Origin of the sequence: Maricaulis sp., from assembly GCF_039978735.1 — a bacterium.
GTDB lineage: Bacteria > Pseudomonadota > Alphaproteobacteria > Caulobacterales > Maricaulaceae > Maricaulis.
On record NZ_JBDWAS010000045.1, the window covers coordinates 224,214 to 279,764 of the forward strand.

Genomic DNA, 55,551 nt, shown 5'->3' on the forward strand with positions numbered 1-55,551 from the left:
TGGAACCGCACCTGTCGGAAGGCAACCGGGCCAAGACGATGAAAGCGCCGGTCACGGTGGTGCTCGCCTGGGATACCGAGTTCTATGACAAGGTGCCCCAGCTGATGCCGCACAATCCCGGTGCCCGCGACTGGTTCACCGCCCCGGCCTCCACGATCGACAATGGCAAGCGGAATGCCGTGCTGCAGGGCGCCTATCTGATCATCGCGGCCCGCGCGCTGGGCCTCGATACCGGGCCGATGACCGGGTTCGAGAATGACGGTCTGGACAAGGAATTCTTCCTCGACGATCCGGAAATGAAGACCTGGCGGTCCGACTTCCTGGTCAATCTGGGCTATGGCACGACGAAGAACCTCTTCCCGCGCCTGCCGCGCCTGGACTTCGACGAGGCCGCGAAAATCCTCTAAAGGGCTGGCATGACCCTGCTGGCCATCGATACCACCGGTCCGGACTGTGCCGTCGCGCTGCGCGTGGATGGCCGGCCGGACCGCGTCCTTTGCGAACGGATCGGCCGCGGCCATGCCGAGCGCCTGGCGCCGATGGTCGAGCAGATCCTGGCCGATGCTGGTATCACGCCCCGCGAGCTGACGCGGATCGGTGTGACGATCGGTCCGGGCAGTTTTGCCGGCACCCGGGTCGGCACGGCCTTCGCCCGCGGTCTTGCCCTGGCGACCGGTGCGGTGGCCATCGGCATCGGCAATCTCGCCGTGATCGCCCGTCAGCTTGAGGACGTGCGCCCCTTGGCAGTCCTGCACGACGCCAAGCGCGGCGAGGTCATCCTGCAGGTCTGGGCGGGACCGGAAGCCTCCGGGCCGCTGCGCCTCACCGTCGATGCGGTGCCTGCACACCTCGAAGTCTTGGCTCTGAACGGTCTTGTGCTCGCAGGGTCGGGCGCAGCGCTTGTCGATCCGGCCGGCATGGATGTCCGCGATGTCACCGCGCTCGACCTTCACGCCCTGCTCGACCTGGTGGCCGAGGCAGATCCTGCGCAGGCACCGGCCTCGCCCTTCTATGCCCGCCCGCCGGACGCCAAGCTGCCGGGCGGGATCGCGCCGGCATGAGCGTCGCCATCGAGCGCGCCGGGGCGGAGGCCGCCGGCGAGCTGGCGGCGCTCCACGCAGCCTGTTTCGCCGCGCCCTGGTCGGAACGCGAATTCGCCTCTCTTCTTCAGACGGCCGGCGTGACGGCGCTGATCCTGCGCGGGGATGGCGAGGCGCGGGGCCTGGTTGTCGTGCGCCAGGCGCTCGACGAGGCGGAAATCCTGACCATCGGCATTGCGCCGCACGCCCGGGTCTCCGGCCGCGGCGGACAATTGCTTGCCGCCGCCCAGGACGGGCTGATGCAGGCAGGCTGCAGCAGGGTTTTCCTCGAGGTTTCGGTCGCCAACACGGCGGCGCAAAAGCTCTATGCCCGGGCCGGTTACCGGCAGGTGGGGCGGCGCAAGGCCTACTATGCAGACGGGACCGATGCGCTTGTCCTTGAAAAATGGCTGCGCGAAGATGGACAAACCCCGGCGTGAACGCCTATCTCTGCGATATCAAGGACGAGGACGATGATGCCTGACCGTATCGAACAGATCTGCATCGCGAAGGGACTTCGCATGACCGATCAGCGCCGGGTCATCGCCCGCGTGCTGTCGTCTTCCGACGATCATCCGGATGCCGAAGAACTGCATCGCCGGGCGTCGGCGGAAGATCCGCGGATCTCGCTGGCCACGGTCTACCGCACGGTCCGCCTGTTCGAGGAAGCCGGCATTATCGAGCGGCACGACTTCCGCGACGGAAGGTCGCGCTATGAGGAAGTCGGCGACGAGCATCACGACCACCTGATCGACCTGAAGACAGGCGAAGTCGTGGAATTCGTCAATGAAGAGATCGAACGCCTGCAGGAAGCGATCGCGCGCAAGCTGGGCTACAAGCTTGTCGATCACCGTCTGGAGCTTTACGGCGTGCCCCTGAAGGGCGCCGAGGACTAGGGCGTCCGCCTCCCGCAGGAGACGTCATGTCCGCCCGCAAGCCCGGCAAGCACGCTTTCATCTTCATTTTCATCACCGTGCTGATCGACATGATCGGCATCGGGCTGATCATGCCTGTCATGCCGGCCCTGATCGAGGATGTGACCGGGCTGGAAGCCAACAATGCGGTGGTTCTGGGCGCCTGGCTGACCGCCAGCTATGCCGGCATGCAGTTCATCTTCGCGCCGATCGTCGGCGGCCTGTCCGACCGGTTCGGCCGCAAGCGCGTTCTGCTCGCCGCGCTCGCCGGTTTCACGCTCGACTACACGATGATGGGCTTTGCCCCGCATTTCTGGCTGCTGCTGATCGGCCGCATCCTGGCTGGCGTGTTCGGCGCCAGCTATTCCACCGCCAACGCCTACATCGCCGACATCACACCGGCCCATGAACGCGCCGGACGGTTCGGCATGATGGGTGCGGCTTTCGGCATCGGCTTCATCCTGGGCCCGGCGATAGGCGGGCTGCTGGGCGAGCATTTCGGTCCGCGCGCGCCCTTCTTTGCGGCCGGCATCCTGGCCGGGCTGAACCTGATCTACGGCCTGTTCGTGCTGCCCGAGACGCTGGCGCCGGAAAACCGCCGCACCTTCTCGATCCGCCGCGCCAACCCGCTGGGCTCGCTCATGCAGATGCGCGCCTATCCGGCTGTTCTGGTGATGATGGGCGCGGTCTTCCTGATGCTGCTCGGCCATGCCGTCTATCCGGCTGTCTGGTCCTACTATACCGACTTCAAGTTCGGCTGGACCGCGGGCGATATCGGCCTGTCGCTGATGGCCGTCGGGCTGACGACGGCGCTGGTTCAGGGCGGGCTGACCCGCATTCTCGTGCCGAAGCTGGGCGAGTGGCGGGCCATCGCGGTCTCGCTTTCGCTGGCCGTGTGCTCCTACGCCGCCTACGGCCTGGCGACCAGCGGCTGGATGGTCTATCCGATCATCGTCTTCGGCGCGCTGGCCGGGATCGGCCAGCCGGCATTGCAGGGCGTGATCTCCCGCATCGTGCCGGCCAATGCCCAGGGCGAGCTGCAGGGGGCGATGACCTCGATGCAGAGCCTGTCGATGATTATCGGGCCGCTGATCATGTCGCGCATGTTCGAGGGCTTTACCGGCGCCGATGCGCCCTTTGTCTTCGCCGGCGCGCCCTTCCTTCTGGCCTCGGCGCTGACGATTGTCGCGCTCTTCCTGGCGCTCAGCGCCAAGCGGCACGATCCGGGCACGCATGAACTGCCGTCCCAGGAGACTGTTCCGGAAGGCGCCGTCAAGGCGGAATAGTCTTGCGGGCCTTGCCTATCGGCCCCATTTCCATCATAACGCCCCGCTTCCCGGCCGCGGGCCGGATGACGCTGATTGGGTGAACCGCCGGATGCGGTTTTGAAGGTTTCATGAGTTCGACGCGCAAACGTCTCTTCATCAAGACTTACGGCTGCCAGATGAATGTCTACGATTCCGAACGGATGAGAGACGTGCTGGCCCCGCTTGGCTATGAGCCGGCGGAAGAGCCCGATGGCGCCGATCTGGTGATCCTGAACACCTGCCACATCCGCGAGAAGGCCGCCGAGAAAGTCTATTCCGAACTGGGCCGCCTGCGCCCGCTGAAGGAAGAGAAGGCGGCATCTGGCGGCATGACGATCGCCGTGGCGGGTTGTGTCGCCCAGGCCGAGGGCGCGGAAATCATGAAGCGCGCACCGGTCGTCGATCTCGTTGTCGGACCGCAGACCTATCACAAGCTTCCCGAACTGATCGCCCAGGCGCATCGCGCCCGCGGCGAGGCGCTGGATACCGAGTTCGAGGTCGAGGACAAGTTCGACCGCCTCGCCGGCGAGCGCCAGGTCGAGGGCTATTCCGCCTTCGTCACCGTGCAGGAGGGCTGTGACAAGTTCTGCACCTTCTGTGTTGTGCCCTATACGCGCGGTGCGGAATGGTCGCGCCCCGTCGACCAGATCGTTGCTGAAGTGCGCGGCTTGGCGGCCAAGGGCGTGCGCGAAGTCACGCTGCTGGGCCAGAACGTCAATGCCTTCCACGGCGCGCCGCCGTCCGGCCGCGAGGCCGACGGTGCCTGGGGGCTGGGGCAATTGGTGCGTCATATCGCCCTGATCGGCGGTATCGAGCGCATCCGCTTCACCACCTCGCATCCGCGCGACATGGATGACGACCTGATCGCGGCCTTTGCCGACGAACCCAAGCTGATGCCCTATTTCCACCTGCCGGTGCAGGCAGGCTCGGACAAGATCCTCAAGGCCATGAACCGTCAGCACACGGCGGCGGAATACATCGCCATCATCGAGCGTCTGCGGGCCGCCCGGCCGGATATCGCGATTTCCGGCGACATGATTGTCGGCTTCCCCGGCGAGACCGATGCCGATTTCGAGGCCACCCTCGATCTGGTGCGCGAGGTGAATTACGCCTCCTGCTTCTCCTTCAAGTATTCGCGCCGTCCGGGCACGCCCGGGGCTGCGATGATGGGCCAGATCGACGAGGCCGTGAAAGGCGAGCGCCTGGCCGTGCTGCAGGATCTGCTCAATGCCCAGCAGGTCGCTTTCAACGAAAGCCAGATCGGCCGCACCCTGCCGGTCCTGTTCGAGAAAGCCGGCCGCCAGGACGGGCAATTGCACGGCCGCAGCCCCTATCTGCAGGCCGTCCATGTCGAGGCGCCGGCCGAAATGATCGGCCATATCGGCCAGGTCGTTATCGAACGTGCCAGCCGCAACGCGCTGGCCGGGCGTCTGGCGGGCGGAGAACGGAGCGCGGCGTGAGTTCAGCCAAGACACCGCCCCGCAACCGGGCCACCAAGCCGCGGCGCGAAGCCTCGGAAACGGTTTTTTTCGACGACAAGGAACGCCTGCGCGGCATGGCCGGCGCTGGCGACCGCTTCCTGATCCTGATCGAGCAGGAACTGGGTGTACGCCTGTCGGCGCCCGGCGGCGGCCAGATCGTCATCACGGCCGGCGACGGCGCGGCGCGCGACGAAGCCAAGCGCGTGCTCAAGCGGCTCTATGCCTCGCTGGAACACGGGCTGACCTGTGACGAGGCCGCCGTGCGCGCCGCCCTGCGCCTGCGCGACACCGACGAGCGCGCCGGCGAGAACGAGGATGGCGTGATCCGCGTGCCGCGCGGTTCCAGCCTGATTGCCCGCACCGAAGGCCAGCGCGAATACGTGCGCGCGCTGAAGAATGACAAGGCCTATGACCTGATTTTCGGCGTCGGCCCGGCCGGTACCGGCAAGACGCTGCTGGCGGTCGCCTATGGTGCTTCCCTGCTGGTCCAGCGCAAGGTCGAGAAGCTGATCATCACCCGTCCTGCCGTCGAGGCCGGCGAGAAGCTGGGCTTCCTGCCGGGCGATCTGACCGAGAAGGTCGATCCCTATCTCCTGCCGGTCTGGGATGCGTTGGCCGACACGCTGGGGCGACACCAGCTTGAAAAGATGCGCGAGGATGGCCGGATCGAGGTCGCTCCGCTCGCCTTCATGCGCGGCCGCACGCTCAATCGCGCCTTTGTCATCGTCGACGAGGCGCAGAACACGTCAAAGCCGCAGATGCAGATGGTGCTGACCCGCCTGGGCGAAGGCTCGCGCATGGCGGTGACCGGCGATCCCAGCCAGATCGACCTGCATCCGCGCGAACCGTCCGGCCTCGGCCATGCGCTGGGCATCCTGTCGGAGACGAAGGGTGTTGCCATCTGCCGGTTTTCGCGTGTTGATGTGGTCCGGCACGATCTGGTGGCCCGGATCGTGGAAGCCTATGAGGACGATGCGCGCCGCGTAAGCGGCACGGCGAAACCGGACCGATGAACGCTGTCGACCTGATCGTTGAGGACGAAGCCTGGAACGGGCTTGAGGGCAAGACCCGTCTCGCCGAGCAAGCCGTTGAAGCCGTCTGCGAAGAACTCGACGAACGCAGCCCGGGCGTGGTGGCTATCCTGCTCACCGGCGACGAGGCTGTGGCGGCCCTGAATGCCGAATTCCGTGGCCGGGAAGGGCCCACGAATGTGCTCTCCTTCCCCTCCGGCGGTCATGCCGACAATCATCTCGGCGATATTGCCCTGGCCGCCGGTGTTGTGGCGCGCGAGGCGCAGGCGCGCGAAATCGCGCTCGCCGATCACCTGCGGCATCTTATCATCCATGGATTCCTGCATTTGCAGGGGTATGATCACCAGGATGATGACGAGGCTGAAATCATGGAAGGTCTGGAGCGGCGTGCGCTGGCCAGACTGGGGGTGGCTGATCCCTATGCCGCCTGAGCGACAATTTCCCGATCGAAGACACAATGGCTGACAATCCTACCACGCCGGGCCCGGAGGGCCGCTCCTGGTTCCGGCGCATTCTGGGTAAAAGCGGTCAAACTCCCGTCGCACCGGCCGCCGCACCGGCGGCCCCGGCTTCGCCGCAACTCTCCATCGAGGCGGATGCGCTGGACCTGCTGCGCGTCGCCGATGTGATGGTGCCGCGCGCCGACATTGTCGGCGTCGAGGTCTCCACCCCGCTCGACGAGCTGGCGCAGCGTTTCGCCGAAGCCGCCCATTCGCGCCTGCCGATCTACCGCGAAACGCTGGACGATCCGGTCGGGGTCGCACACATCAAGGACGTGGTCGGCCATCTCGCACCGAGCGAGGATGGCGAGCGCCTGCCCGGCTGGCTGCAAAAACAGATACTGCCCGCCATCAGCCGCCCGCTCCTCTTCGCCCCGCCCTCCATGCGCGCCAGCGATCTGCTGCGCCGCATGCAGGGCCGCCGCATGCACATGGCGCTGGTGGTCGACGAGTATGGCGGCACCGACGGGCTGGTGACGCTGGAAGATCTGATCGAACCGATTGTCGGCGATATCGAGGACGAGCATGACGACGAGGATTCGCCGGCCATCCTCGCCCGCGGTCCCGGCGTCTGGGATGTCGATGCGCGGGCCGAGATCGACGATTTCGAAGCCGTCGTCGGCGAGGAAATCGCCGCCGAGGACGAGGACGAGGATGTCGACAGCCTCGGCGGGCTGGTCTTCACCCTGATCGGCCGGGTGCCCGAGCGCGGCGAAGTGATCCGTCACCCCACCGGCTATGAGTTCGAGGTGATCGAGGCCGACAGCCGCCGCATCAAGCGGATGCGTGTCCGCGCCGCGCATCGCAAGCCCAAGCCCGCGGCCACGCCGCCGGCAGAGGGAGCCGGACCCGCATCATGAACTGGCGCCGGCTCGCTCTCTGGCGTCCGCGGGCCTGGCTGGCCGCCCGTCAGGGCTGGCGGCATCTCGCCGTGGTCTTTGCAGCCGGCGCCCTGTCGGCGACCGCGATGGCGCCGCTGCATTTCTGGCCGGCCCTGGCGGTTGGCCTGTGTGTGCTGGTGTGGAGCCTGGACGGCGCCCGGCGTCACCCGAAACGCACCCTGGCCGGCTTCCTGCGCGGTTTCGTCTTCGGCTTCGGCTATTTTCTCGCCGGCACCTACTGGATCGCCTTTGCCTTCCTGACCCGCGGCGAGGGCTATGGCTTCATGGTGCCGGTGGCCGTGCCGGCCTTTGCGGCCATGCTGGCCGTGTTCTGGGGGATGGCCGGCGTGCTGCAGGCCTGGATCGCGCCGCGCCTGCCCTGGCGGGTGCTGGTCCTCGCCGCCGTGCTCACCGTGACCGAATGGCTGCGCGGGCATCTGTTCGGCGGCCTGCCCTGGAACCTGCCCGGCTATGCCTGGCCGGCCGGCGGGGCGATGAGCCAGGCGGCGGCCTGGTTCGGGATTTACGGCCTGTCCTTCCTGACGGTTTTTGCCCTGGCCTCCCCGGCGGCCGCCATCGGACGGCCCCTGCGCCTTGCGAGCCTGGCGCCGGTGATCGCCGGGGCGGTGATCGGCCTGATCGTGCTGTGCGGCGGGGCGCTGCGCCTGTCCGGCGCCGATGCGGGCTATCAGCCGGACATCCGGCTGCGTCTGGTTCATGCCGATATCCCGCAGCGCGCGAAATGGGCGCCGGGCGGGGCCGCCATGACGCGCGACCGCTATCTCGAACTGACCGGCGAGCCGGGGCTGGCGGACGTCACCCATGTCATCTGGCCCGAAGGCGCGCTGCCGGTTTTCATGCTGGAAGACGATGCGACGCTGGCCCTGATCGGCCAGCAATTGCGCGCCGGCCAGACCCTGGTTGCCGGCATCAACCGCCGCGCGGACAATGGCAATGGCGAATACGCCTACTACAACGCCCTGGTCGGCCTGCGCTTTCCCAATGGTTCGCCGCGGGTGGAGAGCCTGTACGACAAGGTGCGCCTGACGCCATTCAGCGAAATCGTGCCGCTGACCGGCCTTCTGCGTGCGGTCGGGCTGGACGAGTTTGCGCGCTACCAGTTCACGCCGGGACCGGGTGCAACGACGCTGGACCTGCCCGGCGCGCCGCCGGTGATGCCGCTGATCTGTTATGAGGCGATTTTCCCCGGCTTTGTCCGCGCCGCGGCCGACCGGCCGGCCTGGCTGCTCAACATTTCCAACGATGCCTGGTTCGGGGTGACGGCCGGGCCGCGGCAGCATTTCAACCAGGCGCGTTACCGGGCGATCGAGACCGGTGTGCCGATGATCCGCTCGGCTGCGCGGGGCGTGTCCGGCGTGGTCGATGCGCATGGCCGGACCCGGGTGGAAATTCCTCCGGGTGAGGAAGGTGTTCGCGATGTGAACCTTCCGAGGCCTGTGAGCGTTCCTCTATACGGGTGGTGGGGCGATGTGCCGGTCTGGATTGTTGTCCTGACAATTCTTTCCGGCGTTCTGATCCTGCGCCGCCGGGCGGTGGCCCGACTGCTGTCGATGCGAACATGAACTGAAAGTGATGTGAAATCACGCAAGGGTTGTGCTAGCATCATTGGGGCACCGCGGGGTGGCAAACCGGTAATGAGGTAATTGAATGCCCAAGGCGAATCCCAGAGGGCCCAACCCGATCGACGTCCATGTCGGCGCTCGGATCCGGTTGCGCCGCCAACTGGTCAAGATGAGTCAGGAAAAGCTCGGTGACGAACTGGGTGTCACCTTCCAGCAGGTCCAGAAATACGAGCGCGGCGCCAACCGCGTCGGCGCCAGCCGGCTCTACCGGCTGTCGCGCGTGCTGGACGTGCCTGTGCAGTTCTTCTTCGAAGGGCTGGGCGAACGTTCGGCCGCCACAGGCATGGCGGAAGGCGACCAGACGCCCGTCGTCTACGACTTCATCCAGAGCGCCGACGGTGTGTCGCTGGCCGAAGCCTTTTCGCGCATCCAGGACTCCAAGGTCCGGCGGCGCGTTCTGGAACTGGTCCGCACGCTGGCAAGCGAAGCCGATGAAGGCGCGCTCGCGCACTGAGGCGGCGGGTCTGCGACGCAAGGGATGTCAAGCGGTCGCAAAACCGCTAAATGCCCGCGCATGAGCAAGACCGCGAAACCGGACGCACCGGAATTCCGCCTGTATGGCCGTGCCCAGGGCAAGCCGCTCTCGGCACGCCAGCAGGGGCTGGTGGACGATCTCCTGCCGCGCATCGGCCTGCCTGAGAGCGGGCCGGTGGACGCGGCTGTCCTGTTGCCGCACTGCCGCCGGCAGGTGCTGGAAATCGGCTTTGGCGGCGGCGAGCATCTCGCTGCCCAGGCCGCCCGTGCGCCGGACACCGGCTTTATCGGCATCGAGCCCTTCCTCAACGGCGTCGCCAAGGCGCTGACCTATATCGACGAACAGGGGCTGGACAATGTCCGCCTGGCCCGCGCCGATGCGCGCGAGCTGCTGCCGCGCTTTGCCGATGCCAGTCTCGACCGGATTTTCCTGCTCTTCCCGGACCCCTGGCACAAGAAGCGCCACGCCAAGCGCCGCTTTGTGCAGCAGACCACGCGCGACGCCTTCGCGCGCCTGCTCAAACCGGGCGGCCAGCTGCGCATTGCCACGGATGTGAAATCCTATGCCGACCACTGCATGAGCGAGTTCCGGCAGGATGACCGCTTTGTCTGGCAGGCTTCAAAAGCCGATGACTGGCGCATCGCCCCCGCCGACCACATCACCACCCGCTACGAAACCAAGGGCCTGGGCGACTGCGCGCCGGTGTTTATGGATTTCGTGCGGGTTTAGCGCGCTTGTCGTCCAAGCGTCGTCAGCTTCTTGTAGAATGCAACCAAATAGCGAAGTGCTTGTTGACTTATAGCAGAAGGTGATTCACGATTTGTTCGCGAATGTGCGGGTGCTTTGCTGAGGACGTGATGTATGAAACGGAACCTCAAAATTGCCTCACCGAGGTGTCGGAGTTGTGGTCGTTTCTGGTCGCCTGAAGCAGAGGTAGCTGCAGAAGGCGCCTACTGCTCGGAATGCCGTCCTGAAAGGCGCGCGAAGGCAAAAATCGCTCTTGATCTTAGAGAAATCAGAGATAGCGATCTTGTAGGCGGATATCTGTTGCCGCGAGGCCTTCGAGTTGCCTAAGGGCAAAGGAAGCCATGTAGGCCTTTTTCAGCATCGTGGCGGCCCACTATACCATCTGAGCCATCCAGTTTGCGTTGGCGCCCTGAGCTCAGTGGTTCGCTCCAGGCGCGCCATCGATGTTTTCGCGCTGAAATACGTTCCCACTCAGCGTGGATGGTGCGCTGACCCTTTGATCGCTCCCACTTTATCCTTTCAGGAGTGATATCCGTCGACCAGGTGTAGTCAGTCAGTAGCGATGCAATGCCGTTAAGCGCCTGCTGTGCGTTCTGATAACGTCGGCTCGGGTCGTCTGTGAGCATTTTTCGGACAAATCGTCGCCACTCTTTGGGAATATGGGGGAGCCAGCGTAGCTTTTCCGAAAAATCCCCGTCCCTTACGACCAGTTTCGGGGTGGGGCTCTCTTGGTACCAAGCTTCTCCATGGAGAAGCCTGTAGAGTGTCATGCCTAGCGCCCAGATGTCCGTCTTAGTGCTGGTCCCGGCACCGTGCCACACCTCATAAGCTATGTGGTCTGCGTAACCCGCTTGGGATCCATAACCCAAGACCAGTTCGTCCGTCACCAGCCCAAAATCACCGAGCTGTGCAACCCCACTCCCATCTATAAGAATGTTGGCCGGTTTAATGTCACGATGAAGCATCCCACGCTTATGAAGTGCACTAAGGCCGTGTAGGACTTGGGTTGCGACCCTCTTAACATCTCCGAGCGTCATTGGCCTGCGCTCAAACTGCGCTTGAAGAGAGCCGCCGGCGCAAAAATCCATGCATATCAATATGCTATTACCGTCGTCGGCTTCTACCACATAGTGTACCTTAACGACATTGCGGTGCTGTGCTCGCGACAGCTTCTGGGCTTCGCCCAAATGCTCCTTCCGATATCTCGCCCAAAGGGCATCGTCCAACGTGGCATTTCGGCGGAGTATCTTAACGGCTACTTGGCCATGCGCAGGATCTTCTGCTGCGTGTACCTGACCGAAGTGCCCATTCCCGATTTTATCTCCAACCTTGAGGTTGGATTTGAACTCCGACATCACTCATTCCTCGACGCGATCACAAGCATCACGGCTTCCCGGCTCATTTTTCGAAGGGATGTTCCAGAGGTGTTCTTTTTCCAGAAAGCATCATCATTGATGTAGTCGTCGACCTTCCGATCACCGTAGACACGACTAACCACGGCCTTCGAAACCTGTTTTACAGGGCATGTCGAAGCTGAGGCAGCTATTATGACGCCTCGCACTTCCGCAGCCTGAAGCAGACCGAGCTTGGCACTCATACCGCCCATAACAGCGCTCGCCTTTACAAGAACCCTGTCTACATTCGCTTCTTGCACATAGTCGGAACACTGCTGGTGCAGAACCTGATATGCATTCGAGCGATCGCCTTTCTGAAGCTTCCAGTTTCCGTCCTCTAGGATCGTAAGCGGTTCGTTCTCATTGTCCGGAATCTCGACGTCGACATAGAGGACTCCATCTTTTGAGGTGGTAAGGCCCAGGACGCGTTCAGACATTGATCAACCCCGCCGATATTCGCTTCAGGAACGGTAATACATAAATCAACGAAAGGTTGGAAGTAGGCGTACCCGCATCCAATCCGTACAGACTGCCTACTTGTGCAAACTCTGAGTGTCGCGATGCCAACGGAGCGGGCAATCCTCCGCACCTGACGCTCATCTTGCATCATCGCCCCGTCGGGCGTATAAGAGCCTCGTTACATGTTCGATCGCATCGGATGATGCTATCGAGCGGTCGCTTCCGGCGGCCGCTCTTTTTGTTGATGGAGACACGGGTCCCTTGAAGACGAAGACCCCGCAAGACACCCGCATTCTCGCCCTTGCCGACCCGGTGGCTGCCGGGCTCGGCCTGGAAATCGTGCGTGTGCGCGTGATGTCCGGCAAGAAGCAGCGCCTTCAGATCATGACCGACCGGCTGGACGGCACCGGGGTGGATGTCGACGACTGCGCGCGCCTGTCGCGCGGCCTGTCCGACGTGTTCGAGGTCGAGGATCCGGTTTCCGGTGAATACGATCTTGAGATATCCTCGCCGGGTATCGACCGGCCGCTGACCACGCTGGCGCACTTTGCGCGCTGGGACGGTTACGAGGCCAAGATCGAGCTGGACCGCATGGTGGAAGGCCGCAAGCGCTTCCGCGGCATGCTGGCCGGTGTCGAGGACGGCAATGTCCTCCTCGACATGGACGGCGAAGAGGACACGGCGCTGATCCCGTTCGACTGGATCGCGGATGCCAAACTTGTACTCACGGACGCCTTGATCGAGGCGGATTTGAAAGCGCGCGGCGGCAATGCGCCCGCGCAGACTGAAGGAGACGAATGATGTCGCTGTTTACGGCAAAAGGGATTGCCCGATGAGCATTGGTGTTAGCGCCAACCGGCTCGAGCTGCTGCAGATCGCCCGTGCGGTCGCTGCCGAGAAATCGATCGACGAGAGCATCGTCATCGAGGCCATCGAGGAAGCGATCCAGAAGGCCGCGCGCTCGCGCTACGGTGCCGAGAACGACATCCGCGCCAAGATCGACCCGAAGACGGGCGAGCTGTCGCTGACCCGTAACATGACGGTCGTCGAAGAGGTCGAGAACGAGAGCCAGGAGCTCACGCTCGCCGACGCGCAGAAAATCGACAAGACCGCCGAGATCGGCACCGTCTTCTCCGACGAGCTGCCGCCGATCGAATTCGGCCGCGTCGCCTCGCAGACCGCCAAACAGGTCATCACGCAGAAAGTGCGTGAAGCCGAGCGCCAGCGCCAGTTCGAGGAATACAAGGACCGTGTCGGCGAGATCGTGTCCGGCATCGTCAAGCGCGTCGAATACGGCAATGTGATCATCGATCTGGGCCGCGCCGAAGGCATTATCCGCCGCGCCGACGGCATTCCGCGCGAAAACCTGCAGAACAATGAGCGCGTGCGCGCCTACATCTATGATGTGCGCGAAGAGGTCCGCGGTCCGCAGATCTTCCTGTCGCGGGCGCATCCGGACTTCATGGCCGCCCTGTTCGCCCAGGAAGTGCCGGAAGTCTACGAAGGCATTATCGAGATCCCGTCGGTCGCCCGCGACCCGGGTTCGCGCGCCAAGATCGCCGTGATTTCCAATGACAGCTCGATCGACCCGGTCGGCGCCTGTGTCGGTATGCGCGGTTCGCGCGTGCAGGCGGTGGTGTCCGAACTCGCCGGCGAGAAGATCGACATCATTCCCTGGTCCGACGATCCGGCCACCTTCATCGTCAACGCCCTGCAGCCGGCGGAAGTCGCCAAGGTCGTGCTCGACGAGGAAGACCAGCGCATCGAGGTCGTGGTGCCGGACGAGCAGCTCTCGCTCGCCATCGGCCGCCGCGGCCAGAATGTCCGCCTGGCCTCGCAGCTGACGGGCTGGTCGATCGACATCCTGACCGAGGAAGAAGAGTCCGAACGCCGCCAGAAGGAATTCGCCGAGCGGACCCAGCTCTTCATCGCGGCCCTTGATGTCGACGAGGTCATTGCCCAACTTCTGGCTACGGAAGGTTTCTCGGACGTCGAGGAAATCGCCTATGTCGACCTCGGCGAGATCGCCGTGATCGAAGGCTTCGACGAAGACACCGCCGAGGAAATCCAGGCCCGCGCCCGCGATTATCTGGACCGTCTGGCAGCCGAACAGGACGCCAAGCGCAAGGAGCTGGGTGTCGAGGACGCCGTGCTCGAGATCGAGGGTGTCGAACTGCCGATGGCTGTGAAGCTCGGCGAGAACGACGTCAAGACGGTCGACGATCTGGCCGGCCTGGTCACCGACGACCTGCGCGGCTGGTTCGAGAACCGCAATGGCGAGCGCGTGCGCGAGCCGGGCATCCTGGAAGACTTCAACCTGTCTGCCGACGATGCCGAGATGATGATCATGCGCGCCCGCGTCGCCGCCGGCTGGATCTCCGAAGAAGACCTGCCGCAGCCGGCAGTCGAAGAGGTCGAGGCCGAGGGTGAGGATGACGGCGTGTTCGACGTCGAGAACATGGATCTGGCGGCTCTGGAAGCCGAGGCCGAGGCCCTGGGTCTCGATCTCGACGAGGCGGCCGAAGAGGAGAAGGAGACTGACTAGGTCTCCTGCCAGCGGCCGGGAGCGTGAACGGCGCTGCGTCGCCAGCGGCGAGGTAAGGGATGAGGCGGATCTGGTCCGTATCGCCCTTGCGCCGGATGGCAGCGTGGTGCCCGACCTGGCCGCGAAACTCCCGGGCCGCGGTGCCTGGGTTTCCGCCGACCGTGCGTCGGTGGAGCGGGCAGTGGCCCGCAAGGCATTCAACCGGGCCTTTGGCGGTCCGGTCACGGTTCCGGAGGATTTCGCCGGGACCATAGAACGGCTTCTGGCCGAGCGTGCGCTGAACCTGATCGGTCTGGCGCGCCGGGCCGGCGAGCTTGCAGCGGGGCAGGACGCGGTGCGTCTCGCCCTCAAGGCCGCCCGCCCGGCCTGGCGCATCGAAGCGTCGGACGGGGCGGCGGACGGCCGGTCGAAACTCGACCGGCTGGCACGCGCAGCCTGGGGCGATGTCCCGGTGGCGGGGTGTTTCGAGGCGGAAGTCATCGGTCTGGCGCTGGGGCGCGGTCCGGTGGTCCATGCCTCCCTGTCGGAAGGACCGCAGGCGCGGGCCTTTTCGGCGGTGATGCGGAAGCTCTCGGGCTTCCGGCCGCTCGACCCGCACGGGGCGGGTCTTGCGGCAGATGCGAAATGAACCGCCTTCGCGGTTGCGTCCGGGCCTAAGCTGGCTAGTTTAGCGAGCCTTCAGACCGGACGAGCAGGTTTGGATAGTGCGCCGCACCGGCATTCGGCTACCGGGGCGGAACGTGGAACGAAAGCCGATTTGGAAGGCTCGCATGAGCGACGCAGACGACAACAAGTCCGGCCGCCGGCCGCTCTCTTTGAAACGATCCGGCTCCGGCACCGTGCAGCAGAGTTTTGCGCGCGGACGCTCCAAGGCCGTGGTGGTCGAGAAGAAGCGCAAGCGTGTGGCGACACCGGGCAAGGACGGGGCTCAGGGGTCCGGCAAGGGTGCCGGCGGCGCGGCCAAGGGCGGCGAAAGCGCGCTTGCGGCCAAGGCGCGCCAGCTCGGTCTGTCCGAAGAGGAACTGGTTTCCCGTCAGCGCGCCATCGCCCGGGCCCGGGCCGAGGCGGCCGATCGCGATGCGCTGAAGAAGAAGGAAGCCGAGGAGCGCGCCCAGCGCGCGGCTGACGAACAGCGTCATCTCGAGGAACAGCGCGAGCGCGAGCAACGCGAAGCGCGCGAAGCCGAGGATGAGGCCCGCCGCAAGGTTGAAGACGAGGTGCGCCGCAAGGCGGAAGAGGAGGCGGCCAATCTGGCGGCAGCCCAGGACGCGCCGCGCGGCGATGACGAGCCGCGCCGCAAGGCTGCGCCGGCCAAGGACAAGGACGAGCCGCGCCGCGACCGTCGCGATGATGGCGAGGACGCCGCCTCGGCCCTCGAGGCCATGGGTGGCCGCGTCAAGCGCAAGGGCAGTGCCGGTCCCGGTCCGGCCAAGGCCCAGCCGGCCCGCGCCAAGACCGACAATCGCCGCCGCGGCAAGCTGACGATCCAGAATATCGTCGATGGCGACGAGGAGCGGCAGCGTTCGCTCGCCTCGGTGCGCCGGGCCCGCGAGCGTGAAAAGCAGCGCCGCCAGGATACCGGTGCCGGCCGTGACAAGATCGCCCGCGATGTGGTCGTCCCGGAAGCCATCACGGTGTCCGATCTGGCCAACCGTATGGCGGAACGCGCTGTCGACGTCGTCAAATACCTGATGAAACAGGGCCAGATGGTCCGCGTGAACGACGTGCTCGATGCCGACACCGCCGAGCTGGTGGTCGAGGAATTCGGCCACATCGTGAAGCGCGTTTCCGAGTCCGACGTGGAAGAAGGCTTTATCGCCGAGGACGATCCGGAAGAAAGCCAGGTCACGCGTGCGCCGGTCATTGCTGTCATGGGTCACGTCGACCACGGCAAGACCTCGCTGCTCGACGCGCTGCGCGCCACCGATGTGGCGGCTGGCGAGGCGGGTGGCATCACCCAGCATATCGGTGCCTACCAGGTGCAGCTGAAGGGCGGCGAGAAGATCACCTTCCTCGACACGCCGGGCCACGCGGCCTTCTCGGCCATGCGTTCGCGCGGTGCCGAGGCGACCGATATCGTGATCCTGGTCGTGGCGGCCGACGACAGCGTCAAGCCGCAGACGATCGAGGCGATCCATCACGCCAAGGCGGCGGGTACGCCGATCATCGTGGCGGTCAACAAGTGCGACAAGCCGGATGCCAATCCGCAAAAGGTCCTCACCGACCTGCTGCAGCACGAGATCGTCGTGGAAGCCATGTCCGGTGACGTGCAGTCGGTGAATGTCTCCGCGAAGAAGCGCGAAGGTCTCGACGAGCTGACCGAGGCGATCAACCTGCAGGCCGAACTGCTCGACCTGAAGGCCAATCCCGACCGGGCCGCCGAAGGCATCGTCATCGAAAGCCAGGTCGACAAGGGCCGCGGCTCGGTGGCCACGGTGCTGGTGCGCCGCGGTACGCTGAAGCGCGGTGACGTTGTCGTCGCCGGTTCGCAGTGGGGCCGTGTGCGGGCGCTCGTCAATGAGCGCGGCCAGCAGCTCGATTCCGCCGAACCGTCCGTGCCGGTCGAGATCCTCGGCCTGGCCGGGGCGCCGGAACCGGGCGAGGTCTTCGCCGTCGTCGAGAACGAGGCCCGGGCCCGCGAGATCGCCGACTACCGTCAGCGCAAGGAGCGTCAGGCGGCCGGTGCGATCAGCGGCGGCGGCGCCTCGCTCGAGCAGATGATGGCGCGCCTGAAACAGGACCAGACCCAGGAAATGCCGCTGCTGGTGAAGGCGGATGTGCAGGGCTCGGCCGAGGCGATCAAGCAGTCGCTCGAGAAGCTGGGCAATGACGAGGTCCGCGCCCGCGTCATTCACGCTGCCCCGGGCGGTGTGAACGAGAGCGACGTGCTCCTGGCCAAGTCGTCCGGTGCACCGGTCTTCGCCTTCAATGTCCGCGCCAACAAGCAGGCCCGCGAGCTGGCCGAGCGTGAAGGTGTCGAGATCCGCTATTACTCGGTGATCTACGATGTGCTGGACGACGTGAAGAACACGATGGAAGGCATGCTGGCGCCGGAGAAGCGCGAGAACTTCATCGGTTACGCCGAGATTCTGGAAGTGTTCAACATCACCAAGGTCGGCAAGGTCGCCGGTTGCCGCGTGACCGAAGGCGTGGTGAAGCGCGGCTGCGGCGTGCGCCTGCTGCGCGACGATACGGTGCTGCACGAGGGCCATCTGAAGACCCTCAAGCGCTTCAAGGACGAGGTTCCCGAGGTCAAGAGCGGCACCGAGTGCGGCATGGCCTTCGAGAATTACGACGACCTGCAGAAGGGCGACCAGATCGAGTGTTTCGAAGTGGTCGAGATCGCCCGCAAGCTGGACTGACCGGCGCGCACGAACGGCAGGCATTGAAAAAGGGCGGCTCCGGCAGGGGCCGCCCTTCTTGCATCCCGCCATATCGGCCGGTGGATCACTCGGCAGCCGGGATCAGCCCCTGTTCCGGCGTGGCGTAATTGGCGTAGTCGTCATGACGGATCACCACGCCGTCGCGCACCGTCACCACGGTGACCTGTTCGGCACGCCAGCGGAAATTCTGGCCCTCGGTGCGCGCCGGGTAGAGCGCGTTGACATGGCCCATGAAGACGACCCGGCCATTGCTCTCGAACACGGTATCCCACTCGAAGCCGAGTTCGATCGGATTATAGCTGGCGCTGAAGCTGCGCAGCGAGGCCATAACCTCATCGCGGCCCTCGTACATCACGCCGTCCTCGCCATAGTCCGGGCCCATCGCGGTGGTGTCGGCAAACACCGCATCCTCGGCCAGAAAGGCCTCCATCGCGTCCCAGTCGACGGCCGAATAGTGCTCCATGTATTCGCGGGCGAGCTGTTCGGCCTCGCTCATCTCCTGCGCCCAGGCTGCAGGCATCCAGGCCAGGCTGGCGATGAGCGCCGCCGCGACGGTATGGTTTTTCATGCAAGATCCTCGTCAGTGATCGCCGGCGGGTGCGATCTGCACCATGCCGGCATAGTCGGTATAGTCGCGATGCTCGACGACCTGGCCGTCCTGCACCGTGACAATGGTGACAATCGGGAAGCGGTAGTGCCGTTCCCCGTCCTCCAGCGCGTAGACAGCGGTGACCGCGCCGTCAAAGACGGTGCGTCCGGACGCCTGATAATTGCGATCGACGGCATATTCGAGCCGTTCGACATTCCATGAACGCAATCCGGTGAGGATGGCCTCGCGGCCCTGCCAGTCGATCGGCTGTGTGATATTGCCCACATCGAAGGAGGTCGGGTCGATGAAGGCGGCGTCCTCGGCATAGAGTGCGGCAAGCGCATCGAAATCCTGCGCCTGGTAGGCGGCCAGATAGGCCTGTGCGACCGGGACCTCCGGCGGCGCATCGTCCTGCCGGGCGACCAGCGCCATCATGATCACGAAAAAGCCGGCAACCGACTTGCTCATCTGCGTCCTCCTCCCCAGGTGGCCGGCCAGACTAGATGCGGTGTCCGGCCGGGGCCATTCACGCTTTTGCGAGCGGCGGCCCCGCGAAGCCGGGCGCATGCCTTGCATCGCGGCGGCAAGAGGCGTAAACCCCCGCGCCCCGGACCCGAACCGATGGAGCGCGTCATGGCCAGGCATCAGCATCGCAACGAAACCAAGGGCCCCTCGCAGCGCCAGCTGCGCGCAGGCGAGCTCATCCGTCATGCGCTGGTCGACATTCTCGCCCGCGAGGAGCTGCGCGACCCGGATCTGGACGGTGTGCTGATCTCGGTCACCGAGGTGCGGCCCAGCCCCGATCTGCGCCAGGCGAAAGTCTATGTCGCGCCGCTCGGCCAGGGCGACCAGGAGCGTCTGGCCGCCGCCCTCAACCGTGCTGCCAGCTATCTGCGCGGCAAGCTGGGGCGCGAGATCGACATGAAGTTCACGCCGCAGCTCCACTTCCACCCGGACAACAGTTTCGACACGGCCAGCCATGTCGACGAATTGCTGTCGCGGCCGCAGGTGAAGCAGGACCTCAGACACGATCAGCCGGGCGAGGACGAGGAATAGCCTCGCCGCCCGTTCAAACCGCTCTTGCGCATCCGGGTCCGATCCCCGGCGAAAGAAGGAGATTTATATGGCCCGTCGCCGCAAGGGGCTGGACGTCCATGGCTGGATCGTCCTGGACAAGCCGCTCGACATGACCTCCACCCAGGCCGTCTCGGCTGTGCGCCGCATCTTCAATGCGAAGAAGGCCGGTCATGCCGGCACGCTCGACCCGCTGGCCTCGGGCCTTTTGCCGATCGCGCTGGGCGAGGCGACCAAGACCGTGCCCTTCGCCGTCGAGGGCGAGAAGATCTACCGTTTCACGGTGAAATGGGGCGAGCGCACCGACACGCTGGATGCCGAGGGCGAGATTGTCGCCACGTCGGACGTGCGCCCGGACCGCGCGGCCATCGAGGCGGCGCTGGCCGGCTTCATCGGCGATATCGAACAGGTGCCGCCGGTCTATTCCGCGATCAAGGTGGATGGCGAGCGCGCCTACGACCTCGCCCGCGACGGCGAGACGGTCGAGCTGGAGGCGCGCCGGGTGCATGTCTTCGACCTGCGTCTGATGGACTGCCCGTCGCCGGATATGGCGGTGCTGGAGATGCGCTGCGGCAAGGGGGTCTATGTGCGCTCCCTGGCCCGCGATCTGGCCTTCGCGCTGGACACGGAGGGGCATGTTGCGGCGCTGCGCCGGATCCGGGTCGGCCGTTTCGATGAGGCTGAATCCACAAGACTGGACGTATTGGAAGAAATGGCCCATAAGGGCGCCGCTTCGGAAGCTCTGCTCCCGGTTCAGACCGCGCTGGACGACATCCCGGCCCTGGCCGTGACCGAGGAGGAAGCCTTCCAATTGAAGCAAGGACGCTCGATCGTCCTGCTCCCGCGTCAGGCGCTAGAGCTGAAAACGCAGCGACGCCCGCTCTCGATAGCGGGTCGGGACTGCAGCTTCTCGGCTTTGGCGGTCTGCAAGGACCAGGCAGTCGCGATCGGCGACGCCAGAGCCGGAAAATTCCAGCCCTGGCGCGTTTTCAACCTCACCCCGTGACCGGGGCGACATAACGCGTTTTAGGAGAACACGATGTCGATTACGCAAGAGCGCAAGACCGCGCTCATCAAAGACAATGCTCGCGGCAACACGGATACGGGTTCGCCCGAAGTCCAGGTGGCTATCCTGACCGAACGGATCGCCAACCTCACCGAGCACTTCAAGAGCCACAAGAAGGACAACCACTCGCGTCGCGGCCTTCTGAAAATGGTTTCCCAGCGTCGCCGGCTTCTCGACTACCTGAAGAAGAAAGACGAAGCGCGTTACACGGCGCTTATCGAGAAGCTGGGTCTGCGCCGCTGATCCGCGACCACATCCGTACGAAAGACGATATGTTCGATATTCAGAAAGAAACGATCGAGTGGGCGGGTCGTCCGCTCACCATCGAAACCGGGCGGGTCGCCCGGCAGGCAGACGGCGCGGTCATGGTGACCTATGGCGAGACCACGGTCCTCGCCACCGCCGTCGGTGTCAAAACCGCGAAAGAGGGGCAGGACTTCTTCCCCCTCACCGTGAACTATCAAGAGAAATACTTCGCCGCCGGGAAAATTCCTGGCGGTTATTTCAAGCGCGAAGGGCGTCCGACCGAAAAGGAAACCCTCACCTCGCGCCTGATCGACCGTCCGATCCGCCCGCTGTTCGCACCCGGCTTCAAGAACGAAGTCCAGGTGATGATCACGGTCCTGTCGCATGACATGGAAAACGATCCGGACGTGGTCGGCATGGTTGGCGCCTCGGCGGCGCTGGTCCTGTCCGGCCTGCCCTTCATGGGCCCGATCGGCGCTGCGCGCGTCGGCTATATCGACGGCGAATACGTCATCAACCCGCATGTCGACGACATGGCGGACAGTGCACTCGACCTGGTGGTCGCGGGTACGGGCGATGCCGTGATGATGGTGGAATCGGAAGCCAAGGAGCTGTCCGAGGAAATCATGCTCGGCGCTGTCATGGCCGGCCACAAAGCCTTCCAGCCGGTGATCGAGATGATCATCAAGCTGGCCGAAAAAGCCGCCAAGGAACCCTGGGACTACCAGCCAGCCGACTACTCGGCCGAGGAAGCCAAGGTTCGCAAGCTGGTCGAAGCCGACCTCGCCAAGGCCTACACCATCACCGACAAGACCGAGCGTTATGCAGCGGTCGGCGCGGCGAAGGAAAAGGCCGTGGCCGAGCTGGCCCTGAGCGAAGAGCGTCCCGACGGTATCCCGGGCACGGTTCTGAAAGATGTGCTGAAGTCGGTGGAAAGCTCCATCGTCCGCGGCGGCATCATCAAGACCGGCAAGCGGATCGACGGCCGTTCGCTCGACCAGGTCCGTCCGATCGTGTCGGAAGCGGGCATCCTGCCGCGCACGCACGGTTCGGCCCTGTTCACCCGCGGCGAGACCCAGGCGATGGTTGTCGCCACGCTGGGTACCGGCGAGGACGAACAGTTCATCGACGACCTGACCGGCACCTACAAGGAAAAGTTCCTGCTGCACTACAACTTCCCGCCCTACTCGGTCGGTGAGACGTCCTTCCGTCTCGCGCCGGGCCGCCGGGAAATCGGCCATGGCAAGCTTGCCTGGCGTGCGGTGCGGGCTGTCCTGCCGAACCATGAAGACTTCCCGTACACGGTCCGTCTCGTCTCCGAGATCACCGAATCGAACGGCTCGTCCTCCATGGCCACGGTGTGCGGTTCCTCGCTGGCCCTGATGGATGCCGGTGTGCCGATCACGCGTCCGGTCTCCGGTATCGCCATGGGTCTGATCAAGGATCCCGAAGGCGTTGCCGTCCTGTCCGACATCCTGGGTGACGAAGATCACCTGGGCGACATGGACTTCAAGGTCGCCGGCACGTCCGAGGGCATTACCTCGCTGCAGATGGACATCAAGATCGCCGGTATCACCGAAGACATCATGACGACGGCCCTGGAACAAGCCAAGGGCGGCCGCATGCATATCCTCGGCGAGATGGGCAAGGCGCTGGGCGAAGCCCGCACCGAGCTCGGCGAATTTGCGCCGCGTATCGAGACCATCACCATTCCGACCGACAAGATCCGCGACGTGATCGGTTCGGGCGGCAAGGTGATCCGGGAAATCGTCGAGAAGACGGGTGCCAAGGTCGACGTCAATGATGACGGCGTGATCAAGGTCTCCTCTTCCGATGCCGCCTCGATCAAGGCTGCCCTCGACTGGATCCACGGTCTGACCGCGGAACCGGAAGAAGGCCAGATCTACAAGGGCAAGGTCGTCAAGGTGATGGACTTCGGTGCCTTCGTGAACTTCTTCGGCCCGAAGGACGGTCTCGTCCACGTGTCGCAGATGAAGAACGAGCGCGTGAAGCACCCGTCCGACGTCGTGGCCGAAGGTCAGGAAGTCTACGTCAAGCTGCTCGGCTTCGACGATCGCGGCAAGGTCCGCCTGTCGATGAAAGTCGTCGACCAGGAGACCGGCGAAGAAGTCCAGGAAGAAGCCGAAGCCGAATAAGGCCCGCTTCATCCCGACTGAAACGAGACGCCCCCGCAGGTTTTGCCTGCGGGGGCGTTTCTTTTTCAACACACTGTAAAGTCAGTATCATTTATGCGGCACTCGCGGCTTGCAGCCGCAAAACAGCCTGCTAATACCCCCATCTCTTTTCGGGATTTCCCGGCGCGATACGCCGGCAAAGGGGACGTTTCAGTGAAAACCATTCTTCTGACCACTGCTGCGCTCGCGGTGGCAAGCGGTGCTGCTTCCGCGCAGGACCATGATGTCGAATACACGGCGCTGGGCCGTCACATCCGGGTCGACCCCGCGCTCACCGCGCAACTGGCCGATACCCAGGAAGGCCTGACCCAGGATGTCGCCTTTCTGCTGCGCGCGCGCCAGTCCGGCCAGATCGATCCGAACACGCTGACCCTGGGCGGTTTCTTCAAGGGCGCCTATTTCCACGAGACCACGGATACGGCCGGCAAATTCCCGATCCTCAACCGCTTTCCCGACCAGCACGGCTCCGGCGAGGAAAACTCCGATTTCGTGATCAATGCCGCCGGCCTCACCTTCACCGGCGCCGTCGGCGACTGGCTGACCGGCTTCGTGCACACCGAGTATTCCGAGGTCACCTTCACGCGTGACCAGAACCAGTTCCAGACGCGCGAATACTATGCCGTTCTGGGCAATCTCGACGTGTTCGGCGGCTATCTGGCCTATGGCCGCAAGACGATCGATTTCGGCGAGCAGTTTGGCTACAACCCCTTCACCCACTCCATCAACCAGCACTTCTTCTGGGCTCTGGCCGACGAGCCGGTGCTGGAGCTGGGCTATATCGCGGATACCTGGCGCGTCTCCGCCACGGCGGCGACCGGCGAGCGCATGCTGCGCACCGGCTATTCCACCGACCGGGATGGCGGTCTGGGCACGAATTTCGCCCTGAAGGCCGAACGCCGCTTCGACCTGGGCGACGACCGGGCCCTGCGCGTGTCGGCCAGCTATCTGCACGACACGATCTACAACAACAACTTCACCGCCCACACGGTGCAGGCCGTCGACCGTTTCTCGCCGCCCAACGCGCCGCTGCCGCCGCTGGTCTATATCGAATACCGCACCGGCCTGTGGGACATCGCCGCGGAATACACCACGCCGCGCTATGACTTCGCCGTGGAATACACGCGCTCGGCCGATGTCTGGTCGGCGACCGGCTTCGACACCGATACCGGTGCGGCCTTCGACGGCAACCGCCATCTCGACGCGCTCACCGTGATGGGCCGCTACCGCACCGAGCTTCTGGGCCATGACACCGATCTCAGCGCGATCTTCTCCCACACCACGCTCGGCCCGGACAATACCGAGTTCGACGAGGCCTTCCAGCACGTGCTCGGCCTGGAAATGCACCTCACACCGCAGCTCGATCTGGGCGTGGAATACGTCTTCAATGACGGCTTCCAGCCCTTCGTCGGCATCCAGGACGTCTCCCTGTCCGGCGTCCAGTCCAATGTCGGCATCGTGGGGATCAAGGCGCGGTTCTGATCTGTCGCCGAAGTCGCGAGACGGGCCTTGCCGTTCGCCAGACGGTGAGGCCCGGTCTATCCCGCCGGGCGGGAGGTCCGGTGGGGTGACGTTGACGGCGCAGCAGCATGTCCAGGCGGCGATGGATTATATCGAGGCGCATCTCGATACGCCGTTGCCGCTCGACCGGGTCGCCGCTGCGGCCGGTCTGACGCGCTATCATCTGCACCGGTTGTTCCAGGCCCATTATGGCGAAGGGCTGAAGGCCTATATCCGCAAGCGCCGTCTGACATGGGCGGCCGCCCGGCTGCGGAGCAGCGACGTCCGTATCCTGGATCTCGCGCTCGATTGCGGGTTCGAGAGCCAGGCGGCTTTCTCCCGCGCATTCAAGGCCCTGTACGGTACGGCGCCGGGCCGCTATCGCGCCCGGCCGGCGCAGCGTTATCAGTCCGGCCTGCGCCCGCCGACACCGCCCGGCCTTGCCCAGCGGCGCCGGGTTCTGCGCGACCCGCCGCAGCTGGTCGAGTGGACGCGACCGCTGCAGCTCGCCGGCCGGGGCATCGGTGTTGCCTTTGAAGACCAGGCCGCCGTCGAGGCCTTGTGGATGTCCGTTCTGGACGCCGAACCGCCCGCACCCGGCGACACGCTGTTCGGCGTCACCCTGGCCGACCATCCCGCCATCGCCGATACGCCGGACCGCTGCCTGGTCTATCTCGCCGCCCGGCCGCGTGAAGCGGGGGCAGAAGCCGGCGGCGCCGGGACGGGCGAAGGCGAGGCGGGCGAAGGCGCGCCGGAAGAAGGCGAGATCGCCCTCGACATCCCGGCGGGCCCCTATGCCGTCTTCGTCCATGACGGCCCGCTCGAAACCCTGCTCGATACGGTCAACTATGCCTGGGCCAGCTGGCTGCCGCGCAGCGGCTGGGTCAAGTCGGAGCGTCCGGACTTCGAGCGTTTCCGGGCCGATGCGATCCTGGGCGGGCCGGTGCGGGTGGAGTTGTGGGTGTCAGTTGAGCGCGCCGATCGTGCCGGCGATGATGGCGATACCGGCCAGGGCGAACGCGCCGCCGAGAATGAGCCGCCGCGCACCGGCTGACAGGGCGTGCGCGGGGGCGGGGTCCGGTTGCGGGCGGCGCAGGTCGCGGGCGGCGGAGCCGATGATGGCGAGGCCGAAGGCCAGCCCGGCAAGCTCGAACCCGATCAGGGCCGGCGACATCGGCGTCGGCGAGACCGGGAAGATGTGCAGCAGGTCGAGGGCGAAAATCGCGACATAGCCCAGCCCGTCGGCCATCACCCAGACCAGGATGTCGCGGCCGCCCCGGCGCGCCAGCGCGGCCAGCGGGATCGAACCCAGCACCACCAGCGTGATGAAGGCGTTGAACGCGATCAGCACCGCGACGGGGATGTGCCCGAAACTGCGAGTCTCCACCGGCCCGCCCGGTATCAGGGGCGCCATCGACAGCACGGCGAGGATCAGGAGGATGGGGGTCAGGCGGCGGGCATTCATCGCGGGCTCCGGGGCAGGGAATGGGACAGGCCCGATGTCTAGACCATCGCAGGGCGGCCGTTTTGACCGTTTGTGACATTGGCTCCAGCGGACTGGACAGACCGGCAGCGGGGTCTGCTATTCTCGTTGTCCAGATGGACGGGAGAGACGGATTATGGACTGGAGCGCTCTGGACTTTGCGATGGCAGCCCTCTTACTGGCGAGTCTTGCAATCGGGCTCTTTCTCGTCGTGACGGCCAAGGGCCCGCGCTGGTTTCGTATCACATCCTGTTTCGCCGTGACGGGGCTGGTTGCTTTGATATGGGCACAAGGGGCCGTTGGCGTATTCTGAGGGCGCAGCGCGGGCTCAGGCCGCGGCCAGCCTGTCGCGATAGCGGCGGCTGCCGGGGATCCGGGCGCCGCTCTCCAGCGTGATGGCGACATCGCCCTCGCCGGTCGGCGCGATCTCGGCGATCCGGGCGCGATTGACCAGCCAGGAACGGTGCACCCGCACCGCGTCGATGCCGGCTTCCGTCAGCTGTTTTTCCAGCTCAGACAGGGTGATCCGCGCCAGATGCCCGCCGGCCGGCGTGTGCACTTCCACATAGTTTCCGGCCGCCCGGGCGCTGTCGAACCGGTCCGCTTCCAGCCGGATGATCCGGCCGCCGCATTTCAGCGTCAGCCGGTGGGTCTGGCGGGCCTCCGCCCGTGCGCCGATGGCCTCCATGCGGTGCGTCTGGATCGCCCGGAAGCCGGACAGGACGAGGAAATGCGAGGCATAGGTCAGCACGTCCTTGCGCAGCTCGTAGACGAATTCGCGCACAGGATCCTCGAAGAACCGGTAGTCGATGCCGAACAGGAGCGGGGCCAGGGCTTCGCGGGTCCAGGCCATGGCGAAGATGTGGAGCGTCGCATAGCCCAGCACGCCGGCGATATGGACGGGGATGGCGATCGTCCAGCGGGTCGAGGCCAGCGGGAAGCGCCGCTCCAGCAGGATCAGGCCGATGAAGAGCAGCAGGATGTAGACGACGCTGGTCGCCTCGATGAACCAGGAAAAGGCGGGCGCCATCTCCTGGCCGATGCGTTCCAAATCGGTCACCCGGGACGCCGAATTGACGGCCAGATGGCCCAGCGTCATGGCATAGGTGAACAGGCCCGCATACAGCGCAACGCGCCGGTCGGTGCCGTCCTCGATCTGGCGTTCGGTCCGGGTCATGCCGTGTTCTTGCCCCTGCGCGCGCCGGGTGCAAGAGGCAGGCGCGCCGCTTGTCCCGGAGAACCGCCGCCTGTCCCCGCCCTGCAGTCGCTCATCCCGCCGGTCCGGATATCGTCCCGCACCGCTGGGGCTATTGCGAGGGCCATGCAGTCTGGCGGCGAAAGGATACCGCCATGACGCCGCTCTCCCATCCCGCCGCCTCCGGGCCCGCTTCGACCCGCCGCCACGATCTCGACTGGCTGCGGATCATCGCCTTCGGCCTGCTCATTTTCTACCATGTCGGCATGTTCTTCGTGCCCTGGGACTGGCATGTGAAGAGCACCCAGGCCAATGACGGCCCCGTCTACGCCATGCTGCTGCTCAATCCCTGGCGGCTGGCCCTGCTCTTCTTCATTTCCGGCGTGGCGATCCGCTATCTCTCCGACAAGCTCGGCGCCGGCCGTTTCGCGCTCGACCGGACGGGGCGTCTCCTGCCCGTGATCGTGTTCGGCATGCTGGTCGTGGTCATGCCCCAGACCTGGGCGCAGCTGCGTCAGGCGGGGGTGATCGAGGAGGGACTTCTCGCCTTCTGGCCGCGATATATCCTCGGGTGGGAAATCGGTGGTATAGAAGTGCCGACGTGGAACCATCTCTGGTACGTCGTCTACCTCTTCGTCTACTGCCTCATACTGGCGCCTTTTGTGCCGCTCATGAGGGGCTTATGCGACGGCAATGTCACCCGTATGTTGCAGGTATTGAACCGTCCCGTGACCGGTTTGCTCCTGCTCGCCCTGATCCCCGTCCTGCCCTTCTGGGCCTACCGGATTTTCCTGGAACCGCATTTCCCCACGACCCATAATCTCGTATGGGACTGGGCCAATCACGCCCATCGCCTCACCATCCTGCTGATCGGCTATGCCGTTGCGAAGAATGAGGTTTTCTGGCGTGCCGCTGACCGGATCCTGGTCCCGGCCCTGATCTGCTGTGCCCTCTACGCTGCCGCGCTCTGGTGGGGGTTGGGACGTCCGGAGGCCGACTGGGAGGGGCAGGCCTGGCTGAGCTGGATCTTCCGCCTGGGCCGTATCCTCTATGCCTGGCTGGCCATTCTGGCGCTGATCGGTCTGGCCCGCCGCTATCTCAATGGCGACGGTCCCGTGCGCCGCTATCTCACCGAGGCGATCTTTCCCTACTACATCCTGCACCAGACGATCACCGTGCTCACCGGCTACTGGATCGCGCCCCTCGGTCTGAATGTCTGGGTCGAGTTCGCCATCCTGGCAGGCGTCACCGCGGCCGGCTGCGTGGCGGGCTATGAGATCATCCGCCGCATTCCGCCGCTTCGGCCCGTCATGGGGCTGAAATGGCGGTCCACTCCGGCGCGCTGAAGACCGAACATTACGGAATTTTCAGCGACCGGACGGAGTGTTCGCCCTATTCTCCCCGTCATCGATCGGGATACGGGGAGATAGTCATGAAACCGCTCGGACTTCACATCGCGCTGCGCTGTGCTGCGCCGGCCCTGGCGCTGGCCGCTTTTGGCCTGGCGCCGGTGGCCGCGCAGGAGGCCTACCGCCTGCCGCCGCAGGACATTGTCGATATCGTTGACGCGGCGCCCGCGCCCTACACCTCGCTCTCCCCGGCCCGCGACACACTGCTGCTGATGCATCGTGAAGCCCTGCCGCCCGTCTCCGAACTGGCCCGGCCGATGGAACGCCTCGCCGGCCTGCGTCTCGATGCCGCGACGAATGGCCGTCACGGACCGCGCACGGTCACCGGGCTCAGCCTGATCGATCTGGAGACACAGGAAGAGCGCACGATCGAACTGCCGGACGATGCCGGTATCAGCTCGATCTCCTGGTCGCCGGACGGCTCGAAGATCGCCTTCACGGTCACCCGCAATGAAACGATCGGGATCTGGGTCGCCGATGTCGAACGCGCCCGCGCCCGCGCCGTCGTGGAGCGTGGCGTCAATGCCGTGTTCTCGCCCTTCACCTGGATGCCCGATGGCGAACGCCTGCTGGTCAGCCTGACCGATCCGGATCGCGGTGCCCAGCCGCAGCGTCCGCGCGTGCCGGCCGGCCCTGTGATCCAGGAAGCCAGCGGCTATGAAGCGCCGGTCCGCACCTATCAGGACCTGCTGAACGACGAACACGATGCCGAGCTCTTCGCCTGGCTGGCGACCAGCCAGCTGGCGATTGTCGGCGCCAACGGCCGGGGCCTGCGCAATGTGGGCGAGCCGGGCCTCTACTTCATGGCCGATCCGGCCCCGGGCGGCGACTACATCCTGATCGGCGAAATGCGCCAGCCCTTCTCCTTCCAGGTGCCTTGGAGCCGTTTCCCCGACCGGACCTTCGTGATCGACCTCAACGGCAACGAAATCGCCGAGATCGCCGAACAGCCGCTGGCCGACAATATTCCGATCGGTGGCGTGGTGACCGGCCGCCGCTCTGTCGGCTGGCAGGACTCCCATGAAGCCCGCCTGACCTGGGCCGAAGCCCTGGACGGCGGCGATCCGCGTGTCGAGACCGACGAGCGCGACAGTGTCTGGACGCTGGAAGCACCGTTCGACGGTGAGCCCGTGGAACTGCTGCGCACTGAAGACCGCTATTACGGCGCCCAGTTCACTCAGCAGGGCGAGACCGGCTTTGCCATGGAGTATGACCGCGATACGCGGGTCGTGCGCCGCTGGCTGGTCGACTTCTCCGACCCCTCGGTCGAGCCGCGCCTGGCCGAGGAACGCAATATCCAGGACAGCTATGCCGATCCCGGCGAGCCGATCATGACGCGCAACCGCTTCGGCGAGAGCGTCGTCGCGGTGACGGACGGCTACATGTACTTCACCGGTGATGGCGCCACGCCGGAAGGCGACCGGCCCTTCCTTAACCGGGTCAGCTTCGACACGTTCGAGACCGAGGAGATCTGGCGCAATTCCGGCGAGAATTACGAGCAGGTGATCGGCCTGACCGCCCCGGACGCCTCGGCCTTCCTGACCTCCTGGGAAGACCCGCAGACGCCGGCGAATGTGCGCTGGCACCGGGCGGGCGAAGAGACCGTGCAGATCACGGACTTCCCCAATCCCCACCCGCAGCTCAACGCGATCTCGCGCGAGCTGATCACCTTCGACCGCGCCGATGGTGTGCCGCTGTCCGCCACGCTCTACCTGCCGGCCGATTATGAGGAAGGCGACCAGCTGCCGGTCGTCGTCTGGGCCTATCCGCGCGAGTTCAACAATGCCGAAACCGCCGGCCAGGTGCGGGGCTCGCCCTATGAGTTCACCCGCGTTGCCGGCACCAGCCCGCGCTTCCTGGTGACCCAGGGCTATGCCCTGCTGGAGAACGCCACCATGCCGATCGTCGGCGACGATCCGGAAACGGTGAATGACAGCTTCATCGAACAGCTCGTCATGTCGGCCGAGGCCGCCCGTGACGTCACGGTGGAGATGGGCTTCGGCGATGGTGAACGCCTGGCGATTGCCGGTCACTCCTACGGCGCCTTCATGACTGCCAACCTGCTGGCCCATTCGGATATCTTCCGGGCCGGCATCGCACGGTCGGGCGCCTATAACCGCACCCTGACGCCCTTCGGCTTCCAGGCCGAGCGGCGCACCTTCTGGGAAGCCTCGGACATCTATTTCGAGCTCTCGCCCTTCATGCAGGCCGACCAGATCGACGAGCCGATGCTGATGATCCACGGCCAGATGGACAATAATTCCGGCACCTTCCCGATCCAGTCGGAACGCATGTTCGCCGCCGTGAAGGGCAATGCCGGCACGGCCCGCCTGGTCATGCTGCCCTACGAAAGCCATGGCTATCGCGGCCGCGAGAGCGTGCTCCACGTGCTCGCGGAAAGCTTCGACTGGCTCGACCGCTGGGTCATGCCGGAAGAAGACCCGATGGGCAGCGGCGAAGAGGCCGCTGCGGACTGACGCAGCGCACCAGGACCCGACATGAAAAACCCCGCCGGAGTTGCTCTGGCGGGGTTCTTTCTTGGCTGACTGTCGCGAGACCTACTCGTCCGCGATGTCCGGCACCGCCACGGCGTGGAAGCCGGCGTCGACGTGCAGGGTTTCGCCGGTGCAGGAGAAGCCGAGATCGGACAGCAGGTAGAGCGCGGCACCGGCCACGCCTTCCATCTTGGTGTCCTCTTTCATCATCGACCATTCCCGGCCGGTCTTCATCAGCGCCTTGCCGCCGGAGATGCCGGCCATGGCCAGGGTGCGCATCGGGCCGGCCGACAGCGCGTTGACGCGGATGCCGCTCGGACCCAGATCGCGGGCCATGTAGCGCGTGGAGGCTTCCAGCGCGGCCTTGGCGACGCCCATGACATTGTAGGACGGCACGACGCGTTCGGAGCCGAGATAGGTCAGCGTCACCATCGATCCGCCATTCGGCATCAGATGGCTGGCGCGCTTGCCGGCATCGACGAAGGAGAAGGCCGAGATTTCCATGGCCCGGCGCCAGCCTTCACGCGTGGTATTCTCGGTGAAGGAACCGACCAGCTCGTCCTTGCCGGCAAAGGCAATGGCGTGGACGAGGAAGTCGATCGTGCCCCACTTGTCTTCCAGCTGCTTGAAGCAGGCATCCATCGAGGCGTCGTCGGTGACGTCGGCCTTGATCATGAAGGGCTCGCCCAGGCTCTCCACCAGCGGACGCACACGCCGTTCCAGCGCATCATCCTGGTAGGAGAAGGCCAGTTCCGCGCCCTGGGCGGCCAGCTGCTGGGCAATGCCCCAGGCGATGGAGTTCTTGTTGGCCACACCCATGACAAGCCCGCGCTTGCCTTTCATCAGGTCTCCGGCCGGAAACACGGTCTCGCTCATCAGGCTCTCCCCGAACGCTTTGAGGCTTAGATTTTCTTGAACACCACGGTGCCGTTGGTGCCGCCGAAGCCGAAGGAGTTCGACATGGCGGTCCTGATCTCGGCATCGCGGGTTTCGGTGACGATGGGCAGGTTCAGCGCCGCGATGTCCGGATCCATGTCGAAGACATTGATCGAGGGCGCGACGAAGCCGTGCTTCATCATCAAAAGCGTATAGACCGCCTCGTGAACGCCGGCGGCGCCCAGCGAGTGGCCGGTCATCGACTTGGTGGCCGAGATCATCGGTGCCTTGTCGCCGAACGTCTCCTTCACCGCGGTCATTTCGGCGATATCGCCGACCGGGGTCGAGGTGGCGTGCGGGTTGAGATAGTCGATATCCGAACCGGCCGTCTCCATCGCCAGCTTCATGGCGCGCACAGCGCCTTCGCCGGACGGGGCGACCATGTCGTAACCGTCGGACGTGGCGCCATAGCCGGTGATTTCCGCCAGGATCGGCGCACCGCGCTTTTTCGCGCGCTCATACTCTTCCAGCACGACGACACCGGCGCCGGCACCGCCGACGAAGCCGTCGCGGTCCTTGTCGAAGGCGCGCGAGGCGAGTTCCGGGGTCTCGTTGTATTTGGTCGACAGGGCACCCATGGCGTCGAACAGGTTCGACAGGGCCCAGTGGATTTCCTCGCAGCCGCCGGCAAACATCACGTCCTGCTTGTTCCACTGGATCTGTTCGGCCGCGGCGCCGATGCAGTGCAGGGAGGTCGTGCAGGCCGAGGTGATCGAGTAGTTCACGCCGAGGATCTTGAACGGCGTGGCCAGTGTGGCCGAAGCGGTCGAGCTCATCGCCTTGGGCACGGCGAACGGGCCGACGCGGCGCGGGCCCTTGTCGCGCGTGATGTCGGCGGCGTTGACGATCGTGCCGGCAGACGGGCCGCCGGAGCCCATGATGATGCCGGTGCGCGGATGGGAGATATCACTCTCCTCCAGGCCGGCTTCGGCGATGGCCTGTTCCATCGCCATATAGTTCCAGCCCGCACCTTCCGACATGAAGCGGTAGACGCGCTTGTCGACATGTTCGGCCGGATCGACCGACGGCTTGCCGCCGACATGGCATCTGAAATTGTATTTGACGAAGTCGTCCATGCGGCCGATGCCGCTCTTGCCATCCTTGAGGGATTGCGTGACTTCCGCGGCATTGTTGCCGATGGGAGAAATCACACCGAGTCCGGTGATAACGACACGACGCATGTCAGGTCTCCTGGGGTGAGGCCATTTCGCCGGGCTTGAACAGGCCCACGCGCAGATCTTTCGCTGTATATATGGTCTTGCCGTCGGCTTCGACACGTCCGTCGCCGATGGCCATGATCAGGCGGCGCTGGATGACGCGCTTCAGGTCGATGACATAGCGGACCTGCTTGGTCTCCGGCTTGATCTCGCCCTTGAACTTCACTTCGCCGACGCCGAGCGCCCGGCCCTTGCCCGGATTGCCCTTCCAGCACAGGAAGAAGCCGACCAGCTGCCACATGGCGTCGAGGCCGAGGCAGCCGGGCATGACGGGGTCGCCCTTGAAGTGGCAATCGAAGAACCAGAGATCGGGATTGATATCCAGTTCCGCGACGATATGGCCCTTGCCGTATTCGCCGCCGTCTTCGTCGATATGGACGATGCGGTCCATCATCAGCATGGGCGGTGCGGGGAGCTGGGCGTTCTCGGGACCCCACATCCGGCCTTCGCTGGATTCAATCAGATCTTCGTAGCTGAAAGAGCTTTGGCGTTCAGTCATGTAGCCGATCGGTTGCGCCGCGTACGACCGGAAGAAGGTGGCCGCCGGGCTGGTCACTGGGACCCGGTCCGAAGGCCGGCCGGGTGGATCAGGGCAGAGCGGTATCACGCGGGCGGGTGGTGCTCAAGACGGCGCTGCCGTCACCCGTCTGCGTCTCGGTGTCTGCTCTTTCCTCCGGATACACGCCCCACAGCGTGTCCGTCCTTGCCCAGCCTCGATAACCCTGCGCCTCGACACGGCACCAGCCGGTGCGGCAGCGTTCGAGCGACAAAACGACGCCCGGCCCGGCAATCGCCTCGACCGGGGAGTCGCCATTGTCCCGTGCATGCAGGGGTGTTTCGTCAAGCGTCCAGACTGAACGGCGGCCGGACAGGATCGACCGGTGCATCCAGGTGACCTCGCCATCGGGGTCGCGCACGCGGCGCCAGTCCGGCGTTTCCGCGATCACTTCCATCGGCAGACCCGCCCGCACATAGCGCCAGGCAATCGGGTGGGAGCGGGATGGTCCGGAACGGCCGTTGGCGACATCCACTTTCAGGCTGACAAAGCGCGGCACCTGCTGGCCTGACGGCGTGTCGGCACGGTCGCTGTCGTCCTGCGCGACGGCAGAAGCGGACGCCAGGGCGGCGGCTGTGACGGCGAGGGCAAGCATGATCGAGCGGCGCATGAACGGACTCCTTCCACCAAGCCTGTGCCCGGCTTCGGTGAACAGGCCGTAAAAGCGGTGCGTCCCAACGCGCATCCAGCATGAACCCGCCGTGCAAAACCGGCAAAGATGAAATCGCAGCGCGCCTTCCTATATCTTCAGACAGGCGGCCGGAGCGGCCGCACCGATTCAGGGAGGGACAGGATGAGCTTTCGTCTTGCGATAACGAGTGTCGCCGCGCTTCTCGCCGCCGGCAGTGTCGTGCCGCGTGCGGCCGAGGCCAGTGTAAGGATGCGCCAGAGCGAGGATGTCCAGGTCGAAACGACCGATATGGGCGACGGCATTTTCATGATGTCGACCGGCATCGCCGGAAATCTCGCCGTGCTTGCCGGCGATGACGGTGTGGTGATGGTCGACGACCAGCTGCCGAACACGACGGCCGTGATCGAGGGCGCCGTCGTGGCGGTTACCGGCACGAATGCGCCGCGCTTTATCGTCAACACGCACTGGCATGGCGATCATACCGGCGGCAATGCGCACTTTGCCGAGCTGGGCTCGACCATCGCGGCGCATCACAATATCCGCCGCCGCCTGGCCGATGCCGACGACGAATGGGCGCAAAGCCCGGCGACCCTGCCGATCATCACTTTCGGCGAGGACCTGACCTTCCACATGAACGGGCAGACGGTCGAGGTCACGCACGTGCCCACCGCCCATACCGATGGCGATGCGCTGGTCTATTTCCGCGAGGCGGACGTGCTGCATATGGGCGACGTCATGTTCTCCGGCCTCTTCCCCTTCATCGACCTGTCGGCCGGTGGCACGGTCGACGGCTATATCGCCGCCATGGAGCGCGGGATGGAGATCGCCGGTGAAGAGACGCGCATCATTCCGGGCCATGGGCCGCTCTCGACCCGCGCTGACCTGCAGGCCTCGATCGACATGCTGCGTGAAGCCGCGTTCCGGGTGCGCACGCTCGTCGAGGGCGGTGCCGATCTGGAAGCCGTGCGTGCGGCCGAACCGCTGGCCGATCTGCACGATGACTGGAACTGGGGTTTCATCACCACCGACCGCATGGTGCAGACGCTCTACAATGATGCCGTCGGCAATGAATTTGCCTACGAGTAGGCGCGGATCGTGACCAAGATTTAAACCTGTGACCAGTTTCCGGTCAGCCTTGACGCGCTAAATGGTGTGTTATGGCAAAACCGGAAACACCCCCTTCCGGGTCGCATGGCCCAGCCCCGCTCGGATCCCGCCTGGGACGCCCCCTGGGATTTGCTGCGGGGCTGGGTATCGGCCTGCTGCTCTGGCTGATTATCGGCCTGGCGACCTCCAATCTCGTACTGGGGCTGGCCTTTGGCCTTGCGCCCGGTGTTGCCATCGGACTGGGACTGCAGCTGACGGCAAGGCGTTGAAGGGGAGAGTGTCATGGTGTTGAGCGCGTGGGAGGCCGGGCATCTTCGGCTCGCAGCTGTTGGCGTGATCATGGTCGGGCTGATGGCCTGGGCCGCGATCGGTGCGCTCAGCGGCAATCTCGCCCTGTCCCAGCTCTTTACCCTGCTCCCGGCGACCGCTGGCGGGGCGGCCTTGATGGTGAAAGCCCGCCGCAGCGAGCAGCGCCAAGCTGACAATCTCTAGCCGCCGCACACCGGACAGTCAGGGTCTCGCGGCAGCTTCACCGCCCGGCTCTCCATCGACAGCCCGTCGAACAGCCAGATCCGCCCGTCCAGTGTTTCGCCGGCCGTGCAGACATGCTTGATCGCCTCCAGCGCCATCATCGAGCCGACGACCCCGACCAGCGCCCCGACAATGCCGACGCGCGCGCAGGTTTCCGCGTCCGGCGGAATTTCCGGCACCCAGCAGCGATAGCAGGGCGAGTCCGGCGACGCATTGAACAGCGAAACCTGCCCGTCCCACCGCCCGACCGCGCCCGAGACCAGCGGAATGCCCAGCCTGCGGCTGACGGCATTGACCGCAAAGCGGGTCTCGAAATTGTCGCAGCCATCCAGGATCAGATCAGCACCTGCCAGCAGGCTTTCGGCATTGCCGGCATCGAGGGCCTCGCGGGTCGCGACGATTTGCGTGCCGGGATTGAGAGCGTTCAGGACCTGCGCACCCGTCTCGACCTTTGAGCGCCCGACATCCGCCGTGCGGAACAGGATCTGGCGCTGCAGATTGTCCAGGCTTACCGCGTCCGGATCGATCAGCGTGATGCGGCCGATGCCGGCTGCTGCGAGATAGAGCGCCGCCGGGGCGCCCAGACCACCTGCGCCGATCATGGCGATATGGGCATGCGCCAGAGCCTGCTGGCCCGGTCCGCCGATCTCGCGCAATACGATGTGGCGCGCAAAGCGCTCGATATCGATCTCGTCTGTCATGCAGGAGAGGTGGCGGATTGCCGGGCGGTTATCAAGCACGCTGCCGCTTCGCACTATGCTTTTTACCCGAACCCGGCCAGTTTACGGGGCATGTCCACCGTGTCCCAGCTTGCGTCGGTCCAGCCGACCCTGTCCGACCAGCAGACCCGCTTGCTCGACTGGCTGACGGGTGCGCGGCCGAATGTCTTCATCACCGGCCGGGCGGGCACGGGCAAGACCACGCTGATGCGCGAATTCTTGCGCCGGGCGGGTAATCGCGCCGCGGTAATCGCGCCGACCGGCGTGGCGGCGATGCAGGCTGGCGGACAGACCATCCACTCCTTCTTCCATTTTCCGCCGCGCATGATCGGCGCGCGTGATATCCGCAAGGTGCGCCACCGCCGCGTGGTGCAGGCACTGGAAACCCTGGTGATCGACGAGATCTCCATGGTGCGGGCCGACATGATGTGGGCGATCGACAAGGCGCTGCGGGTCAATCGCGAGCGCGACGAGCCGTTTGGCGGCGTGCAGGTCGTGCTCGTGGGCGATCTCGCGCAATTGCCGCCGGTGATCCAGGGGGCCGAGGCGGAATATCTGGAGAGCACGTTCGGCGGGCCCTTCTTCTTCAACCCGGAACCCTTCCGCCAGGCCGGTTTCTCGCTGGTCGAGCTTGAGCAGGTCTTTCGCCAGACCGACGAGTATTTCATCAACATCCTCAATGCCGTGCGCGATGGCGATCTGACGTCCGACGAGGCGGCGGAGCTGAATGACCGGGTGACCGGCCGCTCCGGCCTGGAAGCCTCGCTGACCCATATCGTTCTGACCTCGACGAATGAGGCGGCCTGGCGGATCAATTCCGCGCGGCTGGAAGGCCTGCGCACACCGGGACGGGCGTTCGAGGCCAAGGTGGAAGGCCAGTTCGACACGCGGCTGTTTCCGGCGGAGGAACCGCTGACGCTGAAGACCGGCGCCCGCGTCATGCTCACCCGCAACGATCCGGCGGGGCGCTGGGTCAATGGCACGCTGGGGGAGGTGGAAGGTTTCGACGAGAAGGCGGTGCGGGTGCGCATCGGCGACACGACCTATGCCGTCGAACCCCAGAAATGGGAGCGCAACGCCTATGCCTTCGATCCGGAAGCCCAGGCGCTGACCAAGACGACGGCGGGGTCTTTCACCCAGTATCCACTACGTTTGGCCTGGGCGATGACGATCCACAAGGCCCAGGGTCTGACGCTGGACAAGGTCTATCTCGATCTCGCCCGCCGCCTCTTCGCCCACGGGCAGGCCTATGTCGCCCTGTCGCGGGCCCGCTCGCTGGAGGGGCTGGAATTGTCGCGCCCGCTAACCCCCGGCGACATCATCTCGGACCCGCGCATTTTCGACGTCCGCAGCTTCTGCGACCCGGCGCCCGCGAGCGTGGAGGCTTAGCCAGTCACCCGCCTGGCCGGTTTTCACCGTCATTCCGGCGAAGGCCGGAACCCAGTTCGAAAAGCCGGGTCGTGCCAGACTTGGCACCCGCTCGCCCTGCGATCTGGGTCCTGACCTTCGTCAGGATGACGGTATTGAGCCGCGGGGCCCGCAGTCCGGCCCTACTCTTCCTCGAACAGCGCGGTCGACAGATAGCGCTCCGCACAGCTGGCCAGGATCACGACGATGGTCTTGCCGTCCATGTCGGGGCGTTTGGCGATTTCCAGGGCGGCCTTGAGGGCGGCGCCGGAGGAGATGCCGCCGGGCACGCCGTCAGTGCGGGCGGCTTCGCGGGCGGTGGAGAAGGCGGCAGCGTTGGAGACGGTGACGATTTCGTCGATCAGATCGGTCTCTAGGATTGACGGCACGAAGCCCGCGCCGATGCCCTGGATCTTGTGCGGACCGGGATCGCCGCCGGAGAGGACCGGGCTGTCTTCAGGCTCGACTGCCACAACGTGGAAGCCGGGCTTCTTCTCTTTGAGCACCTGGGCGCAGCCGGTGATCGTGCCGCCGGTGCCGACGCCGGCGACCAGCACATCGGCCTCGCCGCCGGTATCGTTCCAGATCTCCAGCGCCGTCGTCTTGCGGTGAATCGCCGGATTGGCCGGGTTGGCGAACTGGCTCGGCATCACCGCGCCAGGCGTGGCGTCGATGATTTCCTGGGCCTTGACGATGGCGCCCTTCATGCCCTTGGCCGCCTCGGTGAGAACCAGCTCGGCGCCAAGATATTTCAGCAGCTTGCGGCGCTCGATCGACATCGATTCCGGCATGGTCAGGATCAGCTTGTGACCTCGCGCAGCGGCGACGAAAGCGAGCCCGATCCCGGTATTGCCCGAGGTCGGTTCGACCATCACCGTGCCCTCACCCAGCTTGCCGGCGGCTTCCAGCGCGTCGATCATCGCCACACCGATCCGGTCCTTGACGCTGGCCAGCGGGTTGAAGAATTCCAGCTTGGCGAGGATGCGCGCCTTCACGCCATGGGACTTCGCCAGGCCGCTCATCTCGACCAGGGGCGTGCTGCCGACCGTGTCGGCGATGGAGGCGTAGACGCGTCCGCGTCCGGGTTGTTCGGTCATGGGGAACTCCCTTCGATTAGATACCGGTCGAGCCGAAACCGCCCTCGCCGCGCGCGGTTTCGTCGAGCGTGTCGGCGACTTCCCACACGGCCTGCGTGACCGGGGCGATGATCATCTGGGCGATGCGGTCGCCGCGATTGACGACGAAATCGGCCTTGCCGTGATTGATCAGGTTGACGCGGATCTCGCCGCGATAGTCGGCGTCCACCGTACCCGGCGTGTTGACGCAGGAAATGCCGAACTTGGCAGCCAGGCCCGAACGCGGACGCACCTGGGCCTCGTAGCCGGCCGGCAGGGCAATAGCGATCCCCACCGGGATCAGCCGCCACTCGCCCGGCGGAATGGTGACGGGCGCGTCTTCGGCGACTGCGGCGCGCAGGTCCATGCCGGCAGACTGGGCCGTCTCATAGGCCGGCAGGGCGAGGCCTTCATAGTGCTCAAGCGGTTTGATGCGAACGGATACGGTCATGTGCGGCGGCCCTCATGGTCTGGATGCTGCCCTGTTTTCCGATGCGTCGCGGTGCGAGGCAAGTCAGGCGAGGGCTGCGGCGATGCGGTTTGCCAGCTTTTCCGCAATCACGCCCTTGGGCGCGCGCTCCCACGCCTCGGACGTTTCGGCGGTGACCAGCAGGACGGCGTTCTCCGCACCGCCCATCACATCGCCGGAAACGTCATTGGCGACGATCCAGTCGCACCCCTTGCGTTCGCGCTTGGCGCGGGCGAGCGCTTCGACGTCGTGGGTCTCGGCAGCAAAGCCGATGACCAGGCCCGGGCGGTCTGTGTCGCGGCGCGAGATCGTCTTGAGGATGTCGGGATTTTCGACCAGTTGCAGGCTGGAGAAACTGGCCTTGTCCAGCTTCAGCTTGCGGTCGGAGGGCTGGGCCGGGCGCCAGTCGGCCACGGCGGCCACGGCGATGAAGACGTCTGCAGGCAGGGCCATCTCGACCGCATCGAGCATGTCGCGTGCCGTTTCCACATGAATGGTCGTCACGCCGTTGGGGTCAGCCAGGGCGGTCGGTCCGGCGACCAGCGTCACCTGCGCGCCCAGCGCGGCGCAGGCCGCGGCAATGGCATAACCCTGCTTGCCGGAGGAATGATTGGAGATGAAGCGCACGGGATCGATCGGCTCGCGCGTCGGTCCGGCCGTGACCAGGACATGGCGGCCAGCCAGCGGCTCAGACATTCAGCAGGCTCTCGATCTTGCCGGCGATCGTTCCCGGCTCGGCCATGCGACCCGGTCCGTACTCCCCGCAAGCCATGTCGCCTTCGTCGGGCCCGACAAAATGCACGCCATCGCCGCTGAGGGTTGCCAGATTTCTTTGCGTTGCCGGATGCAGCCACATCCGCACATTCATCGCCGGGGCCATCAGCACGGGCTTGTCTGTGGCGAGCAGTGTGGTGGAGGCCAGATCATTGGCCATGCCGGTCGCTGCCTTGGCCATCAGGTCGGCGGTCGCCGGTGCGACGACAATGAGGTCTGCGGACCGGGACAACTCGATATGTCCCATTTCCGCCTCGTCCGTGAGGTCGAACAGGTCGGCATAGACCTTCTCGCCCGACAGCGCGGAAACGCTCAGCGGCGTGACGAATTCCGCGCCGGCCTTCGTCAGGATGCAGCGGCTGCCAATCTCCCGGCGTTTCAGCTCGCGGATGAGTTCGAGGGATTTGTAGGCGGCGATGCCGCCGCCGATGATCAGCAGGATGCGCGGACTGGACAAGGCTCATCTCCCGTCAGGACGGGAAGACAGGTAGCGCTTCCGGGCGCAAATCCCAAGAGGAAGGGTGTGCCGGGCCGCTCAACTCGCCGCGAGCAGTTCGCGGACCTTCTCGGTGTCCTGCGCCAGCGCATCGCGCTTTTCCATGCGATGCCGGTAGAAGGCGCCGACGGTCAGCTCCATGTCGTACATGGTCACCCGCGTCAGGGCCGTGATGTCGTCAACGGTGAAACGATGGCGGTCCGACATGGCCAGTTCGACGATGCGTGCGAACATGTTGGTATAGGCCGCGGTGTAGACGTGCGAGTGGTATTCCAGGCGCGAATGGCGTTCGCCCATCTCGTCGGTCGCGGCGTAGTAGGCGTGATCGTAGCGCGCCGCGAACAGGCGTTCGCAATGGGCCAGCATGCCGGCGCGCAGATAGGTGACGTTCTCGGCGATCTCGTAATAGTGCGCGACTTCCGGATTGCCCATCAGATGATCGAACACCGTCTCCAGGGCTTCGTGCGCATAGGTCATCAGGCGCGGCTTGAGATGGCGGATACGCTCCGCCGTCTCCGCATCGATGCGGAAGAACTCGCGCTGGATCTCGCGTTGTTCGTTCGGGATCGAGTCGTGCCTTGCCATGCAAGCAGTCAATCACAGCTTCCTTGAGGGAAGGTGTAGAGGACCGCTAAAACTAGAACAGAGCCTGTGCGGCAAAGGCACCGGCTGCCGCTGCGGCGGCCAGCCAGGCAATGCGCAGGGCCCATGGCCGGATGCGCGGACTGCCGCCCAGCTTCAGCTCGCCGGCCTTCAGCATCGCGCCGACCTCGGCCCAGTCGTCGATGGCGCGGGGCAGCTGGCGCGCGGCATCGTGCAGGCGCTGCAGGTCTTCACCCAGATCGCGGATGCGGCCTTCAGGACCCAGCTCGCGCTTCATCCAGCGTTCGACCACGGGGGCCGCGGCGCCCCACATGTCGTGCTTGGGGTCGAGCTGGCGGGCCACACCCTCGCACTGGACCATCGTCTTCTGCAGCATGACGAGTTCCGGGCGCAGACGCATGTCGAACAGGTCGGTGATCTCGAAGAGCTGCAGCAGCACGCGCGACATCGGCACTTCGTCAGCCCGCTTGCCGAAGATCGGCTCGCCGACCGCGCGCAGCGCACTGGCGAAATCCTCGACAGAGTGATGCTGCGGCACATAACCGGCCGCGAAATGGGCGCGGGCGGCCGCCATGTAGTCGCGCGTCAGGAAGCCGTGCAGGATGAGGGCGAGGAAGCGCCGTTCGGCCCGGCCGATGCGTCCCATGATGCCGAAATCGACAGCCCAGACGGTGCCATCCTCTCCGGCAAAGAGATTGCCTGCATGCATGTCGGCGTGAAATACCCCGCGATCGAGGGCGGTTGCCAGGAAGGCCCGGGTGAGGCGCGTCGCCAGGGCCGGCCGGTCCAGATCGCTGCCCGCCACGCGTTCGATGTCGGACAGCGGAATGGCGTCGATCCACTGCGTGGTCAGGACACGCTTGCTGGAGCGCGACCAGTCGACCGCCGGGATGCGGTAACCTTCCGCCACGGCCGCCGCTTCGGAGAGTTCGGACGCGGCGGCGGCCTCGAGACGCAGATCGGTCTCGACCATCAGCGAGCGGGACACTGTGTCGACGAATTTGCGCGGCTCGAGACGGCGGGAGGCCGGTGCGAACCGCTCGGCAAGCGAAGCGCCGAGCGATAGCGTCCGGATGTCGCGCGCGATGCGGCGTTCCACGTCGGGCCGGAGAATCTTCACCGCGACGTCCCGGCCGTCGGCGGTGCGGGCCTTGTGGACCTGGGCGATAGAGGCCGCCGCGACCGGCGGGCCCAGCTCGGCGAACAGTTCCTCGGCCGGTGCGCCGAACTCCTCTGCCAGAACCTTGCGGGCCTCGGCATCGCCGAAGGGCGGCATCTTGTCCTGCAGGCGGGCCAGGCCGCGCGCAAAGCGCTCGCCGACGACATCGCCGCGCGTGGCGAGGATCTGGCCGAACTTCACATAGGAGGGTCCCAGCGCCTCCAGTGCCCGGGCGAGGCGCTCGCCGGGATTTTCGGGGCCGCCGCGCCGGGCGAACAGACGCGTCACCCGGCCCAGCATCCGCGCCGAGGCCGGATAGACCGACTGGTATTCGGCCGGCAGGATCGCATCGTGCCGCGCCAGGGTGACCAGGGCACGCACAAGACGGAAAAAGGAGGCGAGGGAGGCAAGCATCGAAAGCCGGTTTAGTGTCTGCAGCGCCGTTTGGCGAGCGTGGCGTGAAGTCGCGCAGCAAGCAGTCGGCAAGAATGCTTGCCTGCGCGCAACGGGTATCCGATTGTTGCGCCGTGAAACATACAATCGACCTCGACCGTGAAAACCAGTGGGCCGTCATTCGCTACCGAGGCGAGGTGGCGATCGAAGACGCGCTTGAGGTCATGCAGCGCCTGGTGGCGATGCCGGGCTGGACGCCGCATTGCGACCGGATCGTGGTGTATGATGACGGGTTGCTGGGCGGTATCTCGGCCGGGGATTTCCGGCGGGTCCGGAACGATCTGGTCGCGTTCATCGCCGAACACTATGGCGATACGCCGAACTATTCCGCCCAGGTCTGCGGAAACGCGATCCAGAAGCCGCTGGTCGAGTACTGGGTCAATTTCGGCCGCGACGCCTATGCGCCGGGCCTCGAACTCTTTGACACGGTGACAGCTGCCAAGGCCTGGCTGCTGCGCAAGCGCGCCGGCGACCAGGCCTGAGGTTTAGGCCCAGCCCGTGTGAAGGGCTGCGATGCCGCCGGAAAAATTGGTGTAGCTGACGCGGTTGAAGCCGGCCTCGCGCAGTTCCGCGGCAAATGTTTCCTGATCGGGGAAGCGCCGGATCGATTCCACCAGATACTGATAGCTTTCGCGATCCTTCGCGATGTGGGCACCCAGTTCGGGGATCACGTTGAACGACCAGGCGTCGTAGATCTTTTCCCAGGCCCGGCTGGTCGGCCGTGTGAATTCCAGGCAGAGGAAGCGGCCACCGGGCTTGAGCACGCGCCGCATCTCACTGAGCGCCGCAAGGCGTTCGGTGACATTGCGGATTCCGGTCGAGATCGTGACGCAGTGCGCCGAGCGGTCGGGCAGAGGCAGGCATTCGGCATTGCCGGTCACCCACTGGATGCGGCCCGATTGCCGGTCCGATACGCCGCGCTTTACACCGGCCCGCAGCATCTGCTCGTTGATATCCAGCACGATGGCCTCGGCATGCCGCGGGTCGCCGCGGCGGGCGGCCGCGCGATCGGCCTTCGCCAGGAAGCTGCGTGCGAGGTCTCCCGTACCCCCGGCGACATCGATCAGCCGCTCGCCGGGCTGCGGATTGGCGCGGGTGATCACCATGTCCTTCCACACCCGGTGCACCCCGACCGACATCAGGTCGTTCATCAGGTCATAGCGCCGCGCCGAACGGTCGAACACGCCGCGCACAAGGCCGGCCTTTTCCTCGCGGGCCACATCGCTGAAGCCGAAGGAAACAGTGGAATGGGTCTGGGTCTCTGTCATGGCCGCGACCATAAACCCCGGCGCGATGTGGGGAAAGCGGCCCGGGCGGTTCGCAGTGTCGCAGCCGGCAGGCGCTTGCCCGCAAGGCCGGAACGGGGCGATACAGGCGAAAAGGACGGATCGCCATGCCCGAGCTTCCCGAGGTTGAAACCGTAAGACGCGGTCTTGTACCGGCCCTGGAAGGGCGCCGGATTCTCTCCGTGCAGCAGAACCGGGCCGATCTGCGCTTTCCGTTCCCCGCCGGCTTTGCCGACAGGCTGACCGGCCGCCGGGTTGTCCGCATCGACCGCCGGGCCAAATACCTGCTGATCCGCCTGGACGGCGATCTGACGCTCCTCTCGCATCTGGGCATGTCCGGGCGGTACTCGATCGAGGCGGAACAGGGCACAGCACAGCCCGGCGATTTTGTGCATGCCATGCCGGCCAATCCGCGTCATGACCATGTTGTCCTGCACGTCGAGGGCGGCGTGACGGTCCGCTACAACGATCCCCGCCGTTTCGGTTTCATGGATCTGTTCGAGCGCGACAGTGACAACCCCTATCTGGCCGGGCTTGGTCCCGAACCGAACGATAACCGGTTCTCCGGCGCCTATCTGTCCGAAGTGCTGGCGGGCCGCCGGACGCCGATCAAGTCGGCGCTGCTGGACCAGAAAATCGTCGCGGGGCTTGGCAATATCTATGTCTGCGAGGCGCTGCACCGGTCCGGCATCAGTCCGCGGCGGCTGGCCTCCAGTATTCCGGGTCAGCGGGCGGAACGGCTGGCGCCGGTGGTTCGAAGCGTGATCGACGAGGCGATTGCCGCGGGAGGATCGACCCTGCGCGACTTCGCGGCGGCCGACGGTGCGCTGGGCTATTTCCAGCACCGCTTCCGGGCTTATGGCCGCGAAGGTGAAGCGTGTGTGACCGAGGGATGTTCCGGCACGATCGGCCGGATCGTCCAGTCGTCGCGATCGACCTTCTTCTGCCCGTCCTGCCAGCGTTAGGTTTCCGTGCGCACTATCTGTGGTGGTGTTGCCGCGCAGGGACCGTTATCCCTACAATCCCGGATAACACGTGCCGCGATCTCGCCTAGAAAACCTGTCATTGATCTGCGCTCCAAGGAGAAAGACCTCATGCTTCCTGTTTCCCGACTGACCCGCATGCGCCCTGCGCTCGCAGCCGGAACCGCTCTGCTGGCCGGGTTCCTGGCCAGCGCCACCATGGCGCAGGCCCAGCCCGCTGCTATCGATTATTCGGACGTTCAGGCAGACCCGGCGCTGTGGCGTGTCTCTGACGCGGACTCGGACGTGTACATCTTCGGCACCTTCCACATCCTGCCGGATACGCTGGACTGGCAGACCGATACACTGATGGAGGCGGTCGACTCCGCGCAGACCCTCTATCTGGAAGCCGATGTGCACAGCCCCGAGGCCCAGGCCCAGATGCAGGCGCTCATCCCGCAATACGGCCTCAATCCGCAAGGCGTGACGCTCTCGTCGATGCTGGACGAGGAAACCCGCGCGCTTCTCGCCGAAGTCGCGCCGAGCGTCGGAGCCGCGCCGGCCGCGCTGGACCCGCTCCGCCCCTGGCTGGCCCAGCTCATGCTCAGCGTCGCCAAGATCCAGCAGATGGGCTTCAACCCGGCGGCCGGAACCGAAATGCAGCTGATCGCGCGCGTCAATGGCACCGATATCGAGTTTGGCTATTTCGAAACCGCCGCCGAGCAGATCGGCTTCCTTGCCGGTATTCCTGAGGAGGTACAGGTCCGCGGTCTCGCAGAGACCCTGCATGAGCTGGAAGACCTGCCGCAGGAAGTGGACGACATGGTGCGTGCTTGGGCGACCGGAGATGTCGAAGCGCTCGACGAGTATGTGAACGGCGACCTGCGTGAGGACGAGCCGGAGGTCTATGAGGCCGTGATCGTCCAGCGTAACCGCAACTGGATCCCGCAGATCGAGGCTGTCCTGGAAGGCGAGGGCACGGTCTTCATCGCTGTCGGTGCAGGCCACCTGCCCGGTGATGAAGGCGTGATCGAGCTGCTGCGTGACCAGGGCTATGAGGTTGTTCGCCAATAGCCGATCGCTGACTGGAGGCGCGAGCGGATGACTCCGGCGAACTCGCCGGTATCGACGCTCGCGCCACCGTGCGTTATAGCGGCGCGGATTTTTCCCGCGCGGGGGCTTCCGCGCCGTCACATGGAGTGCCGAATGGCCTACAAGACGATACAGGTTAAGACCGAGGGACGGGTTGGTGTCATCACGCTGAACCGCCCCGAGGCGCTCAATGCGCTGTGCGACGCTCTGACCGGCGAACTTGCCGAGGCTCTGGCGGCATTCGAGCGCGATGAGGACATCGGCTGCGTCGTGCTGACCGGCTCGCGCAAGGCCTTTGCCGCAGGCGCGGACATCAAGGAATTGCAGAGCCGCGATCAGGTCAGCCTCTACCTGAACGACCCGTTTGCGCAGACCTGGGAGTCCGTTGCACGCTTCCGCAAGCCGATCATCGCGGCGGTGTCGGGATATGCGCTGGGCGGCGGCTGCGAGATTGCCATGATGTGCGATTTCATCATCGCGTCGGAGACCGCGAAGTTCGGCCAGCCGGAAATCAATCTTGGCGTCATGCCGGGTTCTGGCGGGACGCAGCGCCTGCCGCGCGCTGTCGGCAAGGCCAAGGCCATGGATCTGTGCCTCACGGGCCGCATGATGGATGCCGAGGAAGCCGAGCGTGCCGGGCTGGTCTCGCGCGTTGTCCCGGCTGACGACCTGATGGACACGGTTATGGAAGCGGCAGAAGCGATCGCGACCAAGTCGCTGCCGGTGGCCATGATGACCAAGGAAGCGATCAACCGGTCCTTCGAAGTGGGTCTCACGGAAGGCGTTCTGTTCGAGCGCCGTGTCTTCCAGTCGCAATTCTCTCTGGAAGACCAGCGCGAGGGCATGGCAGCCTTTGCCGAGAAGCGCGCCCCGCATTTCAAGCACCGCTAGCGGTCAAAGCGCATTACGGCGGTTGACGGCCCGGCTGCAAGGGCCTATACGCCGCCGCTCACGGATTTCGCCGGCCGCCTTGAGCGCCCGGCCGCATGAAGAGGTTAGGATCCATGGCCAATACAAACTCGGCCAAGAAGATGGTTCGCAAGATCGCGCGCCGCACGGCTGTCAACAAGGCGCGCCGCTCGCGCGTCCGGACTTTCGTGAAGAAGGTCGAGCTTGCGATCGCGGCCGGCAACCAGGCCGAGGCCAAGACGGCCCTGGTCAAGGCAGAGTCGGAAATGATGCGCGCTGTCTCCAATGGCGTGTTTCACAAGAACACCGGCTCGCGCAAGGTTTCGCGCCTTTCGGCCCGCGTGAAGGCGATGTCGGCCTGATCGGCCGTCGCTGAAACGACGAAAAATGCGATGCGCCCGGAACACACGTTCCGGGCGCATTTTTTTCGGCCGGACTCTGGCGGGCCCGGGCAAGCCCGGCCCGTGAGCGGGTTCCGGGGGTGCCAAATTATTGATATTTTATTCCTGATACGGATGAGCAAGGGCTCATCGCCGGACTTGATTTCCGGCCAGCGGGATGCGTCGGTTTTGTCGCGAAAAAAGACCGTTATGAGTGTCGTAAATCTGTCGTAAACGACAAGCTTCGATCCGATCACGGATTTCTCGTGTCAAGCGAAGAATCTCCAGAATCAGGCGTTGAATCCGGTTGACCATAATCGGGGAAGGCGTAACCTCTGGGCTCCTGAGGGCGACCAATCCCATGCGGATAAATTTCCGATATCGACGAGGCGATCCGTCTTGTTGTGTGGGTGGATTTTTGCCTAAAAAACAAACACCTGAACCGCGCAATCGCGTGATAAAAACAAAAGTGTGGCGAACGATGGCGTTGAACAAACTGGCTGTGGCAGAGGCAAAGACAGCGGGCTTTGAAGTCGATGGAACCGGTGGCATTTCGGCTATCTGGCGTCAGGTAAGATCCCGGCTCCGGGACGAGTGCGGTCAGGCACTTTACTCCCAGGAAATCGCCCGTCTCCGGGTCAGCGTTTCGGAGTCCGGTGCGGTTGTCATCGTTGCCCCGAGCCAGTTCAATCGTGACTGGGTGGAGGACCACTGGGGAGCGAGAATTCGCGCGATCTGGTCCGAGCTTGATACGACGCTTCGCCCGGTCCATCTCGTCGTTGAGGGCAGTGCGGATGCTCAACCGGTGGTCGCAAAGCGCGCCGAGCTGTTAAAAAAAGCTGTTTCGGACGCGCCCGTGAAGGAGTCGCGGGCTTCGCGGGAAGCGGACGCCGAGCCAGCGATCGGCGAGACCCGTTTTACCTTCGACAGCTTCCGGGTCGGTCCGGCCAACGAGGTTGCGGCCGCAGCAGCACGCACCGTGGTCGGCGCCCAGACTCCGCCCTTCAATCCCGTTTTCTTCTACGGTGACTACGGCGTCGGCAAGACCCACCTCATGCACGCAATGTCGAGCGCCTTCGAGCACACTTCGCGGCCGCGCAAGGCGCTCTATCTGACCGCCGAGGAATTTCTGTCCGGCTTTGTGACTGCCATGCGGGCGCGCGATACGATCTCCTTCAAGGAAACCGTGCGCGGTGTCGATGTGCTGCTGATCGACGATGTCCATTTCATCGCCGGCAAGCTGAAGACCGAAGACGAACTGCTGAACACGATCGCGGCGCTGATTGCCGAGAACAAGCAGGTCGTGCTGGCCTCGCACCGGCCGCCGGCCGAGCTGCAGGTGTCCGACGACCGGCTGCGTTCGCTGCTGACGGGCGGTCTGTCCTGTCCGCTCGGCAAACCCGATCTCGATCTGCGCCGCCAGATCCTTGACTGCAAGATCGCGCAGGCGAAGTGCCACTATCCGGTGCTCGACGTGCCGGAAGCCGTGCGCGACTTCCTCGCCGCCCGGATCACCACCAGCCCGCGCGAGCTGGAAGGCGTGCTGAACAATGTGATCTGCCGCACCGCGCTGCTGGGGCTGCCGGTGACGATGGAGGCGGTGTCCACGGCGCTGCGTGAATTGTCGCTGAATTCCGAGCGGCGCCTGACAGTGGATGATATCCAGAAGGTCGTCGCCAGCCATTACGGCGTGACGCCGGCAGATATTTGTTCCAAGCGCCGCACCCAGAGCGTCGTGCGCCCGCGCCATGTGGCGATGTATCTGGCCAAGACGATGACGACGCGTTCGCTGCCGGATATCGGCCGGCGCTTTGGCGGGCGGGACCATTCCACCGTCATCCATGCGGTCAACAAGGTCACAGCGCTGCTGGAAGCCGGGGATCCGGTGGGTGACGATATCGATCGGCTGACCCGCGAGCTGCAGAGCTAGGCCAGGTCCTCCGGCCAATGTCAGTTGTGGAGAAGGCGCGTGCGCTGGAGAAATCTCTTGCGAACGCGCGTTTTCATGTATCCTCTTTGACCCACCTGTTTCGGCACGGGGTGATTTGCTCGCCGTGCTGTCCCGACCGACCCGGTGTCACGCTGCGGTGATGCCGCCAATGTGCAAGCGGACGTAAGACATGAAGCTGACGATTGAGCGCGCAACGCTCCTGAAGGCCCTGGGCCATGTTCAGGCCGTCGTCGAAAAGCGCAACACGATCCCGATCCTGTCCAATGTCCTGATTTCGGCCGGGCCGGATGGTGCGAGTTTCGCGGCCACCGATCTTGATATCGAGATCCTGGAAACGACGGACGCGACCTGCGAGGGCGAAGGTCTGGTGACCGCGCCGGCGCACACGCTCTACGACATCACCCGCAAACTGCCGGACGGCGCCGATGTCACGCTGGAGATGACGGGCGGCGATCCGCGGCTGACGCTGAAAGCCGGCCGCTCGAACTTCTCGCTGCCCTGTCTGCCGCCGGGCGATTTCCCGGTCATGCCGACCGAGGATCTCGAACACCGTTTTTCGGTCCCCGCGAGCGAACTGGCCCGGGTGATCGACAAGACCCGTTTCGCGATCTCGACTGAAGAGACCCGCTACTATCTCAACGGCATCCATCTGCATGCCGCCGAGCATGATGGCCGCAAGACGCTGCGTGCCGTCGCGACCGATGGTGTGCGTCTGGCGCTGGCGGAGATCGATCTGCCGGATGGTGCGGACGGCATGCCGGGTGTGATCGTACCGCGCAAGACCGTGCAGGAGGTCCGCCGTCTTCTGGAAGACGCCGACGACGATGTCGAGGTCTCGGTCTCCGAAGGCAAGATCCGCTTCCGCCTGGGCCGCGCCGTGCTGACCTCCAAGCTGATCGACGGCGCTTTCCCGGACTATGAGCGCGTCATTCCGCGCGGCAATACCCGGGTGATGTCGGTCGAGAACAAACGTTTCGCCGAGGCCGTCGACCGCGTCGCCACGATCTCGGTCGAGAAGTCGCGCTCGGTGAAGCTCTCGCTGGGTCAGGACACGCTGACGCTGGCCGTGAACAATCCGGAAAGCGGACAGGCCGAGGAAGAGCTCGCCGTGTCCTATTCCGACGAAGGCTTCGCCATCGGCTTCAATGCGCGCTACATGCTCGATGTCGCCTCGCAGATCGAAGGCGACGAGGCGCGTTTCCACTTCGCCGATGCAGCCTCGCCAGCCCTGGTGACCGACAGCGGCGATGAAGACGCGCTCTACGTGCTGATGCCGTTGCGGGTGTGACGGACGGGTTTACCGAATTCGAGACTCCGACACCGCCGCCGGTTCCGCCTGCGGCGGTTCGTCGTTTGCGGCTTACCGATTTCCGCTGCTATGCCGCGCTCGATCTGGAACTGGGCCCGGCCCCGGTCGCGCTCTACGGCGCCAACGGGGCGGGCAAGACCAATCTGCTCGAAGCGCTCTCCTTTCTCGTGCCAGGCCGCGGTCTGCGTTCGGCCGGGGCTGACGGTGTTGCGCGCAAGGACGCGTCCGGTCCGGCCGAGGCCTGGGCCGTCTTCGCCGAGATGGAGACGCGCGATGGCGAGGTGCGTCTCGGCGTCGGCGCGCGCAATGGCGGGCGGCGGGAAACCCGGATCGACGGCGAGCCGGCGCCCCAGGGGGAATTGGCGCGGCTGGTGCCGATGATCTGGCTGACCCCGGCCCAGGACCGCCTGTTTGCCGGTCCCCGGGCCGACCGGCTGAAATTTTTCGATCGGCTCGTCTACGCAGCCGACCCCGCCCATGCTGAAGCGGCGACGGCCTATGACAAGGTGCGCACGCGCCGTCAGCGTCTGCTGGACGAGGGCCAGGCGGATCCGGCCTGGCTCAACGCGCTGGAAAGCGAGATGGCCGGTCACGGCGTGGCCATGGCAGCCGCCCGGCTCGATGCGCTGATCCGTCTGCAGGGCGAGATCGATGCCCGTCCCGAGGGCGCCTTTCCGCAAGCCGATCTGGCGCTCGACGGCGCGGTCGAGGCCGATCTGGCCGACGGGCTGGATGCCGGGACAGCCGAAGACAGGTTTGCCGCCGCGCTGCGCGACGGCCGCCGGCGGGACGGCGCGGCGGGCCGCACCCTGACGCGCGGCCCCCACCGGACCGAACTGGTCGCCCGTCATCGGGAGAAGGACCAGCCCGCCGGTGACTGTTCGACCGGCGAGCAGAAGGCGCTGATCCTCACCCTTGCTCTGGCCCAGGCCCGGGCGCTCGCCTGGCAGGGCGGCGTGGCCCCGCTCCTGCTGTTCGACGAGGCCTGCGCCCATCTGGATGCCCCCCGCCGCGAGGGCCTCGCCCGCGAAATTCTCGCCTCCGGCTCCCAGGCCTGGCTGACCGGCGTGGAGCGCGTGCTGTTCGAGCCCTTTGGGGAGCGGGTGCAGTATTTCGAGGTCGACGCGGCCCGTGTAAGGCGGCCGGAATGACGCCGGAAAATCTTCTTCTCTTTGCCGGTGCGTTGCTGGTCCTGTTCATCACGCCAGGCCCCGGGATTGCGGCGATGGTGGCGCGGACCCTGGATGCCGGGCCGGTGAATGCGGCCATCTATGGCTTCGGCATTCTGCTGGGCGACATGTTCTGGTTCACCCTGGCGGTGACGGGGCTGTCGGCGCTGGCGACGCAATTGTCCGGCTTCTGGCTGGCGGCCAAGCTGGTCGGCGTGGCCTATCTGTCCTGGATGGCGTTCCGGGCTTTCTGGAGTGCCTGGACCGGCGCCCGGCCGAAGCCAGTCTTCAAGGCGGGCTCGAAACGCAGCCATGCCGCGACTTTCGTGGCGGGTGTCGCCATGCCGCTCTCCAATCCCAAGCCCATCGTTTTCTACCTGACCCTGGTGCCGGCCTTTGTGCCGCTCGAGGCGATCACGCCGGCCACATACGCGCTGATGCTGGCCATGATGACCGTGCTGGCCGTACTTACGGCGGGCGCCTATATCGGCGGCGCGCATCGGGCCCGCGAATGGCTGGTAACGCCGGCGGTCCGGCGCGGGGCGGATATCGTGACCGGGCTGGTGATGACCGGTATCGCCATCCTGCTTCTGGTGGCGCGCTAGCATGCCGGCTATCGGACGCACGATGCGGCGATTGAGGTTTGTAACCGGCGCCGAAGCGGCACACACTCGCGGCGCAATGATCGGGGCAGGGAAATGAGCGATCCGACAAGCATCGATTTCCGGCGGCCGGAACGGTCCGGCGAGGGGCCGCGGGCCTGCGTCGTGATCGCCGTGCTCGACGAGGCGGAGAATGTCGCCGCCGTGTGCGAGGAAACGCTGCGCGAAATGGAACGCGCCGGCGCGTTCGAGATCGTCTTTGTCGATGACGGGTCGAGCGACGCTACGCCTGACATCCTGCAGGATATCGCCGCAAAGGACCCGCGCGTCCGTGTCGTCCGCCATGACCGTCGCTGCGGCAAGTCGCAGGCGGTCCGCTCCGGCGTTCTGGCCGCGCGGGCGCCCTGGATTGCGACCATGGATGGCGACGGGCAGAACGATCCGGCCGATCTTCCCGACATGCTGGAAAAAGCCTGGGCCGCCGAGGGTGAGGCGCCGCTGGTTGCCGGCACACGTGTGCGCCGCAATGATCCGGTCTCCCGGTTGGTGGCGACCCGTATTGCCAACGGATTCCGTGCCGCGGTGCTGGGCGATCACTGCCCGGATACCGGCTGCGGCGTGAAGGTTTTCCCGCGCGAGGCCTTCCTGTTGCTGCCCTGTTTCGAGGGCATGCACCGCTTCCTGCCGGCCCTGTTCCAGCGCTATGGGCATCCGCTGATCAATCATCCGGTGCGCCACCGCGCCCGCCATGCCGGCCAGTCGAAATACACCAATATCGGCCGCGCCTTCGTCGGCATATTCGACACGATGGGCGTGATCTGGCTGGTGCGGCGGACCAAGGCACCCGGCCGCATCCAAGAGCGCCGCCCGTGAGCGAGGCCGCCAGCCGCCTGGGGTGGAAGGACTGGCTCGTTCTGGTCCTGGTCTCCTGCGTGGTGCTGTTGCCGGGTATCTCCTCCATCCCGCCGGTGGATCGCGATGAGGGCCGCTATGCCGTCGCCACCAGCCAGATGGTCGAGACCGGCGATTTCATCGACATCCGCTTCCAGGAAGAACAACGCTATCTGCAACCGGCCGGAATCTACTGGCTGCAATCGATCGCCGTGACCTTGACCGGCACGGCGGACGACCGTGCGATCTGGGCGCATCGTATTCCCTCCTTTCTCGGGATCCTTGCTGCGGTCGCCATGACGGCGGCCATCGCGGCCGGCCTCTTCGGACGCACCGCGGGGCTGGGTGCTGGCCTGCTCGTCGCGACCGCCTTGGCCGTCGGCTTCGAGGCGCGGATTGCCAAGACCGATGCGGTCCTCTTGGCGACAATCACGGCGGCACACCTCGCCCTGATGCGGGTCTATCTGCAGCCGCAGGGGCATTGGTGGCGGCCGGCCCTGTTCTGGGCCGCGCTGGGCGCCGGCATGATGATCAAGGGACCGATCATCCTGCTTTTCATCGGCCTGGCGCTGGCCGCGCTTCTGGTCTGGGACCGCAAGTTTTCCTGGCTCAGCGGACTGAAACCGCTCTGGGGCGTGCCGCTTTTCCTGATCATTGCCTTGCCCTGGTATGTCGCCATCGGCATCGTGTCCGACGGCGCCTTCTACGCCGAAGCCGTCGGCGACAGCCTGATGGGCAAGGTGGGCGAGAGCCAGCAATCCCATGCCGGCCCGCCGGGCTATTATCTCGGCCTGTTCTCGCTGACCTTCTGGCCGGGCTCGCTGTTTGCAGTCTTCGCCGGCTGGTGGGCCTGGGCAAACCGGGCCCGCCCGGCCGTGCGTTACCTGATCTGCTGGGTCGTGCCGGCCTGGATCGCCTACGAGCTGATCGCGACCAAGCTGCCCCACTATGTGATGCCAACCTATCCGGCGCTGGCTGTACTGGCCGTTGCGGCAATCTTCGCACCGGGCGACAGCAAGGCACCGCTCTGGCTGAAGATTGCGGCGGGGCTCTATGCCGCCGTTTGGCTGGCCTTTTCCGGACTGGTCGCGGCGGTGCCGGCGGCCGGGTTCCACTGGTCCGAGGGCGTTGTCTCGCCGATGCTCGTCGTGCTGGGCGCGGCCACATTCCTCGCCGCAGCCGCGGCGCTGGCACTCTATCTCACCGGCCGCCGCCCGGCGTCTCTCGCAGCCGGGCTGGCCGGCGGGGCGCTGGCGGTGATCACGGTCTATGGCGTGACCATGCCGCGGCTGGAAACATTGTGGCTGACGCCGCGCATCGTTGCGGCCGTCGACGCGCATGCGGCGTGTGAACCGACCCATCTCGTCACCTCCGCCTTCCGCGAGCCCAGCCTGGTCTATCGCCATGGTCCCTATGACACCGTGCTCGCCGCAGATCCCGCCGATGCCGCGACCCGGCTGGCGGCGGACACGGCCTGCTCGCTGGCCCTGATCGATGCCTCCGAGGCCGAACCCTTTCTGGCGCAGGCCGAGGCGCTGGGGCTGTCCCTGCAGGCGCTGGAAACGATCGAGGGGCAGAACTACTCCAATGGCGACGAGATGCGGCTGACGCTCTACCGGGCGGGGCCGTGATCCCCGGGGCGCTGGCCGGTCTTGTCCGGCGCCATCCGGGCCGGGCGGCGGCCCTGATTGTGCTTGTTGCCCTGTTTTCGCTGGGCGGGTTTGCGGCCTTTCTTCTGC

At 65.3% G+C, this 55,551-nt stretch carries 56 protein-coding genes and 1 pseudogene (2 of these 57 running past the window's edge); 40 read left to right on the top strand and 17 right to left on the bottom strand.

Going from position 1 to position 55,551, the window contains the following annotated elements; all coding sequences use genetic code 11:
* From ABJO18_RS13675 to trmB, 12 genes are all read left to right on the top strand, one after another.
* On the top strand, window positions 1–407 hold the 3' portion of the coding sequence (locus tag ABJO18_RS13675) for a malonic semialdehyde reductase (RefSeq protein WP_348506506.1). The gene continues 229 nt to the left of window position 1, outside the view; only the last 407 of its 636 coding nucleotides appear in the window; its start codon lies beyond the left edge, outside the window; it ends in the stop codon at window positions 405–407.
* A 9-nt stretch (window positions 408–416) separates the two neighbouring features.
* Window positions 417–1,061 (top strand): tRNA (adenosine(37)-N6)-threonylcarbamoyltransferase complex dimerization subunit type 1 TsaB, encoded by a 645-nt coding sequence (tsaB, locus tag ABJO18_RS13680; protein WP_348506504.1) that lies wholly within the window; start codon window positions 417–419, stop codon window positions 1,059–1,061.
* Window positions 1,058–1,519: a ribosomal protein S18-alanine N-acetyltransferase gene (gene rimI / locus ABJO18_RS13685; RefSeq protein ID WP_348506502.1), complete on the top strand. Its 462-nt coding sequence runs from the start codon at window positions 1,058–1,060 to the stop codon at window positions 1,517–1,519. The genes tsaB and rimI overlap by 4 nt, the downstream gene beginning before the upstream one ends.
* Before the next feature lie 36 nt (window positions 1,520–1,555).
* Window positions 1,556–1,975 (top strand): Fur family transcriptional regulator, encoded by a 420-nt coding sequence (locus ABJO18_RS13690; protein WP_271188021.1) that lies wholly within the window; start codon window positions 1,556–1,558, stop codon window positions 1,973–1,975.
* A 26-nt stretch (window positions 1,976–2,001) separates the two neighbouring features.
* Complete coding sequence (locus ABJO18_RS13695) at window positions 2,002–3,279, top strand: TCR/Tet family MFS transporter (RefSeq protein WP_348506501.1); 1,278 nt, start codon at window positions 2,002–2,004, stop codon at window positions 3,277–3,279.
* A 110-nt stretch (window positions 3,280–3,389) separates the two neighbouring features.
* On the top strand, window positions 3,390–4,760 hold the full coding sequence (miaB, locus tag ABJO18_RS13700) for a tRNA (N6-isopentenyl adenosine(37)-C2)-methylthiotransferase MiaB (RefSeq protein WP_348506499.1): 1,371 nt from the start codon (window positions 3,390–3,392) through the stop codon (window positions 4,758–4,760).
* Window positions 4,757–5,794: a PhoH family protein gene (locus ABJO18_RS13705; protein ID WP_348506497.1), complete on the top strand. Its 1,038-nt coding sequence runs from the start codon at window positions 4,757–4,759 to the stop codon at window positions 5,792–5,794. The genes miaB and ABJO18_RS13705 overlap by 4 nt, the downstream gene beginning before the upstream one ends.
* A complete protein-coding gene (gene ybeY, locus ABJO18_RS13710) occupies window positions 5,791–6,243 on the top strand; it encodes an rRNA maturation RNase YbeY (protein WP_348506495.1) in 453 nt (150 codons plus the stop codon). Before ABJO18_RS13705 ends, ybeY begins: the two co-directional genes overlap by 4 nt.
* Window positions 6,244–6,269: 26 nt before the next feature.
* Window positions 6,270–7,172, top strand: coding sequence for a hemolysin family protein (locus ABJO18_RS13715; protein WP_348506493.1), 903 nt, complete (start codon window positions 6,270–6,272; stop codon window positions 7,170–7,172).
* A complete protein-coding gene (lnt, locus tag ABJO18_RS13720; RefSeq protein WP_348506491.1) occupies window positions 7,169–8,776 on the top strand; it encodes an apolipoprotein N-acyltransferase in 1,608 nt (535 codons plus the stop codon). The genes ABJO18_RS13715 and lnt overlap by 4 nt, the downstream gene beginning before the upstream one ends.
* 85 nt (window positions 8,777–8,861) lie before the next feature.
* The gene (locus ABJO18_RS13725) at window positions 8,862–9,290 is read left to right on the top strand and encodes a helix-turn-helix transcriptional regulator (RefSeq protein ID WP_291881766.1); all 429 of its coding nucleotides are present in this window, start codon (window positions 8,862–8,864) and stop codon (window positions 9,288–9,290) included.
* A 60-nt stretch (window positions 9,291–9,350) separates the two neighbouring features.
* On the top strand, window positions 9,351–10,040 hold the full coding sequence (gene trmB / locus ABJO18_RS13730) for a tRNA (guanosine(46)-N7)-methyltransferase TrmB (protein WP_348506489.1): 690 nt from the start codon (window positions 9,351–9,353) through the stop codon (window positions 10,038–10,040).
* Between the two features lie 341 nt (window positions 10,041–10,381).
* Here trmB and ABJO18_RS13735 read toward each other — a convergent pair whose 3' ends face one another.
* Both ABJO18_RS13735 and ABJO18_RS13740 read right to left on the bottom strand, forming a co-directional pair.
* Window positions 10,382–11,413 (bottom strand): serine/threonine-protein kinase, encoded by a 1,032-nt coding sequence (locus ABJO18_RS13735; protein ID WP_348506487.1) that lies wholly within the window; start codon window positions 11,411–11,413, stop codon window positions 10,382–10,384.
* Window positions 11,413–11,889 carry a hypothetical protein gene (locus tag ABJO18_RS13740; protein ID WP_348506485.1) on the bottom strand — a complete coding sequence of 159 codons (477 nt, stop codon included), beginning with the start codon at window positions 11,887–11,889 and terminating at the stop codon, window positions 11,413–11,415. Before ABJO18_RS13740 ends, ABJO18_RS13735 begins: the two co-directional genes overlap by 1 nt.
* 283 nt (window positions 11,890–12,172) lie before the next feature.
* On the opposite strand from ABJO18_RS13740, the gene rimP reads away from it, so the two are divergent.
* The 4 genes from rimP to infB all read left to right on the top strand — a co-directional run bounded on the left by rimP (window position 12,173) and on the right by infB (window position 17,818).
* Window positions 12,173–12,712 (top strand): ribosome maturation factor RimP, encoded by a 540-nt coding sequence (gene rimP, locus ABJO18_RS13745; protein WP_348506483.1) that lies wholly within the window; start codon window positions 12,173–12,175, stop codon window positions 12,710–12,712.
* A 31-nt stretch (window positions 12,713–12,743) separates the two neighbouring features.
* Window positions 12,744–14,456 carry a transcription termination factor NusA gene (nusA, locus tag ABJO18_RS13750; protein ID WP_348515971.1) on the top strand — a complete coding sequence of 571 codons (1,713 nt, stop codon included), beginning with the start codon at window positions 12,744–12,746 and terminating at the stop codon, window positions 14,454–14,456.
* A complete protein-coding gene (locus ABJO18_RS13755; RefSeq protein ID WP_348506479.1) occupies window positions 14,344–15,084 on the top strand; it encodes an RNA-binding protein in 741 nt (246 codons plus the stop codon). The genes nusA and ABJO18_RS13755 overlap by 113 nt, the downstream gene beginning before the upstream one ends.
* 142 nt (window positions 15,085–15,226) lie before the next feature.
* Window positions 15,227–17,818: a translation initiation factor IF-2 gene (gene infB / locus ABJO18_RS13760; RefSeq protein WP_348506477.1), complete on the top strand. Its 2,592-nt coding sequence runs from the start codon at window positions 15,227–15,229 to the stop codon at window positions 17,816–17,818.
* An 85-nt stretch (window positions 17,819–17,903) separates the two neighbouring features.
* On the opposite strand, the gene ABJO18_RS13765 is transcribed toward infB, so the two are convergent.
* Together ABJO18_RS13765 and ABJO18_RS13770 are read right to left on the bottom strand one after the other, a co-directional pair.
* A complete protein-coding gene (locus ABJO18_RS13765; protein ID WP_348506475.1) occupies window positions 17,904–18,407 on the bottom strand; it encodes a nuclear transport factor 2 family protein in 504 nt (167 codons plus the stop codon).
* A gap of 12 nt (window positions 18,408–18,419) precedes the next feature.
* Complete coding sequence (locus ABJO18_RS13770) at window positions 18,420–18,896, bottom strand: nuclear transport factor 2 family protein (protein WP_348506473.1); 477 nt, start codon at window positions 18,894–18,896, stop codon at window positions 18,420–18,422.
* Window positions 18,897–19,061: 165 nt separating this feature from the next.
* On the opposite strand from ABJO18_RS13770, the gene rbfA reads away from it, so the two are divergent.
* The 6 genes from rbfA to ABJO18_RS13800 all read left to right on the top strand — a co-directional run bounded on the left by rbfA (window position 19,062) and on the right by ABJO18_RS13800 (window position 25,560).
* Window positions 19,062–19,484 carry a 30S ribosome-binding factor RbfA gene (gene rbfA / locus ABJO18_RS13775; protein ID WP_348506471.1) on the top strand — a complete coding sequence of 141 codons (423 nt, stop codon included), beginning with the start codon at window positions 19,062–19,064 and terminating at the stop codon, window positions 19,482–19,484.
* A 67-nt stretch (window positions 19,485–19,551) separates the two neighbouring features.
* The gene (truB, locus tag ABJO18_RS13780) at window positions 19,552–20,508 is read left to right on the top strand and encodes a tRNA pseudouridine(55) synthase TruB (protein ID WP_348506469.1); all 957 of its coding nucleotides are present in this window, start codon (window positions 19,552–19,554) and stop codon (window positions 20,506–20,508) included.
* 33 nt (window positions 20,509–20,541) lie between these two features.
* Window positions 20,542–20,811 carry a 30S ribosomal protein S15 gene (gene rpsO / locus ABJO18_RS13785; protein WP_271187960.1) on the top strand — a complete coding sequence of 90 codons (270 nt, stop codon included), beginning with the start codon at window positions 20,542–20,544 and terminating at the stop codon, window positions 20,809–20,811.
* Between the two features lie 29 nt (window positions 20,812–20,840).
* Window positions 20,841–22,970 carry a polyribonucleotide nucleotidyltransferase gene (pnp, locus tag ABJO18_RS13790; RefSeq protein WP_348506467.1) on the top strand — a complete coding sequence of 710 codons (2,130 nt, stop codon included), beginning with the start codon at window positions 20,841–20,843 and terminating at the stop codon, window positions 22,968–22,970.
* A 192-nt stretch (window positions 22,971–23,162) separates the two neighbouring features.
* Window positions 23,163–24,488: a hypothetical protein gene (locus ABJO18_RS13795; protein WP_348506465.1), complete on the top strand. Its 1,326-nt coding sequence runs from the start codon at window positions 23,163–23,165 to the stop codon at window positions 24,486–24,488.
* Window positions 24,489–24,573: 85 nt separating this feature from the next.
* Complete coding sequence (locus ABJO18_RS13800) at window positions 24,574–25,560, top strand: AraC family transcriptional regulator (protein ID WP_348506463.1); 987 nt, start codon at window positions 24,574–24,576, stop codon at window positions 25,558–25,560.
* Here ABJO18_RS13800 and ABJO18_RS13805 read toward each other — a convergent pair.
* Both ABJO18_RS13805 and ABJO18_RS13810 read right to left on the bottom strand, forming a co-directional pair.
* Window positions 25,471–25,971, bottom strand: coding sequence for a hypothetical protein (locus tag ABJO18_RS13805; RefSeq protein ID WP_348506461.1), 501 nt, complete (start codon window positions 25,969–25,971; stop codon window positions 25,471–25,473). The two genes, ABJO18_RS13800 and ABJO18_RS13805, sit on opposite strands and share 90 nt — an antisense overlap.
* A gap of 346 nt (window positions 25,972–26,317) precedes the next feature.
* Window positions 26,318–27,166 (bottom strand): LytTR family DNA-binding domain-containing protein, encoded by an 849-nt coding sequence (locus ABJO18_RS13810; RefSeq protein WP_348506459.1) that lies wholly within the window; start codon window positions 27,164–27,166, stop codon window positions 26,318–26,320.
* 173 nt (window positions 27,167–27,339) lie between these two features.
* On the opposite strand from ABJO18_RS13810, the gene ABJO18_RS13815 reads away from it, so the two are divergent.
* Window positions 27,340–28,530, top strand: coding sequence for an acyltransferase (locus ABJO18_RS13815; protein WP_348506458.1), 1,191 nt, complete (start codon window positions 27,340–27,342; stop codon window positions 28,528–28,530).
* Window positions 28,531–28,616: 86 nt separating this feature from the next.
* The gene (locus tag ABJO18_RS13820) at window positions 28,617–31,070 is read left to right on the top strand and encodes a prolyl oligopeptidase family serine peptidase (protein ID WP_348506456.1); all 2,454 of its coding nucleotides are present in this window, start codon (window positions 28,617–28,619) and stop codon (window positions 31,068–31,070) included.
* 81 nt (window positions 31,071–31,151) lie between these two features.
* Here ABJO18_RS13820 and ABJO18_RS13825 read toward each other — a convergent pair whose 3' ends face one another.
* The 4 genes from ABJO18_RS13825 to ABJO18_RS13840 all read right to left on the bottom strand — a co-directional run bounded on the left by ABJO18_RS13825 (window position 31,152) and on the right by ABJO18_RS13840 (window position 34,407).
* Window positions 31,152–31,964: an enoyl-ACP reductase gene (locus ABJO18_RS13825; RefSeq protein ID WP_291881717.1), complete on the bottom strand. Its 813-nt coding sequence runs from the start codon at window positions 31,962–31,964 to the stop codon at window positions 31,152–31,154.
* Window positions 31,965–31,990: 26 nt separating this feature from the next.
* A complete protein-coding gene (gene fabB / locus ABJO18_RS13830) occupies window positions 31,991–33,205 on the bottom strand; it encodes a beta-ketoacyl-ACP synthase I (protein ID WP_348515972.1) in 1,215 nt (404 codons plus the stop codon).
* Between the two features lies 1 nt (window position 33,206).
* Window positions 33,207–33,740: a bifunctional 3-hydroxydecanoyl-ACP dehydratase/trans-2-decenoyl-ACP isomerase gene (fabA, locus tag ABJO18_RS13835; protein WP_348506885.1), complete on the bottom strand. Its 534-nt coding sequence runs from the start codon at window positions 33,738–33,740 to the stop codon at window positions 33,207–33,209.
* Between the two features lie 88 nt (window positions 33,741–33,828).
* Window positions 33,829–34,407, bottom strand: a complete 579-nt coding sequence (locus ABJO18_RS13840; RefSeq protein WP_348506884.1) for an SH3 domain-containing protein — start codon at window positions 34,405–34,407, stop codon at window positions 33,829–33,831.
* Between the two features lie 183 nt (window positions 34,408–34,590).
* On the opposite strand from ABJO18_RS13840, the gene ABJO18_RS13845 reads away from it, so the two are divergent.
* The 3 genes from ABJO18_RS13845 to ABJO18_RS13855 all read left to right on the top strand — a co-directional run bounded on the left by ABJO18_RS13845 (window position 34,591) and on the right by ABJO18_RS13855 (window position 36,027).
* Window positions 34,591–35,514 (top strand): MBL fold metallo-hydrolase, encoded by a 924-nt coding sequence (locus tag ABJO18_RS13845; protein ID WP_348506883.1) that lies wholly within the window; start codon window positions 34,591–34,593, stop codon window positions 35,512–35,514.
* A 71-nt stretch (window positions 35,515–35,585) separates the two neighbouring features.
* Window positions 35,586–35,804 (top strand): hypothetical protein, encoded by a 219-nt coding sequence (locus ABJO18_RS13850; RefSeq protein ID WP_348506882.1) that lies wholly within the window; start codon window positions 35,586–35,588, stop codon window positions 35,802–35,804.
* Between the two features lie 13 nt (window positions 35,805–35,817).
* Window positions 35,818–36,027, top strand: a complete 210-nt coding sequence (locus tag ABJO18_RS13855; RefSeq protein ID WP_348506881.1) for a hypothetical protein — start codon at window positions 35,818–35,820, stop codon at window positions 36,025–36,027.
* Here ABJO18_RS13855 and ABJO18_RS13860 read toward each other — a convergent pair.
* Complete coding sequence (locus ABJO18_RS13860; protein WP_348506887.1) at window positions 36,024–36,767, bottom strand: HesA/MoeB/ThiF family protein; 744 nt, start codon at window positions 36,765–36,767, stop codon at window positions 36,024–36,026. The genes ABJO18_RS13855 and ABJO18_RS13860 overlap by 4 nt on opposite strands.
* 99 nt (window positions 36,768–36,866) lie before the next feature.
* Between ABJO18_RS13860 and ABJO18_RS13865 the strand changes: the two genes are divergently transcribed.
* Entirely contained in the window at window positions 36,867–38,174 is a 1,308-nt protein-coding gene (locus tag ABJO18_RS13865) for a DEAD/DEAH box helicase (protein WP_348506880.1), read from the top strand.
* Window positions 38,175–38,335: 161 nt separating this feature from the next.
* Here the strand turns inward: ABJO18_RS13865 and cysK are convergent, their stop codons facing one another.
* From cysK to ubiB, 5 genes and pseudogenes are all read right to left on the bottom strand, one after another.
* Window positions 38,336–39,289 carry a cysteine synthase A gene (gene cysK / locus ABJO18_RS13870; RefSeq protein ID WP_348506879.1) on the bottom strand — a complete coding sequence of 318 codons (954 nt, stop codon included), beginning with the start codon at window positions 39,287–39,289 and terminating at the stop codon, window positions 38,336–38,338.
* 16 nt (window positions 39,290–39,305) lie between these two features.
* On the bottom strand, window positions 39,306–39,758 hold the full coding sequence (gene dut / locus ABJO18_RS13875) for a dUTP diphosphatase (RefSeq protein WP_348506878.1): 453 nt from the start codon (window positions 39,756–39,758) through the stop codon (window positions 39,306–39,308).
* Window positions 39,759–39,821: 63 nt separating this feature from the next.
* A pseudogene (coaBC, locus tag ABJO18_RS13880) lies at window positions 39,822–41,007 on the bottom strand (bifunctional phosphopantothenoylcysteine decarboxylase/phosphopantothenate--cysteine ligase CoaBC).
* Window positions 41,008–41,085: 78 nt separating this feature from the next.
* Entirely contained in the window at window positions 41,086–41,631 is a 546-nt protein-coding gene (locus ABJO18_RS13885; protein WP_348506877.1) for a protoglobin domain-containing protein, read from the bottom strand.
* Between the two features lie 52 nt (window positions 41,632–41,683).
* The gene (gene ubiB, locus ABJO18_RS13890) at window positions 41,684–43,222 is read right to left on the bottom strand and encodes a 2-polyprenylphenol 6-hydroxylase (protein ID WP_348506876.1); all 1,539 of its coding nucleotides are present in this window, start codon (window positions 43,220–43,222) and stop codon (window positions 41,684–41,686) included.
* Between the two features lie 113 nt (window positions 43,223–43,335).
* Between ubiB and ABJO18_RS13895 the strand changes: the two genes are divergently transcribed.
* Complete coding sequence (locus ABJO18_RS13895; protein WP_348506875.1) at window positions 43,336–43,743, top strand: hypothetical protein; 408 nt, start codon at window positions 43,336–43,338, stop codon at window positions 43,741–43,743.
* 3 nt (window positions 43,744–43,746) lie between these two features.
* Here the strand turns inward: ABJO18_RS13895 and ABJO18_RS13900 are convergent, their stop codons facing one another.
* Entirely contained in the window at window positions 43,747–44,529 is a 783-nt protein-coding gene (locus ABJO18_RS13900) for a class I SAM-dependent methyltransferase (RefSeq protein ID WP_348506874.1), read from the bottom strand.
* A 125-nt stretch (window positions 44,530–44,654) separates the two neighbouring features.
* Here ABJO18_RS13900 and mutM point away from each other — a divergent pair, with 125 nt between their 5' ends.
* The 11 genes from mutM to ABJO18_RS13955 all read left to right on the top strand — a co-directional run.
* Window positions 44,655–45,512, top strand: a complete 858-nt coding sequence (gene mutM / locus ABJO18_RS13905) for a bifunctional DNA-formamidopyrimidine glycosylase/DNA-(apurinic or apyrimidinic site) lyase (protein ID WP_348506873.1) — start codon at window positions 44,655–44,657, stop codon at window positions 45,510–45,512.
* A 129-nt stretch (window positions 45,513–45,641) separates the two neighbouring features.
* Window positions 45,642–46,583, top strand: a complete 942-nt coding sequence (locus tag ABJO18_RS13910; RefSeq protein WP_348506872.1) for a TraB/GumN family protein — start codon at window positions 45,642–45,644, stop codon at window positions 46,581–46,583.
* Window positions 46,584–46,715: 132 nt separating this feature from the next.
* Window positions 46,716–47,492 (top strand): enoyl-CoA hydratase, encoded by a 777-nt coding sequence (locus tag ABJO18_RS13915; RefSeq protein ID WP_271187928.1) that lies wholly within the window; start codon window positions 46,716–46,718, stop codon window positions 47,490–47,492.
* A 113-nt stretch (window positions 47,493–47,605) separates the two neighbouring features.
* Window positions 47,606–47,872: a 30S ribosomal protein S20 gene (gene rpsT / locus ABJO18_RS13920; RefSeq protein WP_271187927.1), complete on the top strand. Its 267-nt coding sequence runs from the start codon at window positions 47,606–47,608 to the stop codon at window positions 47,870–47,872.
* Window positions 47,873–48,251: 379 nt separating this feature from the next.
* Window positions 48,252–49,820, top strand: a complete 1,569-nt coding sequence (dnaA, locus tag ABJO18_RS13925) for a chromosomal replication initiator protein DnaA (RefSeq protein ID WP_348515973.1) — start codon at window positions 48,252–48,254, stop codon at window positions 49,818–49,820.
* Window positions 49,821–50,010: 190 nt separating this feature from the next.
* Window positions 50,011–51,129, top strand: a complete 1,119-nt coding sequence (dnaN, locus tag ABJO18_RS13930; RefSeq protein ID WP_348507893.1) for a DNA polymerase III subunit beta — start codon at window positions 50,011–50,013, stop codon at window positions 51,127–51,129.
* Complete coding sequence (gene recF, locus ABJO18_RS13935; RefSeq protein ID WP_348507892.1) at window positions 51,126–52,301, top strand: DNA replication/repair protein RecF; 1,176 nt, start codon at window positions 51,126–51,128, stop codon at window positions 52,299–52,301. Before dnaN ends, recF begins: the two co-directional genes overlap by 4 nt.
* Window positions 52,298–52,924 (top strand): LysE family translocator, encoded by a 627-nt coding sequence (locus ABJO18_RS13940; RefSeq protein WP_348507891.1) that lies wholly within the window; start codon window positions 52,298–52,300, stop codon window positions 52,922–52,924. Before recF ends, ABJO18_RS13940 begins: the two co-directional genes overlap by 4 nt.
* Window positions 52,925–53,017: 93 nt before the next feature.
* The gene (locus ABJO18_RS13945) at window positions 53,018–53,794 is read left to right on the top strand and encodes a glycosyltransferase family 2 protein (protein WP_348507890.1); all 777 of its coding nucleotides are present in this window, start codon (window positions 53,018–53,020) and stop codon (window positions 53,792–53,794) included.
* A complete protein-coding gene (locus ABJO18_RS13950) occupies window positions 53,791–55,443 on the top strand; it encodes a glycosyltransferase family 39 protein (protein WP_348507889.1) in 1,653 nt (550 codons plus the stop codon). Before ABJO18_RS13945 ends, ABJO18_RS13950 begins: the two co-directional genes overlap by 4 nt.
* Window positions 55,440–55,551 carry the 5' portion of a TVP38/TMEM64 family protein gene (locus ABJO18_RS13955; protein ID WP_348507888.1) on the top strand. It continues 608 nt past the right edge of the window, so only the first 112 of its 720 coding nucleotides appear in the window; the start codon lies at window positions 55,440–55,442; the stop codon falls past the right edge of the window. Before ABJO18_RS13950 ends, ABJO18_RS13955 begins: the two co-directional genes overlap by 4 nt.

Excerpts from the sequence above, each read along its gene's own strand:
- truB (WP_348506469.1), top strand. The coding sequence starts at position 19,552 with ATGGCCCGTCGCCGCAAGGGGCTGGACGTCCATGGCTGGATCGTCCTG.
- ABJO18_RS13820 (WP_348506456.1), top strand. The coding sequence starts at position 28,617 with ATGAAACCGCTCGGACTTCACATCGCGCTGCGCTGTGCTGCGCCGGCC.
- ABJO18_RS13885 (WP_348506877.1), bottom strand. The coding sequence starts at position 41,631 with ATGGCAAGGCACGACTCGATCCCGAACGAACAACGCGAGATCCAGCGC.
- ABJO18_RS13735 (WP_348506487.1), bottom strand. The coding sequence starts at position 11,413 with ATGTCGGAGTTCAAATCCAACCTCAAGGTTGGAGATAAAATCGGGAAT.
- cysK (WP_348506879.1), bottom strand. The coding sequence starts at position 39,289 with ATGACCGAACAACCCGGACGCGGACGCGTCTACGCCTCCATCGCCGAC.
- fabA (WP_348506885.1), bottom strand. The coding sequence starts at position 33,740 with ATGACTGAACGCCAAAGCTCTTTCAGCTACGAAGATCTGATTGAATCC.
- ABJO18_RS13715 (WP_348506493.1), top strand. The coding sequence starts at position 6,270 with ATGGCTGACAATCCTACCACGCCGGGCCCGGAGGGCCGCTCCTGGTTC.
- ABJO18_RS13810 (WP_348506459.1), bottom strand. The coding sequence starts at position 27,166 with ATGACCCGGACCGAACGCCAGATCGAGGACGGCACCGACCGGCGCGTT.
- infB (WP_348506477.1), top strand. The coding sequence starts at position 15,227 with ATGAGCGACGCAGACGACAACAAGTCCGGCCGCCGGCCGCTCTCTTTG.
- ABJO18_RS13765 (WP_348506475.1), bottom strand. The coding sequence starts at position 18,407 with ATGAAAAACCATACCGTCGCGGCGGCGCTCATCGCCAGCCTGGCCTGG.
- ABJO18_RS13855 (WP_348506881.1), top strand. The coding sequence starts at position 35,818 with ATGGTGTTGAGCGCGTGGGAGGCCGGGCATCTTCGGCTCGCAGCTGTT.
- ABJO18_RS13945 (WP_348507890.1), top strand. The coding sequence starts at position 53,018 with ATGAGCGATCCGACAAGCATCGATTTCCGGCGGCCGGAACGGTCCGGC.
- ybeY (WP_348506495.1), top strand. The coding sequence starts at position 5,791 with ATGAACGCTGTCGACCTGATCGTTGAGGACGAAGCCTGGAACGGGCTT.
- ABJO18_RS13845 (WP_348506883.1), top strand. The coding sequence starts at position 34,591 with ATGAGCTTTCGTCTTGCGATAACGAGTGTCGCCGCGCTTCTCGCCGCC.
- dnaA (WP_348515973.1), top strand. The coding sequence starts at position 48,252 with ATGCGGATAAATTTCCGATATCGACGAGGCGATCCGTCTTGTTGTGTG.
- ABJO18_RS13840 (WP_348506884.1), bottom strand. The coding sequence starts at position 34,407 with ATGCGCCGCTCGATCATGCTTGCCCTCGCCGTCACAGCCGCCGCCCTG.
- pnp (WP_348506467.1), top strand. The coding sequence starts at position 20,841 with ATGTTCGATATTCAGAAAGAAACGATCGAGTGGGCGGGTCGTCCGCTC.
- ABJO18_RS13690 (WP_271188021.1), top strand. The coding sequence starts at position 1,556 with ATGCCTGACCGTATCGAACAGATCTGCATCGCGAAGGGACTTCGCATG.
- rpsT (WP_271187927.1), top strand. The coding sequence starts at position 47,606 with ATGGCCAATACAAACTCGGCCAAGAAGATGGTTCGCAAGATCGCGCGC.
- ABJO18_RS13740 (WP_348506485.1), bottom strand. The coding sequence starts at position 11,889 with ATGTCTGAACGCGTCCTGGGCCTTACCACCTCAAAAGATGGAGTCCTC.
- ABJO18_RS13940 (WP_348507891.1), top strand. The coding sequence starts at position 52,298 with ATGACGCCGGAAAATCTTCTTCTCTTTGCCGGTGCGTTGCTGGTCCTG.
- tsaB (WP_348506504.1), top strand. The coding sequence starts at position 417 with ATGACCCTGCTGGCCATCGATACCACCGGTCCGGACTGTGCCGTCGCG.
- ABJO18_RS13805 (WP_348506461.1), bottom strand. The coding sequence starts at position 25,971 with ATGAATGCCCGCCGCCTGACCCCCATCCTCCTGATCCTCGCCGTGCTG.
- ABJO18_RS13910 (WP_348506872.1), top strand. The coding sequence starts at position 45,642 with ATGCTTCCTGTTTCCCGACTGACCCGCATGCGCCCTGCGCTCGCAGCC.
- ABJO18_RS13695 (WP_348506501.1), top strand. The coding sequence starts at position 2,002 with ATGTCCGCCCGCAAGCCCGGCAAGCACGCTTTCATCTTCATTTTCATC.
- ABJO18_RS13850 (WP_348506882.1), top strand. The coding sequence starts at position 35,586 with ATGGCAAAACCGGAAACACCCCCTTCCGGGTCGCATGGCCCAGCCCCG.
- ABJO18_RS13915 (WP_271187928.1), top strand. The coding sequence starts at position 46,716 with ATGGCCTACAAGACGATACAGGTTAAGACCGAGGGACGGGTTGGTGTC.
- dut (WP_348506878.1), bottom strand. The coding sequence starts at position 39,758 with ATGACCGTATCCGTTCGCATCAAACCGCTTGAGCACTATGAAGGCCTC.
- lnt (WP_348506491.1), top strand. The coding sequence starts at position 7,169 with ATGAACTGGCGCCGGCTCGCTCTCTGGCGTCCGCGGGCCTGGCTGGCC.
- ABJO18_RS13755 (WP_348506479.1), top strand. The coding sequence starts at position 14,344 with ATGACGGCGTGTTCGACGTCGAGAACATGGATCTGGCGGCTCTGGAAG.
- nusA (WP_348515971.1), top strand. The coding sequence starts at position 12,744 with ATGAGCATTGGTGTTAGCGCCAACCGGCTCGAGCTGCTGCAGATCGCC.
- rimI (WP_348506502.1), top strand. The coding sequence starts at position 1,058 with ATGAGCGTCGCCATCGAGCGCGCCGGGGCGGAGGCCGCCGGCGAGCTG.
- ABJO18_RS13725 (WP_291881766.1), top strand. The coding sequence starts at position 8,862 with ATGCCCAAGGCGAATCCCAGAGGGCCCAACCCGATCGACGTCCATGTC.
- ABJO18_RS13770 (WP_348506473.1), bottom strand. The coding sequence starts at position 18,896 with ATGAGCAAGTCGGTTGCCGGCTTTTTCGTGATCATGATGGCGCTGGTC.
- ABJO18_RS13900 (WP_348506874.1), bottom strand. The coding sequence starts at position 44,529 with ATGACAGAGACCCAGACCCATTCCACTGTTTCCTTCGGCTTCAGCGAT.
- trmB (WP_348506489.1), top strand. The coding sequence starts at position 9,351 with ATGAGCAAGACCGCGAAACCGGACGCACCGGAATTCCGCCTGTATGGC.
- ABJO18_RS13860 (WP_348506887.1), bottom strand. The coding sequence starts at position 36,767 with ATGACAGACGAGATCGATATCGAGCGCTTTGCGCGCCACATCGTATTG.
- rpsO (WP_271187960.1), top strand. The coding sequence starts at position 20,542 with ATGTCGATTACGCAAGAGCGCAAGACCGCGCTCATCAAAGACAATGCT.
- rbfA (WP_348506471.1), top strand. The coding sequence starts at position 19,062 with ATGGCCAGGCATCAGCATCGCAACGAAACCAAGGGCCCCTCGCAGCGC.
- mutM (WP_348506873.1), top strand. The coding sequence starts at position 44,655 with ATGCCCGAGCTTCCCGAGGTTGAAACCGTAAGACGCGGTCTTGTACCG.
- ABJO18_RS13825 (WP_291881717.1), bottom strand. The coding sequence starts at position 31,964 with ATGAGCGAGACCGTGTTTCCGGCCGGAGACCTGATGAAAGGCAAGCGC.
- ubiB (WP_348506876.1), bottom strand. The coding sequence starts at position 43,222 with ATGCTTGCCTCCCTCGCCTCCTTTTTCCGTCTTGTGCGTGCCCTGGTC.
- miaB (WP_348506499.1), top strand. The coding sequence starts at position 3,390 with ATGAGTTCGACGCGCAAACGTCTCTTCATCAAGACTTACGGCTGCCAG.
- fabB (WP_348515972.1), bottom strand. The coding sequence starts at position 33,205 with ATGCGTCGTGTCGTTATCACCGGACTCGGTGTGATTTCTCCCATCGGC.
- ABJO18_RS13815 (WP_348506458.1), top strand. The coding sequence starts at position 27,340 with ATGACGCCGCTCTCCCATCCCGCCGCCTCCGGGCCCGCTTCGACCCGC.
- dnaN (WP_348507893.1), top strand. The coding sequence starts at position 50,011 with ATGAAGCTGACGATTGAGCGCGCAACGCTCCTGAAGGCCCTGGGCCAT.